Genomic DNA, 53,540 nt, shown 5'->3' on the forward strand with positions numbered 1-53,540 from the left:
TGCCCACCTCACAACCGGTCTTGAACCCGTCGTTGTGTTCAAACAGCTCCGCGTTCAGTGATTCAGCACGCCGCATCGCCTGTAGCTTTAGCTTGGCGTCGATTCCGGCACCACTATGGTCCCTTGACATCGAGATCAGCCGGACATAGTTCAGGTTCGCCTCATCGCTGTCGATGTAACGCGCGAACAGATTGCGGGCATCGGCCGGGGTGAAGCTCGGCGGGAGGTAGATTGCACCTCCCCTCTCCTTCTCGAGGTACTTGCTAGCGAGATACTCGGCACCTCGAGCTGAGGCGAGAAGCTCCCCTCGCAGTTCTGAATCGTAGGCCTTCACGAGGATCTCGCTCGCGAGCATTTGGCGGAGATGCACACCTGCGGCCTTGAGGGCTGGAAGCACCACGGAGCTGTCACAGCGCTCAAATGCCCGACTGCGACCGAGAAGGTGGATCAGATCTTCGTGATAGTTGTGGTCGACCTCCGTCACGATTGTGGCGAAGTTTGAGTTGTCAACAGAGGCAAAGAATCGTGCAACTACACTGCGCAGCTGCGGGATCTTCGTGCTGAGCTGATCGAGTTCTTCGTTCGTACAGGAAGTCGGAACCAACCCATGCTCAAGGTACTGCTGCACGTTGTGAAGCTCGAGGACATCCACGATGCTCGTCGGAGCGTGACTGGGATCGAAGGCATTGACCAACTCGACGACGCGTGGAGCGTGCCATCCAGCCGCTAGGTCATTCGGGCCATAGAACCGCACCCGTCGCAGCGCGTCTTCCTCGGAATCCATTCGGTTGTGCTCCTTCTCCAAGCTGGGTCGAACCAATTCTGACGCGCCGACCCCAACCTGGAGATTGAGCGCGAGTAGTTCCTCGAGCGGCAGCTGCGCGAAGATTTGATCGGACACTGGACTCCAGTGAGGACGATCTCGACGGCGACTAGAACTCGTCAGGCGACTCTCAGTGCGATTCCCCGCATCGTTGACCCGGTACTGCTCTCACACTGCCAGGGCCTGCGGTCTACGCGATGGCTCTACACTCGGCTCATGATTCAGTCCGGTCGAGCGTCATTCATCGTCTCGTCCTCGGAGACGGATCCAGCCGCGATTTCGAATCTGCTCGGACTCAGTCCGACCAGCGTCACGAACGCACGCCGCGTCACCAGGCACCACATCTGGAGCATCGACACCGGCGAGATCGTCAATACGAGCGAGGACCAAACGGGTACGCATGCCGTTCGGACGCTCCTCAAGTTGATCCAACCGGCGCTCAGCAAGGCTTCGAACCTCCCGCCGGACTGCGAAGCCCGAATCCAATGGTCGGCGTACTCGGACTCCGTCCAAGGCGGATTTGTGATGCCTGCCGATCTTGCGGCGGCAATCGGCGAGCTCGGTGTCGATGTGTACAGCACGGTCTATCTCGACGATCCGGACGACTCTAACGGGAGCGGACCGCCTCGTTAATCCGGCGCCCACCATCACTCGCCAGCCGAATTCTGTGCCATTAATGTGCCATTAAATGCGCGAAAACCATCTGAAACTAACTGCGACCGTTTCGAAGAATCCCTGATCAGCGCGATATCGCAACCACAAGAATTGAGCGAAAACCGCTCAGGCTCACTGAAAATCGAAAGGTCACCGGATCGATGCCGGTCGGAGCCACAATCAAAACCCCCGGTTCAGCCGGGGGTTTTCTTGTTTCCGGCGCCGGGGCTTCCATCAGCGTATCCCCGTCGACGTCGGCTCGAGCGTGGTGATCGCGAGACGGCCAGCGCTTCCCGAGAGGTGCCGCTCTCCCTATGCTGACCAGATGACGCTGAGGTTCGCTCAGCAGACGGGCAGGAGATCTTCGATGGGCCGTTTCTTCACACCCGAGCAAGCCGCTCAGTCGTTCCTGCCGGGCAATCCGGCCCTCCCACACGCAGCAGGGCTGCCCGCTCAGGTGGGCAGCGAGGAGTTCGTGTCGGCTCTCGCCAGGGTGAGCTTCTACTGGGGTTACCCGGCGGTGGATACGTTCGGCCGGACCAACATGTGGCAGATCATGGACGGCAAGCGCGGATCGATGCTCGGCATCCTGCCAGCCGGCCAGAAGAACCACACCGGCGGACTCGGCGACTACATGAGCTCGGCGCAGCGCTGGGTGGTCACCCCGAACAACGACACCTTCTACGGTGCCGGGTTCGCCGATCTGACCTCGGAGGCCGTCGTGATTCAGACGCCGACCGAGGTTCCGGACGGTCATTACTGGACCGTGCAGATCGTCGATGTCCTGACGAACGTCATCCATCAACTCGGGTCGGGGCCCAAGACGCCGGGAGGCAAATTCCTGCTGGTCGGCCCGACCTGGGATGGGGAGCTGCCCGAGGACTTCATCGAGGTCTTGCGATCCCCGACCAACCTGGCCGCCGTCTTCCCGCGCAGCTTCGCCGCGAACTCCGAAGACTCCAAACAGCGAGCCCGCAGTGTGCTCAACCAGATCGGCATGTACCCGCTGGCCGAGAACACCGAGGAACGGGTGGACTTCGCGTACGACGAATGGGCGAAGCATGCGGTGTTCCCCGAGGGTGTGACGTCGGAGATGATCGCCGCAAACCCGGATGCGAGCCGACCAGACTGGGTGAAACCCGGCAGCTTCTGGACAGACCTCGGCGCGATGCTCGACTTCAACCCGCAACTCCCTGTCGCTGACCAGGCCATCGGCGATCAGGCACGCGCGCTGGTTGCGTTGTACACCGCGAACGAGCACTACAAGCAGATCCTTGACCGGGTGGCTGCCGCCGCCTATGTCTCGCTTCATGACACCGCCACCTACTCGCAGGTCGGTCTCGACGCGGGGAACGGTTGGCGCCGCCAACCGAACGGCGGCATCTGGGACAGCGACTGGTATGGCCGCGCTCTCGCCGCGCGAATCTACATCTTCGTGAACGACTTCCACGAGGCGCTCTACCTGACCCGCGGCACCGACGCCCACGGGCAGCCCCTGACGGGAAAGAACAGCTACACGATCACCTTCGATGAGAACGCGCTCCCGCCGGTCGACAGGAGCCGTGGCGGATTCTGGTCGGTCACCATGTACGACGGCGACATCTTCATGCTCGCGAACTCGCCGAACGGACGGGTGAACCTCGGATCGGCGAGCCTGGACGCCGGCGATCTGCAGTTCGTGGACGGCAAGCTGACACTGCACCTCTCAGCTGACGAGCCGAGCGACCCTGCAGCGAACGTGAACTGGTTGCCTGCACCTGATGGCCCCTTCTGCCTCGCGGTCCGCGCCTACGTGCCGGGGCAGGAGATCGTCGACGGGAGTTACGTCTTCCCCGACGTCGTCAGGGTCGGCTGACGACGTCCGTGGTCACGGATGCGCGGACATCCGGCCCTCGCGTCTGCCGTAGACGCGGCTCGCGTCCCGCCTACGCCGTGCGAGTTGCCAACCAGTGGCGAGCGGCGACGACGAGCGCCTCGACGCCGCGGTCCAGAGTCGGCGAGATGACGGGGGCGAACTGCGGAGAGTGGTTCGACGGAATGTCGCGATCCACGGTGCCCGCCACGACCGCAGCCTGATACGCGGCGGGGTCGGCGCCTCCGAGGATCCAGTAGACGAGCGGCACGCCCGCCGCCGTCGCGAGCAGGCCGACGTCCTCGCTGCCTGAAACGGGTCCCGGGTCCAGAACGGCCGCGTCGCCGAACGCAGATCGGAACGCGCGCATCGTGGCTTCCGTCGCGTGGACGTCGTTGACCGTCACCGCGAACGACTCCGCATAGTGGAACGTCGGGTCCTGCGCGCCCGAGGCCTGGGCCTCCGCGCGGGCGATGCGCTCGATGGCCGCGAGCAGGTTCGAGCGCACCTCATCGCTGTACGCCCGCACGCTCACTCCGAGCACGGCCGTCTCCGGGATGATGTTGTTCTTGGTGCCGGCGACGAGGCGGCCCACGGTCAGCACGGCAGTGTGATGCGGCGCGATCTCGCGCGCGACGATTGTCTGGAGCCGCATGACGATCGCCGCGGCGATGATCACCGGGTCGATCGTCGTTTCCGGTCGGGAACCGTGACCGCCCCTGCCGGTGATCGTGATGTCGAGGCTGTCGGCCGACGCGAAGGCCGAGCCCGCGTGGGCGCCCAGCACGCCCGCGGGCGCGGGGCCGACATGCTGGCCCAGCACCACATCCGGAACCGGAATGCGCTCGTACAGCCCGTCGTCGAGCAGCTCGCGCGCGCCCGCGCCGGCCTCTTCCGCCGGCTGGAACAACGCGATCACCGTTCCCGCCCACTCCTGACGGGTGCGGGAAAGCGTATCCGCGGCCCCGATCAGGCAGGCCACGTGCACGTCGTGGCCGCAGGCGTGCATGATGCCCTCGTTCACGCTCGCGTAGTCGAGCCCCGTGTCTTCATGAACGGGCAGGGCATCCATGTCGGCCCGCAGAAGGATGGTCGGCCCCTCGCCGTTGCGGAGCACTCCCACGACCCCGGTGCGTCCGATGCCCTCGGTGACCTCGTAGACGCCCGTGCGCAGGTGCTCGGCCGCGATCGCCGCCGTGCGCACCTCGTCGAAGGCGAGCTCGGGGTGACGATGCAGGTCGGAGTAGAGATCCGCGAGGTCCATGGGATCATCCTGCCCCTCGCCGGCACGGATACGAAGGTCCAGCCGCCGTTCGTGTATCTCTTGACAGTAATATTACTGCGGGGAGATACTGGGCACATGATCGAGACGCTGAACGCCCTGGCCGAGCCGAATCGCCTGGCCATCGTCGAGCTCCTCCGCGACAAGGGACCGCGCTCCGTCGGCGAGATCGCCGCGACGCTCGAACTGCGTCAGCCGTTGGCGTCCAAGCACCTCAAGGTGCTCAGCGAGGCCGGAGTCGTGGCCTCCCGGGTCGACGCGCAACGGCGCATCTACGACCTCGAGCAGGCCCGTTTCCACGAGATCGACGGCTGGCTCGACAGCTTCGCCGCCGTGTGGGCCGGGCGCATGGATCGCCTCGAGGCGCATCTTCGCCGCACGGAGGCACCGTCATGAACACGTTTCGCGTCTCGAAAGACGTCGATCGGCGCGAGATCACGCTGGAGCGCGAGCTGCCCGCCGACCCCGACCGAGTCTGGCGTTCGTGGACAGTGGCCGAGGAACTCGAGGCCTGGTGGGGGCCGGCGGGATGGGTGACGACAGTGCGCTCGCTCGACGTGCGCCCCGGCGGGCTCTGGCACTTCGGCATGGGCCCGACCGGAGAGGAGCCCGAGACCTGGATCCGCTCCGTCTACAGCGAGGTCATCGATCACGCCGCGCTCGCCTACGTCGAGGGCTTCTCGGATGCGACGGGCGCCGACCTCGACCCTGAGTCGCAGGTCGTGACCGTGGAGTTCTTCGGGCTCGATCCGGGGCGCACCCGGCTGGTGCTCTGCACCCGATTCTCTTCGCTCGCCCGACTCGAACGCATCGCCGGCATGGGGATGGTCGAGGGCTGGGAGGGCGGATTCGACCGCCTCGACACGCATCTCACAGAGGGAAGCCGTTCATGAGCACCAACCGAACCACAGGGGCCGACTCGATGCCCGCCACCACCACATCCGTCGTCGTTTCGGCCGACGGCACGCGCCTGATGACGCAGTCGACCGGCACGGGGCCGCTGCTCGTACTCGTCGACCCCGCCATGGCGACGCGCGAGAACTCCGCGAAGCTCACGGCCGCCCTGGCCGGGCACTTCACCGTCGTCGGCTACGACCGGCGCGGGCGCGGTGACAGCGACGACGCCGACCCCACGGGAACGGATGTCGCGAACGAGGTCGCCGACGTGGCGGCGGTCATCCGTGCACACGGGCAGCCCGCCATCCTCTTCGGCAGCTCATCGGGAGCAGCCCTCGCCCTCGAGGCGGCCGCCCGCCTCGGCGAGGTCGTGACCGGAGTCTTCCTCTACGAGCCGCCGTTCATCGTCGACGACAGCAGGCCGCCCATTCCGCACGAACTTCCGGCGCGCATCGCCGCCAACGTGGCCGCCGGCCGGCTGTCCCGCGCCTCGACGGCTTTCTTCCGGGAAGCGGTCGGCGTGCCCGCCGCCGTCGTGGCCGCGATGCGCGTGACCCCGATGTGGCCGAAGGCGAAGCGCATCGTGCCGACCGTGCGCTACGACTTCGCGGTGCTCGACGGACTGCAGAACGGTTCACCGCTCCCCGCCGATCGGTGGAACGGCCTCACGGCCTCGGGCGTCGTCATGGTGGGCTCGAGCAGCGAGCCGTTCTTCCACACCGCCGCGCAGGCGCTCGCTCGCACCCTGCCCTCGATCGAGGCCGAGGTGCTCGAGGGCGGTGACCACGGCACCCCCATGATGTCGCCGCGACCCCTGGCGGAGCGGATCATCGCCCGGTTCGCTCCCCGCTGAACGGCGCCCCTCCTCGCCGCTGAACCATTTGGTCGCCGTTGAGCCGCCAGGAGCGGATCACCGCGCACGAAATGGTTCAGAGGCGGGTGGAGGTGGGCGGCACGACCGGCTCGAGCAGCCCCGTCGTCACGTCGTAGGCATAGCCCGAGACCACGACCTCGGGCGGAAGGAAGGACGCGTTCCGAATGCGCTGCACGTCGGCCGGCACGGTGACCGCCGGCTCGACGACCGCCGTGTCGCGCAGGAGGGCATCGTCGTGTCCGAGTGCGACGAAACCGGAGCGCAGGTCCTCGTCCGCCATCAGCGCCGAGCCGCAGTCGGTGTGATGGATGACGACGATCTCGAACCAGCCGGCATCCGGAGTCTTCGTTCGGTGCAGATAGATGATCCATGCCAGGTCGTCGAGGAAGGCGGCGTTCGCGCGGCCACCGACCGTTCGGGCCACGATGGCGTCTCCGAGGTCCAGCCCGAGGATGGCGGCGGGATCCACGCGCGGATCGATGCAGGTGAGGATGTAGAGCTGCCGGTTCGGAAGGAACGGGATGGCCGGCACCCGCTCCTTCGCCGGGGTGGCAGCGAATGATCGATTCCGGGCCAGCAGCGCCTCGAGCCCGCTCATGCTGCCGCCTCGATCGAGGCGACCGACTGCACCGCGGCGATGATCGTGGCGGCGACGACGTCGGGATGCGACAGAGGAACGGCATGGGAGGACTCCACCTCGACGATCCTCGAGCCGGCGCGCTCGGCCATGAATCGCAGGGTTCTCGTAGGGATGGAGCGATCGGCGGTCGAGACGACCGACCAGCTCGGCAGCGCACTCCACGATGGACTCCCGGTGAAGCTGCCACCCAGCGTGGCTGGATCGAAGGCGTGCTGCGCCGCCGCCATCACCGCCGCGTGCGCGGGAGACACGTCGGCCGCGTAGACGGAGGCGAACCTCTCCGGGCGCAGGGTCACCTGGTGGCCGTCGAGATACGGTCGAACCACGAGATTCTCCGGGGTCAACTCGCTTCCAGGTAAGAGCCCGTTCAGGCCCGCGGCCGTCTCGCCGGCATCCTGCTGGAAGGCCGCGACGAAGACGAGCGCGCGCACGGCGTCGGTGACGGCCTGCGGTGCCGAGATCACCGAGCCCGCGTACGAGTGCGCAACGAGCACGACGGGGCCCTCGACCGCGTCGAGCACGCTCCGCACCGCGGCCGCGTCCTCGTCGAAGGTGCGCATGGGCAGCGCCGGCGCGGTGGCGGGGATCTCGGCGGCCTGAAGGAGCGCCAGAACGGGATGCCAGACGGAGGCATCGGTCAATGCACCGTGAACCAGCACGGCGGTGGGTTGAGAGGTCATGCCTCGATCGTCGTCGCCGAGGCGATGGCGGCAGAGGCGTAGATGTGCCACCGACCGAAAGGATGCTGCCGCTGCGCGGAGCAGGAGCCCGTCACGCCGCGCGACTCTGGGCCCGGCGCCGCGGGTATGCGTCAGCCATCAGAGGTTCGGAACTGCCGACGATAGGCGGCGGGGCTCACCCCGGTGGCGCGACGGAACTGCATCCGCAGGTTGGCGGCCGTGCCGAAGCCGGCGCTGCCGGCCACGGCATCCACACTGAGCGCGGTGGCTTCGAGCAGCTCACGTGCCCGTTCGACTCGGCGCTCCTGCAGCCATGCCAGCGGGGTCGTGCCCGTTCGGTTCCGAAAGAGACGGTGGAACGCTCGTACCGACAGGTGGGCGTGATCGGCCATCTCGGTGACGGTCAGCGGCGTGGCCAGCTCACGGAGGATCCACTGCTGGGCATCGGCCAGCCGGTCATCGTGGGGAGGCGCCGGCGGCGCCTCGGTGAACTGGGCCTGGCCGCCTTCACGGTGCGGAGCCGCGACGATCCGGCGCGCGACGTGGTTCGCGATCGCCGGGCCGAGATGGCTGCGCAGCATGTGGAGGGCGAGGTCGACGCCGGCCGTCACCCCGCCAGAGGTGAGCACGGAGCCGTTGTCGATGAAGAAGGCGTCTCGATCGACCTGCACCTCGGGGTATTGCTCGGCCAGCGTGTCGAGCAGCGACCAATGCGTCGTCACCCGAAGACCGGCCAAGACCCCGGCCTGGGCGAGGGCGAACGCGCCGGAGCAGATCGAGACCATCTGAGCACCGCGGCGGGCGGCCCGGCGCAGCTCGTCGAGCGCGACCGGATCGACCCGCCTCGCCGCGGCATTCGACCAGCCGGGAACGACGGCGATATCGGCGCCGCGCAGCAGGCTCGCGTCCCCGTCGGGGATCACCTGCGTTCCACCGGCGACCGCTACCGGCCCTCCATCGACGGAGCAGGTCGCCACGTCGTAGAACTCCGGGACCTCGCGCGCGAAGACGTGCATGGGGATGGCGAAGTCGAGCGGCAGAACGCCATCGAGCAGCAACACGACCATCCGTCGGCGATTCATGGCACGATCCTTCCTGCCACAACGATAGCGTCCGACGAGAGGATGCGCGCCGGGGTGGGGCGACGCAACCGGAGGCCCGCACTACCCCCTCTCTGGGGGCACTCGTCGGGGGTGGGGCGGCGATAAGGTCGCTCGTATCCCGAACTGAGCACCCTTCAGTTCTCGCACGCGTCGAATGTCGTCGCTCCCTGGCGGAGGCGTCCGCGCGCACCATCCATCACATCCGTTACCTGTACACCCGAAATGCAGGGAATGACATGACGTTCTCCCCCGCGCGCTGCGGCGCGCCTCTCCGTGCGAGCCTGCGCGGGCGTCGAGGCCGGCGATGAGCAGCCTCTCGAGTTCACCCCACCCCGAACCCCTGCCGGCACTGCGGCTGGTCGACGTTCCCCGCGCGACGCCGCGCGCTCCTGAAACGCGACGCAGCTGGCGGGAGCGCTACCGCCGGCGGCTGAGAGCGACGGATGTGAGCACCGTCGTCGCGCTCGTCGCGGCGGCTGCCCTGGCCCCGCTCGACGGGCGACCGGCCGCCTTCGGCCTGTCGGCATCCGCTACCGTCAACGCTCTCGTCGGCGTACTGGTGCTGACGGCCTGGCTCACTGCACTCTCCGCCTTCCGCACCCGCGACCCACGCGTCATCGGTGCGGGAGCGACCGAGTACAAGCGCGTCGTCGGAGCGAGCCTCACCGCCTTCGGACTGCTCGCGATCGTCTTCCTGTTCGCCCACGCGGATGTCTCGCGCAAGTACCTCGCCATCGCCATTCCGATCGGCGTCACCACGCTCGTACTCGAGCGCTGGGCGTGGCGGCAGTGGCTGCTCACGCGGCGAGCCGACGGCCACTACCTCTCGCGCGCCATCGTGGTCGGGGCACGGGACGACATCGCCTTCGTCGTCACGCAGATCGGCGCCTCTCTCGGCGCCGGGTACGCCGTGGTCGGAGCCATCGCCGACTCCCGCGACGAGGGAGACGTGGTCGTGGGAGCAGGGCGGGTGCCCGTCGTGGGCCACATGCACACCGTGGCGGATGCTGCGCGTCGGCTGCACGCCGACGTCGTCATCGTCGCCGGCCAGCCACGGGGAGGCGGCAACGTCATCCGGGAGCTCGGCTGGCAACTGGAGGGCACCGAGACGGAGCTCGTGATCTCGAACCGGCTGGCCGATATCGCCGGCCCCCGCATCCACTTCCGGCCGGTCGACGGCCTTCCGCTCATCCATGTCGAGGTGCCCAACTACGAGGGCGGCCGGCACGCGCTCAAGCGCACCCTCGACGTCGTGCTGAGCGCCATCGCGATCGTCGCGCTGGCGCCGCTGTTCCTCGCGATCGCGATCGCCGTCAAGGTCGACAGCAGGGGGCCCGTCTTCTTCCGGCAGGAGCGCTGCGGTCGCGGAGGCGAGACCTTCCGCATGGTCAAGTTCCGATCGATGGTCACGACCGCCGAGAGCGACCTCGCCGCCCTGCGCGCACTCAATGAGGGCTCCGGCCTGCTGTTCAAGCTGCGCAACGACCCGCGCGTGACCCGCGTCGGCCGGGTGCTGCGCACCTACTCCCTCGACGAGCTGCCGCAGATCTGGAACATCCTCATCGGCGACATGAGCATCGTGGGGCCGCGCCCGCCGTTGCCGAGCGAGGTGCGCGCCTACGAGGGCGATGTGCACCGCAGGCTCTACATCAAGCCCGGGCTGACGGGCATGTGGCAGATCAACGGCCGCTCCGACCTCAGCTGGGAGGAGAGCGTGCGGCTCGACCTCTACTACGTCGAGAACTGGTCGCTCACCGGCGACCTGGTCATCATGTGGCGCACCCTCAAGGTGCTGTTGCATCCGAACGGCGCGTACTGACACCGACCGAAACCACCACCCGCCGGAGGCACGATCGATGAGCACCGACACCCGCGCCGAGAACAGCGGCGCGACATCCGCCGCGCGCATCGCAGCAAGCGCCGACGTCGACGAGACGGCGCAGCTCGGCGACGGCACAGTGGTCTGGCATCTCGCACAGGTGCGCGAGCACGCGGTCGTGGGCAGCGGATGCATCATCGGCCGCGGTGCCTACGTCGGCCCGGGCGTGCGCATCGGCCGCAACTGCAAGCTGCAGAACCATGCACTCGTGTACGAGCCGGCCGTGCTCGAAGACGGCGTGTTCGTGGGACCGGCGGTGGTCTTCACGAACGACGAGTTCCCCCGTGCCGTGAATCCGGACGGTTCACTCAAGAGCGCGGCCGACTGGCATGCTGTCGGGGTGCACGTGGCCGAGGGCGCGGCCATCGGCGCCCGAGCGGTCTGCATCGCGCCCGTGCGCATCGGGCGCTGGGCGCTCGTCGCGGCGGGTGCCGTTGTCACGCGTGACGTGCCCGACTTCGCGATCGTGCGCGGCGTGCCGGCCCGCCGCGTGGGCTGGGTCGGCCGTGCGGGCGTACCGCTTGAGCGAGGGTCCGATGGCACGCACGTCTGCCCGCAGACGGGTGAGCGCTACGTCGAACACGACGGCATCCTGCGCGAGGCATGAAGCATGCCGAAGTATGCCGGTGGCGGCATCATGCCGGCGTCAGTACCGAGGCCACGATGTGACGAGCGATCTCGAGCGACGCCGTCGCCGCCGGCGACGGTGCGTTGAGCACGTGCACCTGTCGGTGGCCACGCTGGATGACGAAGTCGTCGGCGAGCGCGCCGTCTCGCCGCACCGCTTGGGCACGCACGCCAGAACCAGCAGGCTGCAGGTCGTCGACGGTGATCTCGGGAACGAGCCGCGCAAGGCTGCGCGCGAACAGCACCGGGGAGAGTGAGCGGGCGACCTCGGCCACGCCCGTGCCGAGGTTGCGGGACGCCATGCGCAGGAAGCCGCGGTACGTGAGTGCCTCCCACGCGTCACCGAGGCGGATGTCGCGCCACCGGTACCCCTCGCGGGCGAGCGCGAGCACCGCGTTGGGGCCTGCGTGCACTGCGCCATCCACGCCGCGGGTGAGGTGCACTCCGAGAAAGGGCAGCTCAGGGTCGGGTACCGGGTAGATGAGGCCGTTCACGAGGTGTCGTCGTTCGGGAACGAGCTCGTAGTACTCGCCCCGGAAGGGAACGATGCGCACGTCGGGACGCACGCCGGCGAGCACGGCGACCCGGTCGGCCTGCAGTCCGGCGCAATTGACGAGCAGGTCGGCGCGCTCCTCACCGCGGGAGTGCCGCACGAGCACGCCATCGTTCAGGGAACGGATCTCGCTGACCTCAGCCCCGGTGAGCAGTCGGGCTCCGCGGTGCTCTGCCTGCGCGGCCAGGGCCCGCGATACGGCGCCGTAGTCGATGATGCCGGTCGATTCCACACGCAACGCGCGCAGCACTCGGGCGTGCGGCTCCCACTCGCGCGCCTCCTCGGCAGAGAGCAGGCGCGCCGGCACGCCGTTCGCCTCGGCCCGCTCTGCCAGCGCCTGCAACCGCGGCAGTTCCTCGTCGCGGGTGGCGACGATGAGCTTTCCCGGTACCCCGAAGGGGATGTCGTGCTCGGCGGCGAAGCGTTTCATCGATTCGTTGCCCGCCACGCACAGTCGCGCCTTGAGCGAGCCAGGAGCGTAGTACGGGCCGGCATGGATGACGCCGGAGTTGTGTCCCGTCTGGTGTGCGGCCCAGCCGGCCTCCTTCTCGAGCACGGTCACGGCCTGGCCGGTGCGCGTGAGGCGTTCGGCGATGGCCAGCCCGAGGATGCCGCCACCGATGATGACGACCCGGGACGGCGCGCTCATCGCTGTGCCAGCCGGCGCGCCGGAACGCCCGCCCAGGTCTCGCCGTCGGGAACGTCGCCGAGAACGGCGGCTCCCATGCCGATGGTCGCACCCGCGCCGATCCGCACGGTCTGCCGCACGCTCACGTTCATGCCCAGGTAGGCAGCCTCCCCGACCCGCACGCCGCCTCCGAGCGCGACTCCGGTTGCGATGGTCACGAAGTCCTCCAGGATGTCGTCATGGGTGAGGGTCACGTTCGGCATGAGCACCGAATGGCGCCCCACGGAAACATCAGCGGTGAGTACCGCTCCCTTCAACAGGATACTTCCCGCGCCGACCGTGCATCCCTCGGGAATCCGCACGGCATCCGCCAGCACGGTGCCGAAACGGTCTTCGGTGACCCCGAGAGCCTCGAGGCGCTCCACGATGCGGCGTCGCCCCGCGCCGGCCCCGACACAGACGACGAGGTGTTCCGAGCGGCCTGCGGCGTCGTCGATCCCACCGAGCACCGGCAGGCCGGCGAGTTTCGTTCCGTGCACCTCCGGGTCGTCGTCGAGGACGCCGACGACGCACCACCCGGGCAGCGTCGAGCGAGCCACCTCGCGCGCGAGGCCGCTCGCCGCGAGCAGGAGAAGATCGGGCACCGGCTCAGCGCGCGGCCACGAGATCGCCGGAGCCGACCAAGCGCTCGCTGCCGACCGAGGCGAGGCTCTCGGCCGCGGCCTCCAATACGGCGAGCACTCGCAGCCCGGCCTCCCCGTCGGTACGGGCGGGTCGGCCCGCGGTGATGCTGTCGTGGAACTCCGTCACCATGGCGTCGAGCGCCTCGCGCTCCGGCAGCGCCGGCGACCAGGTGTCGCCGAGACGATACGACACCGTCGCAGCGGCACGCTCGACACCAGCGGCAGACTGCGAGACCAGGTCGACGCCGCGATCGTAGACGCTCAGGCGCTGTTGCGGGTTGAGGTCGTCCCAGACGAGCGTGCGCTTCGTGCCGCCGATGATCATCTGGCGCACCTTGGTGGGGCTCAACCAGTTCACGTGCACGTGCGCTATCGCGCCCTGCTCGAGCGGGAGGGCGAGGTAGCCCACGCACGCCTTGCCGGCTCCCAGCGGGTCGGCGCCGTGGGCATTCACCGAGACGGGCCGCAGGCCGCCCGGCAGCACGAAGTCGATGATGGAGAGGTCGTGCGGCGCGAGATCCCAGAACACGTCGACATCCGGCTGGATGAGCCCGAGGTTGATGCGCACCGAGTCGATGAAGAGGATGTCGCCCAGTGCGCCCTCCTCGATGAGCTCGCGGATCTTCAGCACCGCGGGCGTGTAGCAGTAGGTGTGGTCCGCCATCAGCACGAGTCCGCTGTCGGCGGCGAGCCCGGCCATGGCCCGGCCGCGCTCCCCGGAGTCGGCCAGCGGCTTCTCGACGAGCACGTGCTTGCCCGCGGCCAGCGCCGCCATCGCGATCGGATGATGCGTTCGGGCGGGCGTGGCGATGGCGACGGCGTCGATGCTCGGGTCGGCGAAGACCTCGGCGACATCGGTCGTCACCCTCGCACCGCCCACGCGCGCGGCGACCTTCTGCGCGAGGGCGATGTCGAGGTCGCAGATGACGGCGAGGTTCCACAGCGCACTCGTCGAAAAGACCCGCGCCAGGTTGGGGCCCCAGTAGCCGGCGCCGATGACGGCGACATTCAGCGGCCGGTTCGGGGAGGCGTGCAGGGAATCGGGAGGTGCTGCGTTCATGGAATGTCATCCCTCGGGTAGGGAAGGCGGTGCTCGGATGCACCGCCGGGGAGGTCAGGGACCGGGCGCGAGCAGCGGCTCGCCCCCGGGCACGCCGATCACGAGAACAGCCACCAGGGCGATGGCGGTCGCCGACCTCTGTCGGGAACGGAGAGCGGATCGTAGTCGGGTGCTACGGGTTGATGAGCGATGCTCACCTGCCGAGGATGCCATGGCGCCGCCGCGGCGAACACCCCCCGAAGGGGTGTCCCATGACCCGCCCGCCTGCGCGATCCCGCTCGGGGGCGACCCCCATCGACCGGCACAGAATGACCCCCACTCTGGGGACGAGACGGGGGACATCACAGCGCTATGGTCACCGGTGAAGACCTGAGGCTCCCTCGACTACTTACCCGGTCGGCGGAATCGGAGGGTCGACGCGTACCAGACCCGAACTGAACCCTGTAAACCCGAAATGCAGGAAACGCTGTGACACCCACTCTGTGGGCGCGACAACTGCGTCGCGCCATGAACACGACCATGCCCATTCCGCCGGCCGATGACGCCCGCGCCCGATCGGCGGCGGTGACGCCGCAATGACGCTCGCCGATGCCCGCATCTCATTGGCGGGCTCCTCGATCGACCTGCGAGAGTTCGACGAGGCCATCGACTTCATCACGCGACGGGCGATGACGCCGGACACGCCGCCACTGGCCGTCGCCTCCATCAACCTCGACCACATCCACCACTTCGGCGCCGGCTCGGCGTGGAGCGGTGTGCTGGATGCGCGAGAGCACGCCCAGCTCGAGTGGCTCAAGCTCATCGACGGCGCGCCCCTCGCGGCCCAGGCCAAGCGGATGACCGGGCACGCCTGGCCGCGCCTGGCCGGGAGCGACCTCATCGCCCCCACGCTCGCCGCCGCGGAGCGCAACGGCACGAGCGTCGGCTTCCTCGGCGGCGCCGAGAGCACCCACGATCTGCTGCGAGCGCAGCTGACAGAGGCCTACCCGGCGCTGCAGGTCACGGGGTTCTGGGCTCCGACGCGCGAAGACCTGAGCGACACCGAGCGTTCCCAGCGGCTGGCCCGCGAGATCGCACGTGCACGAACCGACATCCTCGTGGTGGGACTCGGCAAGCCACGGCAGGAACTGTGGATCTCCCGGTACGGATCCCAGACGGGCGCGCGCGTGCTGCTCGCCTTCGGCGCCGTGGTCGACTTCCTCGCCGGACGGGTCAGTCGTGCCCCGCGCTTCTTCGTCGACCACGGCCTGGAGTGGGCGTGGCGTCTCGCCCTCGAGCCGAAGCGCCTCGCGACCCGCTACCTCATCGAGGATCCGCCCGCCTACCTCGCCGTGCGCCGCACGCGCTGGCGCAGCGAGAGGGACGCGCCGGTGCGCGCAGAGACGCTCCTCTCGCCCGTCGCGAGCCCTGACGGGCGCTTCCTGCCGGCGGGCGAGCACGCCGATGTGAGCGTGATCGCCTATGCACCGCGCGCCCACTCTCGCCCCGACCTCATGAGCACGGCGAGCGCCGTGAGCCTGGAATGCGGAACCGCCCGGGTGCGCTTCATCGCCGCCACCGGCCCGGACTTCGGCCCCGCACTGGATGCCGCAGCCACCGGTCCCGTCACCTGCGTGATGAAGACCGCCGGAGACGCCCCTCCACTGGCTCCGGCACTGCGCTTCATCGGCGACGCCGACACCGTGCTGCTGATGCCGGCGGGGGTGCGGCCGGCCCCCGGAACGGTGCGCGCGATGCTCGCGCGAATGGCGCGCCAAGGCGCAGGGGTCGTGGTGCCCCGAGTCGTCGGCGCCGACGGCCTGACACGCACCACCCATGTACGCACGCCGTCGCTGCGCCGCACGCTCATGCGTGCGCTCGGCTCCGGCGCTCCTGCAGGCCCGGACACGCGTCCCGAGAGCTACGAGAACCCGCATCGCGTCGACGCCGACACGAGCGGCATCCTCCTCATCCATCGCGACGTCTTCGACACCCTGGGGGTGCCCCGCTCCATCGAAGAGCCGGCGGCGTTGCTCGAGTACTTCGCCCGCGTGCGGGCGGCCGGCATCGACGCCTGGTATGAGCCCGACGCCACCCTGCACGAGCCACGTTCAGACGACAGCCGCACCACGCTCACGGATGCGGCGACGGATGCGGCCGCCTGAGCGAGACGGCGACCCGGGGGGAGATGGGGACATGGACGCAAGGGACGGCGGGGACAGGGAGACGAAGAAGGAGGAGCCCACATACGGCGCCATCGCACTGCACGAACGGCTGCTTGCTGCGGCGGCTCTAGCGTCGCGACGAGAACACTGCGTGCGCAGGCTGTCACCCGCTTCCCCGAGCGTGCGGGGAAGCATCATCATCCCGGCGCACAACGAGGAGGCCTCGATTCCGGCGACTCTCGCCGCACTCCAGCCGCTTCTGGATGCGGGCACGACCGAGGTCATCGTGTCGTGCAACGGCTGCACCGACTCCACGGCACGGATCGCACGTGAGCACCCCGGTGTCCGTGTGATCGAGACGGAGGTCGCGTCGAAGGTGGTCGCACTCAACGCGGCGGATGCCGCCGCAACCCTCTGGCCGCGCATGTACCTCGACGCCGACATCCTCATCGAGCCGAGTGCGGTTGCCGCGGTCTTCGGAGCCCTCGCCGCCGACGAGGCACTGGCCGCACGACCGCTCTTCCGCTACGAGGTGACGGGCGCATCCGCCGGCGTGCGCGCGTACTACCGTGCCCGCCAGCGCATTCCTTCCACGAGCGGCGCTCTCTGGGGAGCCGGCGTCTACGCCCTCAGCCGACGCGGCCGTGACCGGTTCGTGCGCTTCCCCGACCTCGTCGCCGACGACCTCTACATCGACAGCATCTTCGCCGACCATGAGAAGGCCGTGATCGAGACGGAGCCCGTTCTCGTCACCACACCGCGCACCTCCGCCGGGCTGCTGGCCGTGCTGGCCCGCCAGAGCAGGGGCAACGCTGAGCAGCCGGGCACCACCGCATCCGGATCGACCGTGCGCGAACTCGCCCGCTCGGCACGCAGCGCCGGTGCGGCCTATGACGCTGCGGCGTACCTCACCTATTCGCTGCTCGGACGGTGGCGGGCGCTCCGCTCGCGCGGGCCGCGCGTCTGGGAGCGCGACGAGTCCAGTCGGGGTCGTCCGGCCGCCAGCCACTGAGGCCTGGTTCAGCTCAGCCTCGTGGTCGGTCGCCTACACGCCACTCAGCGCGGCACAGCCGGCGCCGCACACCTGGCTTAGAGTTCCGAACCGCTCGCCGAGAAGGTGTCGCAGGCAGCCGGTCCTCCGTCGAAACCGGCGTCGAACCACTTCTGGCGCTGTTCGCTCGAGCCGTGCGTCCACGTCTCGGGGTTCACGCCCTGGCCCGCGGCCGACTGGATGCGGTCGTCGCCCACCGCCGCTGCGGCGTTCAGCGCGTCGGCCACCTGCTCTTTCGTGACAGGCTTCAGCAGAGTGTTGCCATCGGCATCCTTCTGTTGCGAGGCGGCCGCGACCCACGAACCGGCGTAGCAGTCGGCCTGCAGTTCGGTGCGCACGCTCGCCGAAGTCGGGCCGGTGTCGCCGTCGTGCGAGGCCTCGAGGGCGCCCTGCAGGTTCTGGATGTGGTGGCCCCACTCGTGGGCGACGACGTACATCTCGGCGAGCGGTCCGCCCGAGGCGCCGAACTGGCTGCGCAGCTCGTCGTAGAAGGCGGTGTCGAGGTAGATGGTCTCGTCGGGCGGGCAGTAGAAGGGCCCGACCTCGGTCGAGGCGCCGCCGCATCCGGTCTGGGCGGAGTCGGTGAAGAGGGTGAAGTGAGGCGAGTGATAGGCCACCTGCAGGGCGGGCGCCTCGGCGGTCCAGTACTCGTCGAGCGACTGCGCCGCGCCCTGCATGCGGCACTCGACGTCGCTGTTCGCCTGCGCTCCCGTGCAGCCCTGCAGCACCTCGTCGCTCGAGGAGTCGCTGCCGCCGCCACCCGCGCCGACGAGGCCGGAGAGGTCGACGCCGAGGAACTGGCCGATGAGCACCACGGCGATCACGCCGATGCCGCCGACTCCGGCGCCGATGCCTACATTGCGGCCGCGCCTGGAGACCCGGCCCCCGCCGATCTTGGCGTTGTCATCGAAAGTCATGCGCACAACCGTATCCGTGCGCCGCGACGCGCGTGCCGGGTGGCGGCGCCGGCCGTTATCGGGTAGTGGGCGCTCACCGCGGCGGCAACCCGCGGTCGTAGCGCTTCTGGTCGGCACGAAGGATGCCGTTGGTCACTGCGGTGCGCACGATCAGGTAGAACACCCACAGGCTCAGCGCCACCACCCCGAGGTAGAGCACGATGAAGAGGATGATGCCGACGATGCCGGCGGTCGCGAATCCGTTGTCGTAGTTCACGGAGCCATGCTGACCGTGGCCTGCCCGCCACCCGGCGAGAGACACGGCTCGGCCCCGAACTGGGGCGCTCCGGGGTGCGGATGGGGGCGTTCCGCTACGCCCAGTCGGCGAAGCGGTCGGTCGCGGTGATGAGGGCGTCGAGGATGCCGGGCTCGTCGAAGGCGTGGCCGGCATCCGGAATCATCAGGAATTCTGCCTGCGGCCAGGCCTCGTGCAGGTCCCACGCCGTCATCGCGGGGGTGCAGATGTCGTACCGTCCCTGCACGATCACGCCCGGGATGGCGGCGAGTTTCGGCGCATCGCGGATGAGCTGGCCGTCGTCCCACCAGCCGCCGTGCACGAAGTAGTGGTTCTCGATGCGGGCGAAGGCCACGGCATAGTCGGGCTCGGTGAAGCGGGCGATGGTGGCGGGCTGGGGCAGCAGGGTGATCGTCGAGGACTCCCAGCGCGACCACGCGATCGCCGCCGGGCGGTGCACGGCGGGGTCGGGATCAGCGAGCAGCCGAGCGTAGGCCGCCATGAGGTGGCCGCGCTCATCCACCGGCACGGGAGCGAGGAAGTCCTGCCAGAGGTCAGGGAACAGTGCCGATGCCCCGCCCTCGTAGAACCAGTCCAACTCGACGCGCCGCAGGGTGAAGATGCCGCGGAGGATGAGCTCGCTCACGCGCTCGGGATGCGTCTCGGCGTAGGCGAGGCCGAGGGCGCTTCCCCACGATCCGCCGAGCACCTGCCAGGTCGCGATGCCGAGGTGCTCTCGCAGTCTCTCGATGTCGGCGACGAGGTGATGGCTCGTGTTCGCGGACAAGTCCGCATCCGGCGCGCTCACGTGCGGCGTGCTGCGTCCGCAGCCCCGCTGGTCGAAGAGCACGATGCTGTACTTCTCGGGATTGAAGAGCCTGCGGTGCGTGGGCGTCGTTCCTCCCCCGGGGCCGCCGTGCAGGAAGACGACGGGCTTGCCCTCGGGGTTGCCCGACGTCTCCCAGTAGAGGGACTGCCCGTCACCGACATCGAGCATCCCGGTGTCGTAGGGCTCGATGTCGGGGTAGAAATCGCGCATGCCTCAGCCTAGGAGCGGATGCGGGGCGGCCCCCGCCGATCCGGAGCGCGATCCGGCCACCCAGAACGCAGCCCAACCCCCAGAACGCAGAAATTGCGGGTTCCAGCGGCGGTGCACCCACCATTTCTGCGGACTCGGGGACGGCGCCCCGCCACATCTGCGGACTCGGTTCCCTTCGACACGCTCAGGGAACAACTTCTGCGGACTCGGTTCCCTTCGACAAGCTCAGGGAACAGACCCACCCTCGACGACGCAGCCACCGCTCGCTGAGCCTGTCGAAGCGCCGCGAGCAACGCTGGGACGGGAGCACCGCATCCGAGAACGCAGTTCCTGCGGGTGGAAGCGGCGATCGACCCGCCGTATCTGCGGACTCGGTTCCCTTCGACAGGCTCAGGGAACAACTTTTGCGGGCTCGGTTCCCTTCGACAGGCTCAGGGAACAGACCCAGCCTCGACGACGCAGCCACCGCTCGCTGAGCCTGTCGAAGCGCCGCGAGCAACGCTGGGACGGGAGCACCGCATCCGAGAACGCAGTTCCTGCGGGTGGAAGCGGCGATCGACCCGTCGTATCTGCGGACTCGGTTCCCTTCGACAGGCTCAGGGAACAGCTTCTGCGGACTCGGTTCCCTTCGACAGGCCCGAGCTCCGCAGAAGACCTCCCCACGGCCCGACGCACCGCGCTATGGTCGGAGCATGGCTGAGAATGCCTCGACGGTCACCATCACCGGTGCCGGTGGCCAGATCGGTTACGCGCTGCTCTTCCGCATCGCCGCGGGCGAGATGCTTGGTGAGCACACGCCCGTACGCCTCCGGTTGCTCGAGATCCCGCAAGGAGTCCGGGCGGCAGAGGGCGCCGCACTCGAGCTCGAAGACGGCGCGTTCCCCCTGCTGCGCTCCGTCGACGTGTTCGAGGATGCCGCGGCGGCCTTCGAGGGAACGAACATCGCGCTGCTCGTCGGCGCCCGGCCCCGAGGTCCGGGAATGGAGCGCGCCGACCTGCTCACGGCCAACGGCGGCATCTTCGGGCCGCAGGGCAGGGCGATCAACGCGAGCGCCGCGGCTGACGTGCGCGTCACCGTCGTCGGCAACCCCGCCAACACCAACGCCCTCATCGCGAGCGCCCATGCCCCCGATGTGCCGCCCGACCGGTTCACGGCGCTCACGCGACTGGATCACAACCGCGCGCTCGCCCAACTCGCCCAGGCGCTCAGTGTTCCCGTCTCCGAGCTGCGCGACTTGAGCATCTGGGGCAACCACTCCGCCACCCAGTTCCCGGACGTGTCGCATGCGACGGCGGAAGGACGCGGCGTGCCCGACTTGCTGGCCGAGAAGCTCGGCGGCAGAGACGTGGGCGACTGGCTCGCGAAAGTCTTCATCCCCCGCATCGCACGCAGAGGCGCCGAGATCATCGACGTGCGCGGCTCCTCGTCGGTGGGATCCGCGGCGTCCGCCGCCATCGACCACGTGCGCGACTGGGTGCACGGCACGGCGCACGGCTGGACGAGCGCAGCCGTCGTCTCCGACGGCTCGTACGACGTGCCCGCGGGCCTGTTCTCCTCGTTCCCCGTCGAGTCGAAGAACGGGGAATGGCGCATCGTTCAGGACCTCGAGATCGACGCCTTCGCGCGCGAGCGCATCACCGCATCCGTGGAGGAACTCGAGCAGGAACGCGCCGCGGTGCGCGACATCGGGCTGGTGCCGCGCACATGAGACCGACACGGATGCTGGCCCCCGCGGTTGCAGCGGGGCTCGTCGTCGCGGTCTCCGGCGGCGTCGGAGCGAGTGTCGCCGAGCCGGGGTCGCCGGGAACGATGGCCGCCCCGCGGCTCGTGCTCTATGAGGGATTCGAGAATGCCCCGCCGACCACGGCGACCTTCGTGCAGACCATCGACGACTATCCCGACAGCGCCGCTCCGACCGTTCCCGGCTACGTGGGAGCCACCGGCCAGACCTACGACGCCGATCCGGGCTGGAACGGCGAGTTCTGCGATGGCTTGATCGTGACGGCGCAGGATCCGACGCCGCATCCCGACGTTCCGCAGGCTGCGGACTGCAGCGGGGCGGGATGGAGCGACAGCCTCGACCTGGCCGAGACGCTCGGGCTGTGGGCGGCCGACCCTGACTATCCCTACCCCGGCCTCGTGGGCCGCGATCCGCTGACGAATCACGTGGTGACCGCGTACACCGAGGGCGACCCGCCTCCCGGGGTCATGGTGTCGACGAGCGTCGCCGCGACCCCCGGACACTTCTACTCGGCGTCGATCGACGTCGCGCAGGCGAACTGCTGGACGGAGAACCCCGTCGACCTCAGCGTGGCCATCAGCGATGGATCCGGCGCGGCCGCGGAGGTCTTCGCCGGCCCGATCGCGGCCTGCGACCTGCCCGTGCATCAGTTGAACGGCGACAATGTCGGCACCTTCGTCGGCCGGCAGGGGGTGCTCATCGCCGGTGACGACCTCACGCTCGCCGTCCGCAACGAGCTCGGCGGAGGAGGCGGGAACGACAACGCGATCGACAATCTCGCCCTGATCGACATCACGCCCCAACTCGACGTCACGATCGCCCCGCCCCCCTCCGGTGACGCGTATCCCGCCGGTTCAGCCGCTCGGCTGACCTTCACGGTGACGAACACGTATCTGGCGGGCTTCCCGGCGGTGCCGTCGGGGCCCAAGCCGGGGTTCTCCTTCTCCGCATCACTGCCGGCCCGACTGGTCGCCGCTGCCGACCCCCGGGCGAGCACGGACTGCGACTCCGCCGCGGTGAATGCCGCCGGCCCAACGGTCTCGGTCACCGCGAGCCTGCTCGGAACGGATGTCGCCTGCACGGTCTCGCTCGACGTCACGAGCTCCACCAGCGGAACCTATGTTCTCGACCCCGCGGCGGTCACGACGTTCGGTGTGCTCGCCCCAAGCGCGGCATCCGTCACGTTCGCCGCAGTTCCCGCACCTCCCGCGCCTCCCGCCGGTGGTGGGGGCAGCCGCACCGGAACCCCGGGCGGCTTGGCCGCTACAGGCAGCGATCCCGCAGCCGCTGTTTTCGCTGCCACCCTCATCGCCCTCGCCGGGATGGCGACACTCGCGCTGCGGGGCGGATCGGGCCGTCGCGAGATGCGCCGGAGCCCATCGGAGCCGCGACTACGCTGAGAGCATGGCCGAAACCCCCACGCCGCAGGCGCGACGCAAGCAGATTCTCGTCGGCGTCGTGATCGGCCTCATCATCGGCCTCGTGATCAGCCTGATATCGGGATTCTGGCTGTGGCTCGCGGCCGGCGCCGCGTTCGGACTCGCGACGGGCGCCATCATGAAGCCGCCCGCGGAGTAACCCCGCGTCAGCGGAAGGCGCGGCTCAGACGTCGAAGGCCCGAGGGTTGCGCGTGCGCGCCTCCGCCGGAAGCGCGCGCACCTCGCGGTGCAGCCGCTCCATCGTGGCGTCGAGCTGTGCGGCGGTCTCCGCGGCATCCGTCAGCCCGTCGATGAGGTGCTGCGGAACCTGCGTGTCGTACTTGTAGTACGTCTTGTGCTCCAGGCTCGCCCAGAAGTCCATGGCGATCGTACGGAACTGCACCTCGACGCGCACGGACTCGGGGCCGCCGGAGAGGAAGACGGGGACCTCGATGATGACGTGCAGGCTGCGGTAGCCGTTCGGCTTGGGTTGCGCGATGTAGTCCTTCACCTCGATGACGCTCACGTCGCGCTGCGAGGTGAGCAGTTCGACGATGCGATAGACGTCGCTGATGAAGCTGCAGGTGACCCGCACCCCGGCGATGTCGGAGATGCCGGCCTTGATTGCGTCGAAGCTCGGTGCGATGCCCTTTCGCGCCGCCTTCTCGAGGATGCCCTCCATGGACTTCAGGCGGCATCCGATGTTCTCGATGGGATTGTGGCCGTCGACGAGGCTGAACTCCTCGCGGAGGATGGTCAGCTTCGTCTCGATCTCGTCCATGCCGAACTTGTAGCGCATGAGGAAGCGGTCGAAGTCCGTGCGCAGCCGGGCCAGGTCGGCCATCGTGTCGCCGTCCATCGCCTCGAACAGCCGTGCGGCGTTCGGCGTGAGGAGCGGGTGTACGGATGCCTCGGTGCTGGTGTCGACCACGTCTCGACGGTATCGGCGCAGCCTTGGGAGCCGATGTGAGATCACCACGAGGCGCACAGGCGAGCGCTCGCGGCCGGTTCGCGCTGAGCAGACGGAAGCGGGCGGCATCCTCGAGATGCCGCCCGCTTGCCGGGATGCGCCTTACCTCTTCTTCTTCTTCTTCACCAGCGTCTTCTCATCGACCGGGGCGTCTCCGGATGCACGCAGCGCCGCGTAGTACGCGCGCGCCTCGTCCTGGCGCTCCTGCTCGGCGCCGCTCGCGATGCTCGCGCGCAGGTGCTCGGGCTTGTAGCCGAAGGCGTCGACGAGGTCGAGAGCGTGGGGGCGCAGGCGGGTGATGAGCCGGTCGACGTAAGCCGTCACGGCCTGCGCGCGCTTCGGCGAGAGGCGCCCGTTCATGAGATACCACGCGAGGTGCTTCTCGATGAGACCGAGGCCGAACAGGTCGCGCAGCCAGGTGAGCACCTGCTTGGTGCCGGCATCCGTGGTGCGATCGACGGCACGCGTGAACGCCTCCCACTGCAGCAGCTCGCCGTGGGCCCGGGCGGCCTCGATCAGCTCGTTCTGCTGGGAGTTGAACAGGTCGGCCGCGGCCTTCTTCGAGAGCTTTCGGCTCTCACGCAGCCGGCCGCCGATGCCGGCGACCATGGATTCGACTCTGTCGGTCAGCAGCTCGCGCTGCGTGGCAGCGGTGCGGAGCCCGGCGACGGAACGGGCGGTCGATCCGAAGTCCGCGATCGTCTGCCCGAGGCTGCGCAGCCCCGTGCCGTGGTAGGCCCGGCTCGCGGTCTGCGTGACGACGTAGCGGGCCAGTGCCCCCGCATCCGCGTTGGCGAACTGCTTGGAGTAGTCGGTGAGCAGGCGCTTTGCCACGAGCTGGAGCAGCACGTTGTTGTCGCCCTCGAAGGTGACGTACACGTCGAGGTCCTGACGCAGGCCGACGAAGCGGTTCTCGGCGAGGAAACCGGCCCCGCCGCAGGCCTCCCGCGACTCCTGCAGGGTGTCGAGCGCGTGCCACGTCGAGAGCGGCTTGAGCGCGGCGGCGAGCGTCTCGAGGTCTTGGCGGTCATCGTCGGTATCGGCCGCGCCGCTGAAGACGGCGTCGAACTTCTGCAGGAACTCATCGTGCGCGAAGGTCTGCGCGTAGGTCGTGGCCAGGCGCGGCAGAAGACGGCGCTGGTGGCGCTGGTAGTCCAGCAGCACCTCTTCGTCGGTGTCGCTGGATGCGGTGAACTGGCGGCGCTGGCTGGCGTAGGTGAGGGCGATCGTCAGGGCGATCGCGGATGCCTGGGTGGCCGCGCCGTCGAGGGAGACGCGACCCTGCACGAGGGTGCCGAGCATCGTGAAGAAGCGGCGGCCGGGGCTCGCGATCGGGCTCGAGTAGGTGCCGTCCTCGGCCACGTCGCCGTAGCGGTTCAGCAGGTTGACGCGGGGAACGCGCACGTTGGTGAAGTGCAGCCGGCCGTTGTCGATGCCGTTGAGGCCGCCCTTCAAGCCGTCGTCCTCACCTCCGATGCCCTTGAGGAAGCCGCCCTTCGCGTTGCGGATGGGCACGTAGAACGCGTGCACGCCGTGGTTGACGCCCTTGGTGATGAGCTGCGCGAACACGACGGCAGCGGTACCGTGCACGGCCGCATTGCCGAGGTAGTCCTTCCACGCCCCGCGGAACGGGGTGTTGATCACGAACTGCTGCTTGACCTCGTCGTAGGTGGCCGTCGTGGCGATGGAGGCGACATCCGACCCGTGGCCGGTCTCGGTCATGGCGAAGGCGCCGGGCACCTTGAGGCTCATGGTGTCGGGCAGGAAGGTCTCGTGGTGGTAGTCGGTGCCCAGGTGCAGGATGGCGGCTGCGAAGAGCCCCCACTGCACGCCCGACTTGATCTGCAGGCTCGGGTCGGCGGTGACGAGTTCCTCGAAGGCGGCGATGTTTCCGCCGTGATCGTCCATCCCGCCGAGGTGCGTCGGGAAGGCGCGGTGCACCTGGCCGTTCTGCACGAGCAGCTTGAGCTGCTCGAAGACGCGTTCGCGGTGCTCCTCCTTGCTCTGCCCCTCGATGCGCTGCATCCGCGGGTCGGCGGTCAGTTCGCGGGCGGCGAGGCGCACATCCGGCCACGTGCCGAGCAGCTGGCGGCTCAGCGCCTGCACGTCCACCCGCGGCGCTCCGGCCTGGCCGGGAACGGTGATCGGACCCGTGTCGGTGAGCGGTGCTGCGGCGGTCGCGGTGGGCCGTCGGGCCTCGGCGGGCTCGTCGGTGTGGGAGCGAACTGCAGTGTCTACCATCGATGGTCCTCACTCGTGCATTGCGAAATCCCCTCCACGGTACGAGCGCCGCGGCCGCGAGTGAAACGGGGGGTGCCGCGGCTACAAATGCCGGGCGGATGCGGTGGCGTGCTGTTGTGGCATCCGACAAAGGGCACCGCATCCGGTTGTCGATCTCCGCTGGCACCGCGGCTCGCGCTGCGCCCGACGCGCGACACGGTCTTGCGCCACTTCGGCGGCCGTTGCGCCAGTCGTTCTGGCGCAGGGGCACTCCAAGTGGCGCAACGGTGAAGGAGAGGAGGGCGCGGTTGCGTGGGCGGTCAGCCGCGGAAGAAGGATGCGGCGCGGCCGGTCCACAGCAGCAGGATCACGACGAGCGCGATCAGGCCGGTCAGGACCGAGCTGAGGAACTGCGCTGGGGCGGCGAAGGCCAGGAAGACGGCGCTGAGCAGCGTGAGCACCTCGATCACGGTAACGACGGTGCGCGCGCCCCGGCTTCCGCGCAGCAGGCCGCGGGCCACGACGATGATGATGAGGCCGAGAAGGATGGACACGATCGCACTCGTGATGAGACCGGCCGGCCCGCCGAAGGGATCCGCGGCACCCTCGACGCCCTGGGCGATGAGCAGCAGCACGCCGCCGAGAACGTCGAGCGCACCCTGGATCCAGATGAGCACCGCGATGAACGTGACGCCGCCCGGGCGTGTGTTGACTCCACTCACAGGTGTTCTCCTCGCCTCAGGGGTGTGGCCCTCACGCTATCGGGACGGCGGGAGCTGCGGCTAGGGCGAGCGCGCAGCATCCGCTCCGCCTCGTGCGCCGCCGCGGCCGGCGCCTGTTGCGCCAGTTGCGCGGCCGCTGCGCCAGATCTTCTGGCGCAACGGCCGTGCAAGTGGAGCAACGGATGCGGCGCCGGGCCCAGTGGGGCGGAGGTGCGACGGAAGGGAGGGGCCGCCGCATCCGTTGCGGTCAGGCGCTGCGCTGGTAGGTGCGGAAGGCGCGCGTGGCCACCCAGGCGAGCACGGCCGTGAACAGCGCGAGGTAGCCGAGGTGCAGCCAGACCGACGCCCAGTCGGGATCGGCCGAGAGCAGCGCCTCGCGCCCGGCGACCACCGCCCACTCGAACGGGTTGAAGGCGGCAACGTTGGCCACCCAGTCCGCCGAGAGCTTCAGGTCCATGAGGGCGGAACTGAGGAACATCAGCGGAATCGTGATGAGCTGCGAGAGCCCGATGAGCACGGTCTGGTTGCGGGCGAGCAGCGCAGCGGCGTTCGAGAGCGCCGAGAAGGCGGCCGTGAGCAGCATGGCAGCGAGCAGCAGCACGAGGATGCCGGTGAAGCCGCCGTCGAACCGTGCGCCGAGCAACCACGCGACGCCGATGACGATGAGCGACTGAACCAGCGTGAGGATCGCCTGGTAGACCAGCGTCGAGACCATCATGGCGCCGCGGTTGGTCGGCGAGGTGAGCAGGCGATCCATGACACCGCGATCCATGTCTTGGATGTAGCTCGTGCCCGCCCACGCGCTGCCGAACAGCGCCATCATCGCGACGATGCCCGGCGTGAGGAACTCGAGGTAGTTCGCGCCGCCCGAGAATCCGGGAATCTCGACCACGCTCTTGAAGAGCTGCCCGAACAGCAGCAGCCAGATGAGCGGCTGCACGAGGTTCATGACGATGAAGGCCGGGATGCGCACGGCAGCACGCAGGTGGCGCAGCGTGAGGTATGCGGTGTGGCGCAGGAAGGTGGGTCCGGCGACATCCGTCGTCGTGCGAACCGGGGTGGCGAGAGCCGTGGTCATGATGCGACCTCCTCGAGGGATGCGGAGCCGGCGCTGTGCGCTGAGGCGAAGGAATGCCCGGTGTGGGCGAGGTAGACGTCGTCGAGGCTGGGCCGGGCAACGGTGGCGGAGGCGACGGACAGGCCGGCGCCGTCGAGCAGGGTGAGGGCGATCGGCAGGGCCGCTCCCCCGGCATCCGCACGGGCGCGCAGGATGCGGCCGTCGACGGCGATCTCGCGCAGTTCGCGGATGCGGCCCACCACGGCGAGCGCCTCGGAGATGCGACCCGCGTCATGCAGCTCGAGCACGACGGCGTCGCCGCGCAGCCCGGCCTTCAGCTCCTCGGGCGTGCCCTCGGCGACGACCCGGCCATGATCGACGATCGCGAGGCGATCCGCGAGCCGGTCCGCCTCCTCGAGGTAGTGCGTCGTCAGCAGCACGGTCATGTGCTCCTGGGCGGCCATCCGCTCGATCTCGAACCACATCTCGGCGCGCGCCTCGGGATCCAGGCCGGTGGTCGGCTCATCGAGGAAGAGCACCGAGGGGGTGTGCATGAGGCCGATGGCCACGTCGAGCTTGCGCACCATGCCGCCCGAGTACGTCTTCACCTGCCGGCCGGCAGCTGCGGTGAGGGCGAACCGTTCCAGCAACTCGTCGGCACGGATGCCGGCGTCACGCGTCGCCATGCCCTGCAGCTGGCCGGCGAGTACGAGGTTCTCGCGCCCCGTGTCCATCGGGTCGGAGACCTGCTTCTGTGCGACGAAGCCGATCGAGCGGCGCACCCGCGCGGAATCCCGCACATCGACCCCGGCGACATAGGCCTCGCCGGAGTCGGCCTGGGCCAACGTGGAGAGGATCTTCACGGTGGTCGATTTGCCGGCCCCGTTGGGTCCGAGCAGGCCGAAGACGGTGCCCACCCGCGCCGAGAAGCTCAGCCCGTCGAGGGCGGTGAGGCGCGGCTTGCCGCGGCCTGCCGGATAGGTCTTGACGAGGTTCCTGGCTTCGAGCGCCAGCCCCGGTGTCGCTGCAGTCATGCTGCACTCCTTGATCGATTCGGAGTCGTCGCAGCAGTCGCCGGTAAACTGGCGGCACGCACTGGTTGACGGATTCGGCTCACGCTGAACGACTCGGTTGCGAGGCGGTTCGGATGTTGCCGCATCCGGATCGCCGCTTTCTTTGTTCTTCTGTTGTCACGGGATGACCGCTCCCGCGGGCGGTGTCTGTGGTGGCGTTCGCGGCGTCTGTCGGGACCCCGCACCTGTTGCCGTCGGTGCCGGTTCGGTCTCAGTGCTTCTTCGGCCCGAACAGCATCCGGGCCAGCAGCAGCATCATGGCCGCGAAGCCGCCGAGCAGCGCGAGCCAGGACCACAGCCAGCCGATGGTGAAGCCGAGCACGATGAAGACGGCGAAGGCCACGATCCAGATGACCACCGTGTAGATGCCGAACCGCGCGGCCGTCTCGGGCTCCTCCTCGAAGCGGTTGCCGACGTTCCACTCCTGCTGGGCGGCCCGCACCCACGCCTTGTGGCGATTGGTCTGGGTGGCTCCGAGGAACGAGAACAGCACGATGCCCGGCACCACGCCCAGCCCCGCGAACAGGAGGCCCCACAGCGGCAGGGTTGCGAGCGCGACGAGGCCGCCGAAGCCGAGACCATGGAGGGTGAGGAACGACGCGACCCCGTAGCCGACGGCGCGACGCACCGGCATCGGGTGGTTCGTCGTCGTCTCCTGGGTGAGCGCGTCGCCGACGATCCACCCGATGCCGACGCAACCCAGTCCCAGTAGCGCGATGATGGCGCCGATCGGAAGGTTCAGCACGCCGGTCGCGCCGAGCGCGGCGAGCAGAAGCCCTGCCGCGGCGACGAGGGATGCGACGACGATACCCACGACGAATCCCGGCTTCGGCCGCACTCGGCCCAGCCGGAACGCCGCGTTCTGCGCGGGCATCGGGCCACCGGATGCGTTCGGCCCGACCGCGAGCGATTCGGCGACGAGTTCACGCACGTCGCCCAGCTCCGCGATCGCCTGGCGGGCGGCATCCGACGGGGTCGCGCCGGCGGCCTCGAGGTCGGCGACACGGGAGAGGAGGTTGGCGCGCACCTCTTCCTTGAGGTCTTGGGCGTCGGGGGTCATGCCGACGCCGAGGAAGGCCTCGTCGAGCAGGCGGTGGATGTCGCCGCCCGCCGGGCGGGGAGCGGTGGGGTCAGCCATTGTTCGTGTCCTTCACGTCGAGCAGGGAGTCGATGATGCGTCGCGTCGCGACCCAGGCCGAGACGTTGCCCGAGTAGACGGCGCGGCCGGCGTCGGTGATGCGGTAGTACTTGCGGCGACCGCCCTGGGTCTCATCCCCCCAGTACGACTCGACGAGGCCGTCTTTCTCGAGGCGGCGATAGGTCGCGTAGAGCGTCGCCTCCTTGATCTCGTGCTTACCGCCGGTTGCGTCGCGAATGGCCTTGTAGATCTCGAAGCCGTAGCGGTCGGCCCGGCGCAGGATGCCGAGCACGATCGTGTCGGTGTGCCCGCGCAGCAGGTCGGCCGCGAAGGCGCCGCTCTCTGCTGCGGCCGCGGCGTCCGGAATGTTCATCACGACAAGTACTGTATCACATCAACTACTACACGTCAGCAGAATCAGCCTGACAGCGGATCTATCCGCCGCGACGACGGCGCGCCCGCGAGGGAACGACGGTGCGGTGGCGGGGGATCGGTGCGGCGGGCGGCGAGGTCAGCAGGAGCGGCGCCTCAACCCTCACACGTGCCGGCGACGGCGTCGCCAGGCGGCGGGAGCGGCGGCGTCAGTCTGCCGCGGACGCCACGACGGCCAGCAGCTTCTCGCCGTACTGCTCGCGCTTCTTCTCGCCGATTCCCGGGATGCCGGCGAGGGCCGCCGTCGAGGCCGGGCGGGCGGAGGCGACGGCCCGCAACGTCGCATCGCCGAAGACGATGTAGGCGGGCACGCCCTGTTCGCGCGCCTCGCCGGCACGCCACGCGCGCAGGGCCTCGAACAGCCCGCGATGCTCCACGGCGAGGTCGGCGGGCGCCGATCGTGCCGAGCGCGCCGCTCGGCCCGCCGGACGGTCGGGTTCGGTGCGCAGCATCACTGTGCGCGCGCCGGAGAGCACGGCGGCGCCGGCATCCGTCAGCGCGAGCGTGCCGTACTCGCCCTGCGCGGCGAGCAGCCCCTGCGCGAGCAGTTGCCGAATGACTCCGCGCCACTGCTGCTCGCTCAGGTCGGCGCCGATTCCCCAGGTCGCGAGGCGCTCGTGCCCCCACTGCTCGGTGCGCGGCGTGCTCTTGCCGCGCAGGATGTCGATGCTCTGGCCCGCTCCGAAGCTCTGGCCCCGCTCGCGCTTGAGCCGAACGATCGTCGAGAGCAGCTTCTGGGCCGGAACGGTACCGTCCCACGATTCCGGCGGCGTGAGGCAGGTGTCGCAGTTGCCGCAGGGCGTGGAGGGCTGCCCGAAGTAGCTGAGCAGGTTGACGCGGCGACACTCGACCGTTTCGCAGAGGGCGAGCATGGCGTCGAGGTGCTGGCCGAGCCGGCGCTTGAACACGGGGTCGCCCGGCGACTTGTCGATGAGTTGGCGCTGCTGCACGACATCCTGCAGGCCATAGGCCATCCATGCCGTCGAGGGTTCGCCGTCTCGGCCGGCGCGGCCGGTCTCCTGGTAGTAGCCCTCGACCGACTTGGGCAGGTCGATGTGGGCCACGAAGCGCACGTCGGGCTTGTCGATGCCCATGCCGAAGGCGATCGTGGCCACGACGATCACCCCGTCCTCCCGCAGGAACCGCGACTGGGCCCGTGCGCGCAGGGGGGCATCGAGTCCGGCGTGGTAGGCGACAGCATCCAGTCCGTTCGCCCGCAGGAACTCGGCGGTCTTCTCGACCGTCGCCCGCGAAAGGGCGTAGACGATGCCCGCATCGCGCGGGTGCTCGGTGCGGATGAAGTCGAGCAGCTGCTTGCGCGGCTCGTTCTTCGACACGATGCGGTACTGGATGTTCGGACGATCGAAGCTCGAGACGAAGTGCTGGGCGCGACCGAGATGCAGGCGCTCGGCGATCTCGCGGTGCGTGGCCTCGGTGGCGGTGGCCGTGAGCGCGATGCGGGGAACGTCGGGCCAACGCTCGGCGAGGTCGCCCAGGGCGAGGTAGTCGGGACGGAAGTCGTGCCCCCACTGGCTCACGCAGTGCGCCTCGTCGATCGCGAACAGCGCGATGGTGCCCGCGGCGAGGAATCGCTTGGAGGATTCGGAGTTCAGACGCTCCGGCGCGATGTAGAGCAGGTCGAGCTCGCCCGACAGGTACGCCCGCTCGACCACCGCGCGCTCGGCGGCCGTCTGCGTGGAGTTGAGGTAGGAGGCCCGCACGCCGACTGCTTCGAGGGCGTCGACCTGGTCGTGCATGAGGGCGATGAGCGGGGAGACCACGACGCCGGTGCCCGCACGCAGCAGAGCGGGAATCTGGTAGCACAGGCTCTTGCCGCCACCCGTGGGCATGAGCACGACGGCATCGCCGCCCGAGGCGACCTGCTCGATGATCTGCGCCTGCTCGCCGCGGAAGTGGTCGTAGCCGAAGACCGTGCGCAGCGCATCCGTCGCCGAGGTGAAGCGCGCAGGCGAGGCACGACGCACGGATGCCGCGGGCCGCGTGCCGCCGGTGGGCGCCGCGGAACGGGTGCCGCCGGCCCGCGCCGCGGAATGGGTGCCGCCGGCATCCCGTGCGGAGTAACCGGCGAGCTGCTCGAGCTCGGCGTCGCTCGGCGGCAGCCACTCGTCAGGACCGCCGTTCTGGCCGTCGAAGCCGCCGTCTGACGCGCCGCCGAAGCCACCGCCGTCGAGGGGTGCGCCGTCGTCGAGGGGAGGCTCATCCCATGCCGGCTCTGCGCTCCAACTCACCCGCCGAGTCTACGTGGGACCGCCCACGCGACCGGCGGCCCTGTGCGCTGCGCCACTTCGCGGCCCGTTGCGCCAGTTGTTCTGGCGCAACGGCCGCGGTAGTGGCGCAACAGCGGCACCGGGCGGTGTACGGCGGCTCGGTGCTAGGGCTTCGGCTCGCGCCTCCGCAGCACCAACAGCGTGATGCCGGCGGCGAGCGCGAGCGCCACGACGGCGCCGCCGATCCACAGGATGTCGGTGAGGGCTCCCTGTGACGCGGCGGCGCCCTCTGCGGGAGCAGCGGCCGGGGAAGTCTGTCCGGAACCGTCGGCCGGAGCCGCCGTCGCACAGGTCGGCGGCTGCGCGCTCCCCGTGGCCAGCACCACTTCGGCTGCCGGCTGCCAGTCGAACGTGAACTGTCCCGACACCGGATGCCCGTCGGTCGAGACCACCTGCCAGGTGACCGTGTAGGTTCCTGGCTGGCCGAGTTCGGCATCCATCGAGAGGGTCGGCCCCTCGATGCTCACGCAGCCGTCGCCGTAGTACCGCACCGCACCCTCCGGCCCCGACACGCGCATCGCCGAACTGCTGCCGAAGTCCAGCAGGTTGTCGTTCGTCGTGAGCGAGATCGTTCCGGGCTGCTCCGTGACTGTGGCTCCATTGGCCGGGGTCGATCCGATCGGATAGTTGTGGGCGAACGCGGGCGTGGCCACCGCCACGGATGCGGCGACGAGCGCGACGCCAGCCGCCAGCGCCGCGAGGCGCCCGCCGCGTCGAGCCGGCCGCCCCGACCGGACGCCGACGCGACCGACGCGAGCGAACCGGCCGGTGGCGCGTTCGGTCACCGGTGAGGAGGGGACGGTGTGGCGGGCCACGACGCTACTTCGCCGCCGCGCGCCGGCGGGAGGCCACGGCGATCACCACGCCGATCACCCCCACCACGAGCCCCGCGATGCCGAGCACGCGAGCCAGAACGTCGGGCTGAGCCGCGGCATCCGTCGTCGAGGAGCTCGCAGTGGCGTCGTCCGAATGCTCGGAACCGCCGTGCTCGTCGCCCGTGGCCGCGGTCACCGTGATGGCGGGCGCCGGATGCTCGGGCTCGTCGCCGCCCTCGGGCGTCTTCTCGTTCCACTCGACGGAACCCTGTTCACAGGTCTGCGTCACGGGGAACTCGAGCGTCTTGCCGGCCGCATCCTTCGGCAGCGGCAGGGAGAGGGCGAAGGTGTCGCGCAGGTCGGCCGGAAGCGGGTCCTTTGCCGTGTACACGACCTGTCCGACGTGCTCGGTGATCGTGTCGTCGCCGTCGGTGATCGGCTTGGCGAGCGCCTCGGTGACCTTCGACACGGTCCAGCCGGGGTTCACGGTCGGGGTGACGGAGATGATGCTCTCGGGAATGTGGATGGCCAGGCTCGTGGTGGGTGAGCCGTCGCAACCGTGCGGCAGCGAGAAGGTGAGAACGCTGTAGCCGCCGGCGGCTGTGGCGTCGGGAGTCACCTCGACATGGGCGCTTGCAGAGAGGGGTGCGGCGACGGCGAACAGCAGACCGGCGCCGAGTGCGGCGGCGGCGAGGGCAGGGGTACGGGATTTCATGGGAGTCCTTACAAGTCGATGCGCGCCGACCGGAGCCGTGAGGCGGAAGCCGTCAGGCCGGAGCCGTCAGGCCGGAGCCGTCAGGCGGGAGCCGTCAGGCGGGAGCCGTCAGGCGGGGGCCGTCGGGCCGGAGCCGTCAGGCGGTGTTCGGCGCGGGGAGGGATGCGGTTTGGGGCGCTCTAGGCGAACGCGAGCAGAACCGGCGGCCCTCGATGCCGCATCGACGAGAGGCGGGGCGCGACGTCGCCCCGAAGCGGAAGCGTCGCATCCGGGCGGATGCGGGCGATCGCGATCGGCACGAGCTGCGGCAGGCGCACCAGGGTGCCGACGGCGCGTGCGAGCAGCGACGACAGTGCCCGCAGCGTGCGTTCACCGCGGTGCAGCGCCGCGATCGTGAGAACGGCCGCGCAGAGGTGCGCGATCGACATGGCAACGCCATTGTGCAGGTGGGGCGACGCCGGCATCGGCACAGCCGCGAGCTCGCTCGTCATGCCGGCCGCGGTGAGGTGATGACCGGAATGCGCGACGGCCGTTCCTCCGCTGACGACGAAGAGCGCGTGGAAGGCGAGTTGGCTGAGCACCACGGATGCGCCCAGGCGCAGCAGCGACAGATTACGGCCGGCGAGCGCGATGCAGGTCAGTGCCGAGAAGGCGAACGCGAGCAGTGCACCGGGGCCGAGTGGGACCGAGCCGCCGCCGAGCGTGTGCGACAGCGCGGCGAGCAGGGTTGCGACGGCGGCCGCGGCGACCCCGCGGCCAACGCGCGCGCCGCGTCCGGTCATGCCTCCAGCCTACGGGACCGGCCGGCGCAGGCATCCGACGCCAAGTCGCTCGGCAACCGCAGGATCAGCGTCACGGCGGGGCTGTAATGGGCTCGCCGTGCCGCTCGTCCTGCATTTCGGATGCCCGGCCACCGTGACCGCGGCATCCGTCCGCCCCCGCGCAGCGCAACCGCAGGATCAGCGTCACGGCGAGGTTGTGGCGGCCTCGCCGTGCCGCTCGTCCTGCATTCCGGATGCCATGCCACCCTTAGGCTGGAGGCCATGCTCACAGCGATCGTCGGCGTCGTCGGTGCGCTCATCTTCGGGTCGGCCGACTTTCTCGGCGGACTGGCCGCTCGACGCATCAGAGCCGTTGCAGCGACAGCGACGGCGGCTCTGACCGGTCTGGTCGGCCTGCTACTGGCGCTTCCGTTCGTCGGAGGCGCCTGGTCGGCATCCGTAGTGCTGTGGGGCTCCCTCTCGGGCGTCAGCGGTGCCCTCGCCATCTCTCTGCTGTACGCGTGCCTTGCGATCGGACCGATGAGCATACTGTCGCCGCTGACCGCCGTTGTCTCGGCCATCGTTCCCATGACCGCGGGGCTGCTCGGCGGCGAGCGCCTCGCTCCGCTGGGCTACTGGGCGCTCGGGCTCGCGCTCGTGGCCGTCGTTCTCGTGGGTTTCGTTCCCGAGAAGGGCGCGGTTCGGCCCAGCCTCAAGGGCATTCTGATGGCGATCGGGGCGGGCGTCGCCATGGGCGCCTTCATGATCCTCGTTGACCTGACCCCCGTCGACAGTGGGCTGCTGCCCCTCGTTCTCAACCGCGGGGTGAACGCCACGATCACGTTCGCCGCACTCGGCGTGATCGCCGTCTTCGCAGCGCGCCGACGCGTCCAGTCGGGTACCGGGGCGTCGGCTGCGACCGGCGCCGCGGATGCCCTACGCGAATCCCGTGAGCCTGTCATCCCGAGCGCCCCCTCCTTGTCGGGCGCTGCGACCAGCACGCTCGCCCCCGTGAGCCTCGCCACCGTAGAGGGGACCGTGGCGCAGCGACGCAAGATGGGCATCCTCATCGCCATCGCCAGCGGTCTCATCGATGTCGTCGCCAACACCCTGCTGCTCATCGGCATCCGCATCGGCGACCTCAGTGTGATGAGCGTGCTGACGGCGCTCTACCCGGCCGGCACCATCCTGCTCGCCGCTCTCGTGCTCAAGGAGCGGATCGCGCCCGTGCAGTGGGCCGGCCTCGCGCTCGCACTCACCGCCGCCGGGATGCTGGCGCTCTCATGAGAAGCGGCGGCGGAGACGGATTCCGTCGTCCGCCGAGGCCGACACCGATCGCGCGGTCGTCCCGTTCTCCGCTAGGACCGACGCCGTTCGCGCGGCGTGTTCGGTGAGAAGAGAACGCCGCACGCGATTCCGATGCCGATCCCGATGAGCGCTCCCGCGATCACGCTGTCGAGGGCGTAGCCGAGCGCGACGCCGAGGATGCCGCCGATGACGAGACCGAGCGGCCACGCGACGATGCCGCTCATGGGCTTGCGGCCGGCGCGGCCGGTCGGGGGCAGTTCAGGCATGCGGCCATTCTGTCACCCGCCGGCGCCGCCGCTGTTCCTGGCCGCCGCTGCTGCCGGCCGCCGCCGCTGCCGCCCGCCGCTGGTGGCTGCCGCCGCTCCTGGCCGGCGCCGCTGCTGGCCGCCGGCGTCCGCCGCGGTTGCGCCACCTCGGGGGCCGTTGCGCCAGAAGAAGGGGCGCAAGGGCCGGGGAGGTGGCGCAACGCGGCATCCGGGGGGCGGCCGCCGCTCCCCGCCGCTCAGCGGCGCGTCAGCGTCGGCCGCAGCACGGATGCCGGCCGGCCGCCCACCGCGAGCTCGACCACGAACTCGACGAGGCGGAACGGCGCCAGCGAGAGCAGGTGCAACAGCAGCAGGGGCGCAACGAAGGCACTGCCGTACGAGAGCAGGGCCGCGAGGCCCGCATCCCTCCCCCACGGCAGCGCCACGAGCGCGGGCAGCAGCACCAGCAGCAGCCACCACGGGCTGCCGAAGGCCAGCACGACGGATGCGGCGACAACGACCACGCTGAGCACCACCTGAGCCACGAGCAGAATCCCGAGCGGGCGCGCATGGCTGAGGTAGCGCTCGGCGGCGACCCACGACCACATCAGCCACGAGCGCAGCAGCGGAACGCCCTGCTCGCGCAGTCCGCGACGGAACGAAGCGTCGTCCTGCCGTCGTTGCACGAGCGCCGCCGCGTCGTCGCCCAGCCCCCTGGCTCGAACCGAGCGCGCGTCGTGCACGATCGCCGCCGCCGACTGCCGCCCGTAACTCGCGATGAAGCTCCACAGGAACTGCGGAACGCTCGCGAGATCGGTGGACTCCTCCCGGCTCGGATGCTCCTGCGGCACGTGCGCGGGCGCTTCGAGGCGCGCACCGGTGACCGCATCGAGGTAGACGATCGCCGATCGCAGTTGGAACCGGTCGCCGTCGGGCGGCACCTGCGCAAGCTCGATGCTCGTCAGTCCCCGGCCATCGGCGGTGTAGAACGGCATCCGACTCCTCTCGTCCGTTCCCATCCTGCCGCCCACCACGGGTGCATCGGCCCTTTCGATGCACTCCCGAGCACCCCTAGCCCCGACTCGGTGCCTCCGCCTAGTCTCGAAGAGACCGGGCGACATCCCGCGCGGCCGATCGGGGACCCGGAGGCAGGCATGTCAACCGCACCAGCATCCGCGGCGAATTCCGCCGCCAAGAACTCGGCGCACCGCTCGGCGAGGGATGCGGCTGCCGCAGCCGTCGACCTCGACGTCGTCGACGCGTGGTGGCGTGCGGCCAACTACCTCAGCGTCGGCCAGATCTACCTGCTCGACAACCCGCTGCTGCGCCGGCCGCTCGAGCGCGACCAGATCAAGCCGCGTCTGCTGGGCCACTGGGGAACCTCGCCGGCGCTGAACCTCGTGTACGCGCACCTGAACCGGGCCATCGTGCAGCGCGGCGTTCCCACCATCTACGTCTGCGGCCCGGGCCACGGCGGTCCGGCCATGGTCGCGAACGCCTGGCTCGACGCCACCTACTCCGAGCTGTTCCCGGCGATCACCTCGGATGCGCAGGGCATGCACCGGCTGTTCAAGCAGTTCTCCTTCCCCGGAGGCATCCCCTCGCACGCCGCTCCTGAGACGCCCGGCTCGATCAACGAGGGCGGCGAGCTCGGCTACTCCCTCATGCACGCCTACGGCGCGGCGCTCGACAACCCCGAACTCGTGGTCGCGTGTGTCATCGGCGACGGCGAGGCCGAGACCGGGCCGCTGGCCGCGAGCTGGCGCGCGCACGCCTTCATCGATCCGAAGACCGATGGCGCGGTGCTGCCCATCCTGAACCTCAACGGCTACAAGATCGCCAATCCCACGCTGCTTGCCCGTATTCCGGAAGAGGAATTGATCGCGTTCTTCCGCGGCAACGGCTACGAGCCCCTGCTCGTCACCGGCGGATTCGATGGCGAAGACCCGATGCTCGTTCACGAGCGCATGGCGGCAGCCATCGACGAGGCTTACGACCGCATCCAGGCCATCTGGGATGAGGCGCGCACGGGCGATGGCGCCGACCCCGACCCCGTCTGGCCGCTCATCGTGCTGCGCACGCCCAAGGGCTGGACGGGACCCAAGTCCGTCGACGGACTCGCTGTCGAGGGCACTTTCCGCTCGCACCAGGTTCCGCTCGCGGGAGTGCGCGATAACCCTGAGCACCTCGCCCAGCTCGAGCAGTGGATGCGCAGCTACCGCCCCGAGGCGCTCTTCGACGACGAGGGCCAACCCATTCCCCTCCTCGCGCCGCTGCGGCCGTCCGGCTCCATCCGCATGAGCGCCAGCCCGCATACCAACGGCGGCATCTACCGCCCGCTCGACCTCCCGGCCATCGAGGAGCACGCGCTCGAGATTCCCGAATCCCGCTGGGTCGAGGGCGAGAGCACTCGCGTGCTCGGATACTGGCTGCGCGACCTCATCGAACGCAACCGCACCACCTGGCGGCTGTTCGGGCCCGACGAGGTCGCCTCCAACCGCCTGGATGCCGTCTTCGAGGTGACCGAGCGGGTGTGGGGCGAGCAGCTCGTCGACGGCGACGTGCACCTGGCGCGCAACGGGCGTGTGATCGAAGCGCTCAGCGAGCACCTCATGGAGGGCATGCTCGAGGGCTACCTGCTCACAGGCCGCCACGGCCTGCTCACCTCGTACGAGGCGTTCATCCACATCGTCGACTCGATGTTCAACCAGCACGCCAAGTGGATCCAGGCTTCAGATCACATCCCGTGGCGCGGTTCCATCCCCTCGCTCACCTACCTGCTCTCCTCGCACGTGTGGCGTCAGGACCACAACGGCTTCTCCCACCAGGATCCGGGCTTCCTCAACGTCGTCGTGAACAAGAAGGCCGAGGTCGTTCGCGTCTACCTCCCGCCGGATGCCAACACCCTGCTCGTGACCATGGAGCACTGCTTCACCACCCTCGACCACGTGAACGTCGTCGTCGCCGGCAAGCAACCGGAGCCGCAGTGGCTCTCGATCGAGGAGGCGCGGGCGCACGGTGAGGCCGGCCTCAGCATCTGGCACTGGGCCGGCAGCGAAGACGACCCCGGGCTCGATCCCGACGTCGTCATCGCCTGCGCGGGCGACGTGCCCACCCTCGAGGCGATCGCCGCGGCGCAGCTGCTGCGCGAGAAGGTGCCCGGCCTGCGCATCCGGTTGGTGAACGTCGTCGACCTCATGCGCCTGCAGGATGCCGCGGAGCATCCCCACGGACTGGAATCCGACGCCTTCGACGCCTTCTTCACGAAAGACAGGCCCGTGATCTTCGCCTTCCACGGCTATCCGGCGCTCATCCACCAGCTCACCTACCGGCGCACGAACCACGCGAATATTCACGTGCGGGGTTTCAAGGAGATGGGCACGACGACCACGCCGTTCGACATGGTGCACCTGAACGACCTGGACCGCTATCGGCTCGCCCTCGACGTGCTGCACCGCGTTCCCGGCCTGGCGGCCAGTCCCGGAATCTCGGAGGTGGCCGACGAGTGGCGCGCGCGGCGGGAGCAGGCGCGCGAGTACGCCTACACGAACGGCGAGGACCCCGACTGGATCACGGGCTGGCGCTTCCGGCGCTGACACGCGAACACCTCACGCCTCGGGACCGAAGACGGGATTGAGGGCCCCGCGTTCGGGCGCGGGACCCTCGAGGTCGCCCACGGATCGGCCAGGATCCCTCAATCGCGGCCTCGGGCGACCGCACCGTCTGTGCTTCGGTGCTCTCTCTGTTCGGAGCCCCTCCGCATTCGGATGGGAACGGATTTCACGGCGTCGCGGGGCATGGCATCATCCGGCGATCGGCACCGCTCCGCCGCTCACGGTGATGCCGCCCGTGGCCGCGATGCTGATCTCCAGAGAACTGGGCCGGCCGACGTGCCGGCCCTGGCGCACGCTCACGGTCGCCGGCGGCACCACGAGGTTCAACGCACGCAGGTACCCGCCGAGTGAGGCAGCCGCAGATCCGGTGGCAGGGTCCTCGGTGATGCGCCCGACCGGGAAGAGGTTGCGGGCCTCGAACGATTCCGCCGAAAGCCCGTGCAGCACGGTCACGGTGCCCGCCCAGCCCTGCCGGTCCATCAGAAGCCGCACGGCGACCGGATCGAAGGTGAACGCGTCGAAGTCCTCGGCGCGGTCGAGAACGAGAATCGGATGCCGGTTGCCCGCGAAGGCGAGCCGCGGCGGGTAACGCTGGTCGAGGTGTCCGAGGGTGAGCCCGAGCAGGTCGAGCAGTTCACCCAGCACCCCGGGCGCGAACTCGCTCACCTCGGGTTCGACGCTCGTGAAGGCCGCCCGCAGACGGCCCTCGGCATCCGTCGTCGTCCGGATGGGCACCTCACCTACGGGGGTCGCGAACCGGATCTCGCCCGGCCCCTCGCGCTCGGCCAGCGCGATGGCGGTGGCGATGGTGGCATGACCGCAGAAGGGCACCTCGGCGATCGGCGAGAAGTAGCGGATGGCGTGCGCGCCGTCGACGGATCCGATCACGAACGCCGTCTCGGCGTAGTCGACCTCGGCGGCGATCCGCTGCATCTCGAGGTCATCCAGTCCGCTCGCGTCGAGCACCACGCCGGCGGGGTTGCCCCCTTCGGGGTCGGATGTGAAGGCGGCGTAGCGGAGAACCTCGATGCTCATCCCTCGATGGTGGAGCACGTCGACCCTGGGGGCAAATGGGCCGGCGCGCTCACCATCGTCGGGCACGGCGGGTCAGGGCTGAGCCTCGTCGCCGAACCGGCCGCGCGCCGAGACCGGGAGAAGCGGCGCATCCGCCCGCGCCCGGATCTGCTGCACCGCCCAGGTGTTGCCGTCGGGATCGGCGAACCCGAAGAAGGTGTCGCCGTCGCGTTCGTCGAAGACCGTGATCTCACTGCACTCGACGCCGCGCTGGCCGAGTTCCTCCCGGGCAGTGGCGGCATCCGCCACCACGAGTTGCAGGCCCCTCAGCGAGCCGGGCGCCATCTCGCGCTGCGACGGCAGGTTGCCCACGACGATCGAGCAACCGGATCCGCGGGGCGTCAGCTGCGCGATATCCATGTGCTCGTTCACGGTGTGGTGATCCAGCGCGAATCCGACCTGATCGCGGTAGAACGCGATCGCCCGGTCCAGGTCGCTCACGGGGACGATGACGACTTCCAGTGTCCAGTCCATGATGCTCTCCTCGCCTCTCGAAACGCGGCTCAGCCGGCCAAGAGCTCTTCGAGGCGCTCGTAGCCGTCGCGCATGCCGTACTCCATGCCCGAGGCGACCATCCCGTCGCGGGCCTCCTGGGTCGGGTAGACCGAGTGGCCCTCGAGCCGCGTGCGGCCGTTCCCGAGGTCGACGAAGCGCATCGAGTCCAGTGCGACGGAGTCGGGGAAGCCTTCGAACTCGAAGGTCTGCACGGCGAACTCGTTCTCGCGCACGACGTGGAAGACGCCGTTGAAGGCGTACTTCTCGTCGCCGCGGCTCTGGATGTAGCGGTAGCGCCCGCCCGTGCGGAAGTCGTACTCCTCGATCTCGCTCTCGAGGTCGCGCGGCCCCATCCACTGCTTGACGAGTTCGGGGTCGCGGTGGGCGTTGAAGACCGCCGCGACGGGGTAGTCGAATTCGCGCACGAAATCGATGTACTGAACGCCCTCGGGCGCGGTGACCGTCAATGCGTTGGTGCTGGTGCTCATTTCTCTTCCTCCTTGATGGTGCCCTCGGAGGCGTTCGCCTCGGAGGTGCCCATCGCTGCCAGCAGCGTGTCCAGACTGCGGAACTGCTGCTCGTGGATGAGCCGGTACCGGTCGATCCAGCTCGTGAGTCTCTCGAGCTCGGCGGGATTCAGGTGCACGGGCCGGCGCTGGGCGTCACGCGTGCGCGTGACCAGACCGGCCGCCTCGAGTACCTGGATGTGCTTCGAGACCGCTTGCAGCGAGATCTCGAAGGGCTCCGCGAGTTCGTTGACCGTCGCCGGGCCCCTGCTCAGGCGGGCGATGATCCGGCGCCGGATCGGATCGGCGAGGGCCATGAATGCCCTGTCGAGTCGCGACTCGGCGGTGGGATCGACGATCATAATCAACTCTCTGCTTTATCAACCATCTGATTGATTAAAGAGTACGGCGGCTTCGAGTAGCCGTCAAGGGGAATCTTCAGTCCGTCGGGCAGTGCAGCTTCGTAGGGATGCGCTGGTTCGCATGCCGCTCGATGCGGTGCAGCGACATCGGCTTGCCGCACAGCGGGCAGTCGGGATCGGCGGGGCGCACCTCCGGCTCCTCCGGGCGTCCGATGCCGACGGCGGCCGGGCCCGTGAAGGTGCGCACGACGTCGTTCGCCTTCTCGTAGAAGCGCCAGAACCGTCCGGCCATCCGCGTCACTCTCCTTGCTCGTACGGGTACAAGCGTACGCAGCCACGTGCGAGGATGCAGGAATGCGGATCGCGGTCACCGGAGGATCAGGAAAGCTCGGCCGGACGGTCGTGCGCGAGTTGGCCGCCCACGGTCACGAGGTGCACAACCTCGATCGGCGGGGTGAACGCAGCGCCACGTTCACCCAGGTGGACGTGACCGACTACGGACAGGTGATCGACGCCCTCGCGGGCATCAACGACCGGCACGACGGCGTCGACGCCCTCGTTCACCTCGCCGCCATCCCGGCGCCCGGCCTCGCCTCCGACGTCGCGACCTTCTCCAACAACATCACGGCCAGCTTCAACGCCTTCTGGGCGGCGCATCGACTCGGCATCCGGCGCATCGTTCACGCATCGAGCGAGACCGTGCTCGGCTTGCCCTTCGATACTCCCCCGCCCTACATTCCCGTGGACGAGGACTACCCGGCACGCCCCGAGTCGGTGTACTCGCTCGTGAAGCACCTCGAGGAGACGCTCGCGATCGAGCTCACCCGCTGGGACCCCGAGCTCTCGATCACCGCGCTGCGTTTCTCGAACGTGATGGATCCGGAGGATTACGCCGAGTTCCCCTCCTTCGATGCGGATGCACGCGCTCGCAAGTGGAACCTGTGGGGCTACATCGACGCCCGCGACGGCGCTCAGGCCATCGAACTTGCCCTCGAGAGGGGCGCTCCGGGCTTCGACCGCTTCATCATCGCGGCCGCCGACACCGTGATGAGCCGGCCGAACGCCGAACTCGTGGCCGAGGTCTTCCCGGGCGTTCCCCTGAAGCGGGAGTTCGGCCCTCACGAGACGTTGCTCTCCATCGACCACGCCCGCCAGGTGCTGGGCTACGACCCGAGGCACTCCTGGCGCGATTCCGTCTGACCGCGGCGAATCTGCAGGACGAGCGGCAGGGCGAGGCTGTCCACGGGTCGGCGCGCCGCTGATCCTGCAGTTTGCGCGGCCCGCGGGTGCGCGACGGCGCCTGATTGAACACCTCGTGTGTGATCATCCTCGACCTCCGTGTGCAGTGAGCCACGGATGCCGCGGGCGGGGCAGAGCGCGATCACAGCGACCTCACGGCGAAAAGAGACTGCGACCCGTACGCCGGTGTGCGAACCTGAGCACATGCAGACGGCGCAGATGCCCTCCTTCGGCGTCGAGGAGGAATTCATGCTCCTCGATTCGCGAACCCTTCGGCCGGTGGATGTTCCGGAGGCCGTGTTCGCGGCGCTCCGCACGCGTTGGTCGGGCCTCGTGAAGCACGAGTTCCTCACCGCCCAGGTGGAGCATGCCTCCGTGGTCTTCGCACGGCTCTCCGACGCTCCCGAGAATCTCGGGCGCTTTCGCGCCGACCTGGCGGAGCACGCCGACCGGCTCGGGGTCGTGGTCGGGTCTGTCGGCGTGCCGTTCGACATGCCGCAGCGACCAGCCATCGCCGCCGGAGAGCGCTACGCGTCGGTCGTCCGCGACTTCGGGGCGATCATCGGTGATCACCAGCTCAACGGCCTGCACGTGCACGTCGGCATCCCGAGTCGGCAAGAGGGCGTTCGCGTTCTCGGCCTGATGCGTCCGTGGCTGCCCCTGCTCGTCGCGTTCAGCGCCAACTCGCCTTTCGCGCGGGGTGCGGACACCGGCTTCGCCAGTTGGCGCACCATCCTGATGCGCCGCTGGACCACGCACGGCTGCCCGCCGTACTTCACCGACGCCGACGACTATGACCGCCGCGTGCACGCGCTCGTCGGCATCGGCGGCACGAACGACATGGGCCTCATCGCCTGGAACCTGCGGCTGTCGGAGCATCTGCCGACCATCGAGTTCCGGATGGCGGACGCGCAGCTCGAGGCCGGCGACAGCGTTCTGGTCGCCGCCCTCTGCCGCGCACTCGTCGCGCGCGCCCTCGCGCATCCGCACGCGCGCGCCGAGTCCGTGGGCTCCGAGCTGCTGGAGGCGGCGGTCTGGGCGGCGGCGCGCGACGGCTTGCGGGCGCGCCTGCCGCATCCGGAGACGGGCGCATCAACGGATGCGACCGCCCTGTTGCGGGAGCTCCTGCCGGCGCTCGAGCCGTGGTTCGGCGCCGAGTCGGCCCTCGTCGAGGTGCTCGGCGAGCGGATGCTCAGCGACGGCACCGGCGCCGACCGCCAGCGCCGCGCCTACACGTCGGGCGGCAGGGCGGCAATGCGACGGCTGCTGCAGGCGAGCACCGCCCGCACTCTCACGTCGGCGGCCGAGGTCTAAGCCGGAGGGCTCAGAGGGCGTGAATGGCCTCGATGATCGCGAGGGTCTCCAGACTCTCGCGGGGATCGACGGGCGTCGGCCCACCGCGCAGGAGGGCATCGGCGAGCGCGCGGTAGAAGGCGCCGTAGTCGCCACGGTCCGTGGGAATGCGCTCGAGGGCGCCCTCGACGCCGAGGCTTCCCCACTGCTGCTCCGGCTTCTCGCCGAAGCCGGCATCCGTGGGCGACGCTCCGCCCTTCAGTGCGGCCTCCTGGGGGTCGAGCCCCCAGGAGGTGTAGCCGGCCTCCGACCCCAGCACGTGGAAGCGCGGACCGAATTGCGGTGCCAGCGAGTTCATCCAGAGGTGCGAGACGACACCGTCCGCGTGCTGCAGCGCGACGAAGGCGTCGTCGTCGGCCGCGGCGCCCTCGCGCAGTGAACGCACCTCGGCGTAGATGTCGTCGACACCGCCGAACAGGGTGATCGCCTGGTCGATGAGGTGGGTGCCGAGGTCGAACAGGATGCCGCCGCCGGCGCCCACGGGCGTCTCGGCCTTCCACGTGGCTGGCGGAGCGGGCTTCCACCACTCGAACCGGGACTCGAAGCGGCGCACGGTGCCGAGCCGGCCTTCGTCCACGAGCCGGCGCAGGGTGAGGAAGTCACCATCCCAGCGCCGGTTCTGGAAGACGGTGAGAAGCAGCCCGCGCTCCTCGGCCTTCTCGATCAGGGCGGCGCCCTCGGCTGCCGTGACCGCGAAGGGCTTGTCGACGACGACATTGGAGCCGGCCTCGAGCGCGGCGTCCGCGAGGTCGACGTGCGCGGCGGGAGGCGCCCCCACGACGACGAGATCCAGGCCTTCGGCGAGAGCCTCTTCTGCGGTGGGCACGATCCGGGCGTTCGGGTACAGGTCGTGAGCCTGCCGGGAGCGCTCGGGGTCGGCTGTGACGATGACCTCGAGGGAGTACTCGGGATTGGCTGCCAAGAACGGGGCATGGAACACCCGGCCCGAGGTGCCGAAGCCGATGACTGCCGTGCGAAGGGGTGCGCTGCTCACCCTGCAAGTCTCGCAGGCCTCGCAGCCCCGCGGCCAGGCGCCGACCCCCTCGGGTCCACTTGCCACTTTTCGTGACTTCGAGGGCGCTCGACGTCACGAAAAGTGGCAAGTCGGGCGTCGTTTGTGGAGGGGCGTAGCATCCGTTCATGCGCTTTCGCTTCGACGCCGCACTCTACGAGTGGAGCGCGCGCGCCAACTGGTTCTTCGTGCGCCTGCCCGAGGAGCAGGGCGCCGACATCGCGGAGGTGCCCCGCGAGCCCCGCGGATTCGGCGCAGTCAAGGTACGTGCCCGGATCGGCGCGACGACGTGGTCGACCTCCATCTTCCCCTCCGACGGCACGTACGTGCTGCCCGTCAAGAGCGCCGTACTCCGCGCCGAGCAGGTCGAAGACGGCGACGTGATCGCGGTCGACCTCGAGGTGCTCGACTCGTGACCGACGAGCGACTGCGCATCGCGGTCGGCGAGGGCACCGTCTCCGCCCTCTACGCGCGCCCCCGATCGGCCATCGCCACTCTCGCGCTGGCCCACGGTGCGGGCGCCGGCAAGGAGCATCCCTTTCTCGCAGGCCTCGCCGCGGCGCTGAACGAGACCGGCGTCGCCACCCTGCGCTTCGACTTCCCCTACCGCGAAGCCGGTCGCCGCATGCCCGATCGTGCCCCCACCGCCATCGCCGCGTGGCGTGCGGTGACGGATGCCGCGACGGCTCGATCCGAGGGCGAGCCCGTGTGGGTCGGCGGCAAGTCGTTCGGCGGCCGGATGGCATCCATGGCGGTGGCCGAGGGCATGCCCGCGGCGGGCATCGTCTTTCTGGGGTACCCGCTGCATCCACCCGGTCGACCCGAACGGCTGCGCGACGAGCACCTCTACGGGCTCAGCCTTCCCCTGCTCTTCCTCCAGGGCGAGAACGACCCCTTCGTCGCCGGTGGCATGCTGCCGGGCATCGTCGAACGCATCGGGCCGAACGCGAGGCTCGAGTGGACGGCGGGCGGCGATCACTCCTTCGGCGTGAAGGGCCTCAAGCGGTCGGCAGCCGAGGTCGGCGCATCGCTCGCGCCGAGCATCGTCGCGTTCCTGCGGAACCAGGGCTGAGGCGCGCATGCCCGTCGTCAGCGCCGGCATCCTGCTGTACCGGCGAGCTCCCAATCTCGAGGTGCTGCTCGGTCACATGGGCGGTCCGTTCTGGGCCCGCAAAGACGCACGAGCGTGGTCGATTCCCAAGGGCATCGTCGACGACGGAGAGCAGATGTTGGCGGCCGCGCTGCGGGAGTTCGCGGAAGAGACCGGCACCCGGGCACCGTCGATCGAGTACCGGGAGCTCGGCACCTACCGGTACTCCTCAGGCAAGAGCATCGTCGTGTTCGCAGGGGAGTCCGACTTCGACGCATCCGCGGTTCGCAGCAACACATTCGAACTGGAATGGCCTCCCCATTCCGGGCGCCTTCAGCAATTCCCCGAGCTCGACCGCGCCGAGTGGATGCCTCTGGCGGCCGCCAGGGAGCGTCTGGTCGCCGGGCAGGTGCCTGCTCTCGACGCCCTGCCCGCGCCCTAGCTTCCGGGCGGAATCCGCAGAACAATGGAAGGGATCAAGGAGGATCTGCGATGAGCACCCTGAACCCGTACCTCAACTTCCGCGACAACGCCCGTGAAGCCATGGAGTTCTACCATTCCGTGTTCGGAGGCGACCTGGCGGTGAGCACCTTCAGCGACTTCTCGCTCGCGCAGAACCCTGCGGACGCCGACAAGGTGATGCACGCCCAGCTCACGACTCCGAGCGGCTTCACGCTCATGGGCGCCGACGTTCCCGAGGGCATGGACTACTCGCCGGGCAGCAGCATCTCCGTCTCGCTCAGCGGTGGCTCGGAGGACGAAGCCGAGCTGCGCGGATTCTGGGACAAGCTCGCCGAGGGCGGCAATCCGTACCTTCCGCTCGAGGCGGCACCATGGGGCGACTACTTCGGCCAGCTCGTGGACCGCTTCGGCATCTCCTGGCTCGTGAACATCGGGGGCGCCGAGCAGCCGGACGGGGAGGGATAGCCCGCGCCATCCGCGCCATCCGCCCGATCCGCGCGAACAGAGCGCAAGCGCGATCAGTCCACCGAGAGGTTCGGGCGCTCCCGGGTGCCGAACTCGTGGCGCAAGGCGCTCAGCGCCGCATACCAACCGGGCAGGCCGGTCACACCGGGCCCGGGGGCGGTGGATGCGGAGGCCAGGTACACGCCGCGCGCCGGGGTGCGCCACGGCTCGGGCGACAGCACCGGGCGCCGGATGAGCTGCGTCAGGCTCGGCTGCCCGGAGGAGATGTCGCCGAGCACGTAGTTCGGGTTGTGCCGCTCCACGTCGACGGCGGTACTGCTCGCAGTCGCGAGGATCGTGTCGCGGAAGCCGGGGGCGAAGCGCTCGATCTGGCGCGTGATGACCTCGGTCTGGTCCTCGTCCGACCCCCGCGGAACATGGGTGTACGCCCACAGCGTGTGCTGGCCCTGCGGCGCCCGGGTGGGGTCGACGATGCTCGGCTGCGAGACGAGAACGACCGGCGCCTCAGAGTGTCGACCGGCCGCGACATCCGCCTCGCCGCGCGCGATCTCGGCACGGGTACCGCCCACGTGCACCGTGCCCGCTCCGTGCAGCTCGGCGTTGGTCCACGGCACCGGCTCCGAGAGGGCGAAGTCGACCTTCGCCACGCCGTTGCCGTACCGGAAACGGCCCAAGGCGCGCAGGTAGCGGGCCGGTAGCCGGTCCCCGGCGATGCGGGCGAGTGCGCGCGGGGTCACGTCGAGCAGCACGGCCCGAGCGTCGGGCAGCTCGACGAGCGAGGCGATCTCGGCATCCGTCACCACCTCGCCGCCGTGGGCGCGGATGTCGTCGACCATCGCGTCGATGATGGACTGGCTGCCGCCGACCGGAATCGGCCAGCCGCGGGCGTGCGCGTACGTTCCCAGCGAGAGCGCGACGCCCGCCGTGGAGAGGCTCGGCAACGGCATGATGGTGTGCGCCGCGATGCCGGTGAGCATGGCGGGGGCCACGTCCTCGCGAAAACGGGTGTTCCAGTCGATGGTGCCCTGCTCGAGCGTGCGGAGGCCGAAACGGATGACGGTCGCCAGGTGCGGCGGAACACGCAGCAGTTGCGACCCCGTGAACCCGGCGACCGCGTCGGCGTGCTCGACGAGGGGTCGCATGAGGCGACCGAAGGCGGGCCCGTCTGCTCCCAGCTCCGCCACGGTGCGGTCGAGGTCGCGATAGGCGATTCCGGCGCGGCCGTTGTCGAGCGGATGGCCGTACGACGCGGGCGGCAGGCGCAGCTCGATGCGGCGCTCCAGCTGGAACTCCCGGAAGAAGGCGGATGCGAGGGCCATCGGGTGCACGGCCGAGCAGATGTCGTGGCGGAAGCCGGGCAGTGTCAGTTCCGCAGTGCGGGCACCGCCGCCGGGCGTCGGATTGCGTTCGTAGACGCGCACAGCCAGCCCGGCATGCGCGAGGGTGACCGCGGCGGCGAGCCCGTTCGGGCCCGCTCCGACGACGACGGCATCCAGTTGGGCCACGAGGCTATCCTTCCGCGTGCGGCCAGGCGCCCGCGCACCACGGGGCGCGGAGAGAGAGCACCACGCTCAGGCCTCGCCGTTGCCCGCCCGGCCTTCGGCGACGAAGGCGAGCCGGCGCAGGGTCTCCACGTTGCGGGCGTAGATCATCGGATCGGTCACGAAGGAAGGAAGCAGGGCACCGGGACCCTCGGAGGGTTCCTCCTGAATGCGCACGACGCAGCCATCGCCGCGCGGCTTCACGTCGATGGTCACGCGGGCCTCGCCGATCGGCCAGGCCGTCGCCTGCAGCACCATGCGGCGCGGCGGATCCCAGACGAGACTCACGGTCTGGTCATCGATGAGCAGCGGCCACACTCCCACGGAGTGGTGCAGCCTGCTGCCCTCCTGCGGCCAGGTGACGTCGACGTCGCGCATGCGGGATGCCCCGACCACCCACGTGGGATAGACCCAGCCGTCGGCGAGCACGGAGAAGACCGCCTCGGGTGAGCACGAGAACTCCTGCACGTTGCGCGACACGGTGCTCCTCTCGGGGGTGCGATGGCCGACGGATGCGACCGTCGTCTCGACGTTACGGCGGCAACGCGGTTCACGACAGTGGTTGACAGCACCACTCGCCGGCACTGCCGCAAAAAAGAAGATGACGGATGCGCCGTGGGGACGGCGCATCCGTCATCGGTCAGGGGTGCGGCAGGCGGTGCCCGCCGCACTCGGGATCAGTAGCTCTGCGAGCCGCCGTAGGGCGATGCCTGCTGGCCGGTGGTGTCGTCGTCTGCCGACGACGCCTCGCCCTGCACGGTGTCCTTGGCGTCGGCGGCGGCGCCCTTCACGTCGTCGGCGGCGTCGGATGCCTCCGCCTTGACGTTCTCGACGGCACCCGTCGCCGACTCCTTCACAGCCTGCGCAGCCTCCTGTGCGGGCTCCTTCAGGTTCTCGCCGACCTCCTTGGCCGCGTCGCCCACCGCGCTCACGAGCGGCTGGGCGGCATCCTTCACCTTCTCGCCGACCTGCTTCTCGACGTTGCTCGACGGGATGAGCGAGGCGGCGAGCAGGCCGACGCCGAAGGCGATGAGGCCGACGGCGAACGGGTTGCCCTGGGCCTTGGCGACTGCCTTGTGGGTGGCGTCGGACACGGCGTCGCCGGCCGATCCCGCGGTGGAGGAGGCGTGGGAGCCGAGGTCGTCGGCGGCACCCATGACGCGGTCGCGCACGGAGTTGAAGGCACCCTTCACCTTGTCGGCCTGGCGCTCCGCGATCTTGCTCGGCGAGACCTTGTCGGCGAGGGCGTCGACATTGCTTCCGAGTTCACGCCGGGTCGCCTCGATGTCGGCACGGATGGCATCAGGATCGTTCGTCATGACTGGTTCTCCGGGTTTCTCTTGAAGGTTTCTGGAATCTCTTTGACGGTGTCGACCGTCTGCGGTGCGCCCTCGACGGACTGCAGCGCGGAGCGGCCGACGAAGAACAGGATGGCGGCGATGATGGCCCAGATGATGGCCACGATGACCGCCGACCAAGCGTTGCCCATGAGGTAGCCGAGGCCCCACCAGAGCGCGATGGAGAAGAACAGCAGCACGAAGAATCCGCCGACCGCGGCGCCGGCGTAGAGACCGACGCCCTTGCCTGCGCGCGTCGCCGACTGGCGCAGCTCCGCCTTGGCGAGTTCGAGCTCCTGACGGATGAGCGTCGAGAGATCGCGCGTCACCTCTCCGAGCAGGTCGCCGAGCGACGTGTTGGCCGCCTTCTGTTCGGACGGCGTGGGTACATCGGTCATGAGGACTGGCCCCAACGCTGCGTGCCCTCTGCCTCATCCGTGCGCTCGCCCGTGAGGAGTCCGTCGAACTCGTCACCCTGCCCACTGCCGGGCTCGGCTCCCGTGTAGTCCACGTCGGCCACCGCGAGATCGGCGTCGCCCTGGTCATCGGCGAGCGAGGAGTAGACGGGCGTCTCGGCTCCGGCGGCTCCGGCGTAGGCGCCGGTCGCTCCGGTGGTCGCGTAGTCGGTACCCGTGTATTCGGTGCCCGTCGAGTAGGTCGGGGTGGAGTAGTCCGTCGCCAGGGTGCTCGGAACCGTGGTGCTCGGGGTGGTTCCGCTCTTGCTGGAGTCGGGTCCGCCGCCCGTGAGCGAACGGGTCAACCGGCCTGCCGCGACGCCCGCGATCGCCGCGATGGCGATGAAGGTGCCCGGCCGACGGCGAGCGAAGGCGCGCACCTCATCGAGGAGCTCGGCCGGCTCCCGGTCGCCGATCCAGCTGGCGACGTCGCCTGCGCGTGTCGAGACACGGCGGACGAGGTCGGCCGCAAGGCCGTTGGAGTCCGAGTTGTTCGCCATGCTGCCGAGGTCATCACCCACGGTGCGCAGGCCATCGGCCACGCGCTTCTGCTGGGTCGACGCCTGGTCCTTCAGCTGCGTGCGGGCTTCGGCGAAGAGGTCTGCTGCCTGCGACTTCACTTCGTGCGCGACACCTGCCGCCTCGTCCTTCGCGGTGCCTGCGACACGAGAACCCGCCTGCACAGCCTCGTCCTTGACGCGCCCGGCCTGTTCCTTCGCGGTCTGGGCCGTGCCCGAGTCGCCCTGCTGGCTGGTGCTGCCGGTGCTCTCGTGTGCCCAGTTCGGTGTTTCACTGTCGGTCATCGCTTCACTCCTTGTGAGTTGCCGACGCGGTCCCATCGACCGCCTCAAACGTAGGACCAGCATCCAGTGGCCCCCGCAGGTCAACAAGGGGATTGCCGCCGAGAGAAGCGGGTGGTAGAAAAATCCGCCCGCTCGTGCCCCTGGGCGGGAATAACATGCGGATTCATGTAGTTTGACCACTCATGACTACCGAGACCCCCCTCCACCCCCAGTACATCGTCGGCACCTGGAAGCTCGACCCCGCTCACTCGGAGCTGTCGTTCACCGTGCGCCACCTCGCCATCAGCAAGGTGCGCGGCACGTTCGAGTCCTTCGATGTCACCATCGTGACCGCCGAGAACCCGGCCGAGACCACCGTCGAGGCGACCATCGACGTGGCATCCGTCAACACCAACCAGGAGGCGCGCGACCAGCACCTGCGCACCAGCGACTTCTTCCTGACGGAGGAGTTCCCTACGGCGACCTTCCGCTCGACCGGCATCTCGATCGACGGCGAGGACTTCAGCATCACGGGTGACCTCACGCTGCGCGGCGTCACCAAGTCCGTCACCCTCAAGGGTGAGTTCGGCGGCGTCGTGACCGACGGCTACGGACAGACGAAGGCGGGCGCCTCGGCATCGACCAAGATCAACCGCCTTGACTTCGGCGTCAACTGGAATGCCGCCCTCGAGGCCGGCGGCTTCACGCTCGGCAACGACGTGACGCTCACCGCCGACCTGCAGGTCACGCTGCAGAAGTAGTCCTTCCGACACTTTCACGGGCGGGCGGCACTTCGGTGCCGCCCGCCCGTTCGTCTTGCGGCGGCGACCCGCAAATTCTGCGGGTTCGCCGACCGGCGCATCCGGTGGGTGCTGCTCGTCTGGCCGGCGCCGCTCCGACGCCGCCGCCCCCGTATCCGCAGCAAAATGCAGGACCACCGGCTCCGCGAGGCTGTCACCCGCTCGCCGGTCCGCTCATCCTGCAGTTTCACCATGGGACGCAGCCAGGGCATGCCGCCGACAGCGGTCAAGCCTGCGCCGCTCCGACGCCGCCGCCCCCCCGCCGCCTCCCGCCGCAGCGAAATGCAGGAGCAGCGGCTCAGCGAGGCTGTCACGCGCTCGCCGCACCGCTCATCCTGCAGTTTCACCACCGGACGCAGCCAGGGCATGCCGCCGACAGCGGTCAAGCC

At 69.5% G+C, this 53,540-nt stretch carries 56 protein-coding genes (1 of these 56 running past the window's edge); 21 read left to right on the forward strand and 35 right to left on the reverse strand.

Annotated elements, in window-relative coordinates; translation table 11 throughout:
* Nucleotides 1–901: the 5' end (the start) of a hypothetical protein gene (locus WDJ51_RS04245; RefSeq protein WP_337851183.1), read on the reverse strand. 1,169 nt of this gene lie to the left of the window's left edge; only the first 901 of its 2,070 coding nucleotides appear in the window; it begins with the start codon at nt 899–901; the stop codon falls past the left edge of the window.
* Between the two features lie 138 nt (nt 902–1,039).
* Between WDJ51_RS04245 and WDJ51_RS04250 the strand changes: the two genes are divergently transcribed.
* Nucleotides 1,040–1,456: a DUF4279 domain-containing protein gene (locus tag WDJ51_RS04250; protein ID WP_337851184.1), complete on the forward strand. Its 417-nt coding sequence runs from the start codon at nt 1,040–1,042 to the stop codon at nt 1,454–1,456.
* A gap of 388 nt (nt 1,457–1,844) precedes the next feature.
* Nucleotides 1,845–3,332 carry a DUF1254 domain-containing protein gene (locus WDJ51_RS04255; protein WP_337851185.1) on the forward strand — a complete coding sequence of 496 codons (1,488 nt, stop codon included), beginning with the start codon at nt 1,845–1,847 and terminating at the stop codon, nt 3,330–3,332.
* 70 nt (nt 3,333–3,402) lie between these two features.
* On the opposite strand, the gene WDJ51_RS04260 is transcribed toward WDJ51_RS04255, so the two are convergent.
* A complete protein-coding gene (locus WDJ51_RS04260; protein WP_337851186.1) occupies nt 3,403–4,593 on the reverse strand; it encodes an amidohydrolase in 1,191 nt (396 codons plus the stop codon).
* A 96-nt stretch (nt 4,594–4,689) separates the two neighbouring features.
* Here WDJ51_RS04260 and WDJ51_RS04265 point away from each other — a divergent pair, with 96 nt between their 5' ends.
* From WDJ51_RS04265 to WDJ51_RS04275, 3 genes are read left to right on the forward strand one after another with little or no spacing between them, the layout of a single operon-like run.
* Nucleotides 4,690–5,007, forward strand: a complete 318-nt coding sequence (locus tag WDJ51_RS04265) for an ArsR/SmtB family transcription factor (RefSeq protein ID WP_337851187.1) — start codon at nt 4,690–4,692, stop codon at nt 5,005–5,007.
* On the forward strand, nt 5,004–5,504 hold the full coding sequence (locus WDJ51_RS04270; RefSeq protein ID WP_337851188.1) for an SRPBCC family protein: 501 nt from the start codon (nt 5,004–5,006) through the stop codon (nt 5,502–5,504). The genes WDJ51_RS04265 and WDJ51_RS04270 overlap by 4 nt, the downstream gene beginning before the upstream one ends.
* The gene (locus WDJ51_RS04275) at nt 5,501–6,361 is read left to right on the forward strand and encodes an alpha/beta fold hydrolase (protein ID WP_337851189.1); all 861 of its coding nucleotides are present in this window, start codon (nt 5,501–5,503) and stop codon (nt 6,359–6,361) included. Before WDJ51_RS04270 ends, WDJ51_RS04275 begins: the two co-directional genes overlap by 4 nt.
* A 76-nt stretch (nt 6,362–6,437) precedes the next feature.
* Here WDJ51_RS04275 and WDJ51_RS04280 read toward each other — a convergent pair whose 3' ends face one another.
* The 3 genes from WDJ51_RS04280 to WDJ51_RS04290 all read right to left on the reverse strand — a co-directional run bounded on the left by WDJ51_RS04280 (nt 6,438) and on the right by WDJ51_RS04290 (nt 8,784).
* Nucleotides 6,438–6,980, reverse strand: a complete 543-nt coding sequence (locus WDJ51_RS04280; RefSeq protein ID WP_337851190.1) for a carbonic anhydrase — start codon at nt 6,978–6,980, stop codon at nt 6,438–6,440.
* A complete protein-coding gene (locus tag WDJ51_RS04285) occupies nt 6,977–7,702 on the reverse strand; it encodes an alpha/beta fold hydrolase (protein ID WP_337851191.1) in 726 nt (241 codons plus the stop codon). Before WDJ51_RS04285 ends, WDJ51_RS04280 begins: the two co-directional genes overlap by 4 nt.
* Nucleotides 7,703–7,833: 131 nt before the next feature.
* On the reverse strand, nt 7,834–8,784 hold the full coding sequence (locus WDJ51_RS04290; protein WP_337851192.1) for a GlxA family transcriptional regulator: 951 nt from the start codon (nt 8,782–8,784) through the stop codon (nt 7,834–7,836).
* 325 nt (nt 8,785–9,109) lie between these two features.
* Here WDJ51_RS04290 and WDJ51_RS04295 point away from each other — a divergent pair, with 325 nt between their 5' ends.
* Together WDJ51_RS04295 and WDJ51_RS04300 are read left to right on the forward strand one after the other, a co-directional pair.
* On the forward strand, nt 9,110–10,624 hold the full coding sequence (locus WDJ51_RS04295) for a sugar transferase (RefSeq protein ID WP_337851193.1): 1,515 nt from the start codon (nt 9,110–9,112) through the stop codon (nt 10,622–10,624).
* A gap of 37 nt (nt 10,625–10,661) precedes the next feature.
* On the forward strand, nt 10,662–11,291 hold the full coding sequence (locus tag WDJ51_RS04300; RefSeq protein WP_337851194.1) for an acyltransferase: 630 nt from the start codon (nt 10,662–10,664) through the stop codon (nt 11,289–11,291).
* Nucleotides 11,292–11,319: 28 nt separating this feature from the next.
* On the opposite strand, the gene lhgO is transcribed toward WDJ51_RS04300, so the two are convergent.
* The 3 genes from lhgO to WDJ51_RS04315 are packed head-to-tail and all read right to left on the reverse strand — an operon-like array spanning nt 11,320 to nt 14,235.
* Nucleotides 11,320–12,513: an L-2-hydroxyglutarate oxidase gene (lhgO, locus tag WDJ51_RS04305; RefSeq protein WP_337851195.1), complete on the reverse strand. Its 1,194-nt coding sequence runs from the start codon at nt 12,511–12,513 to the stop codon at nt 11,320–11,322.
* Nucleotides 12,510–13,136, reverse strand: a complete 627-nt coding sequence (locus WDJ51_RS04310; RefSeq protein ID WP_337851196.1) for a NeuD/PglB/VioB family sugar acetyltransferase — start codon at nt 13,134–13,136, stop codon at nt 12,510–12,512. Before WDJ51_RS04310 ends, lhgO begins: the two co-directional genes overlap by 4 nt.
* A 4-nt stretch (nt 13,137–13,140) precedes the next feature.
* Nucleotides 13,141–14,235 carry a Gfo/Idh/MocA family protein gene (locus WDJ51_RS04315; RefSeq protein WP_337851197.1) on the reverse strand — a complete coding sequence of 365 codons (1,095 nt, stop codon included), beginning with the start codon at nt 14,233–14,235 and terminating at the stop codon, nt 13,141–13,143.
* A 575-nt stretch (nt 14,236–14,810) separates the two neighbouring features.
* Between WDJ51_RS04315 and WDJ51_RS04320 the strand changes: the two genes are divergently transcribed.
* Together WDJ51_RS04320 and WDJ51_RS04325 are read left to right on the forward strand one after the other, a co-directional pair.
* On the forward strand, nt 14,811–16,379 hold the full coding sequence (locus WDJ51_RS04320; protein ID WP_337851198.1) for a WecB/TagA/CpsF family glycosyltransferase: 1,569 nt from the start codon (nt 14,811–14,813) through the stop codon (nt 16,377–16,379).
* A 151-nt stretch (nt 16,380–16,530) separates the two neighbouring features.
* Nucleotides 16,531–17,391: a glycosyltransferase gene (locus tag WDJ51_RS04325; RefSeq protein WP_337851199.1), complete on the forward strand. Its 861-nt coding sequence runs from the start codon at nt 16,531–16,533 to the stop codon at nt 17,389–17,391.
* A 77-nt stretch (nt 17,392–17,468) separates the two neighbouring features.
* Here the strand turns inward: WDJ51_RS04325 and ypfJ are convergent, their stop codons facing one another.
* The 3 genes from ypfJ to pip form a co-directional block, all read right to left on the reverse strand.
* Nucleotides 17,469–18,347: a KPN_02809 family neutral zinc metallopeptidase gene (gene ypfJ / locus WDJ51_RS04330; RefSeq protein WP_337851200.1), complete on the reverse strand. Its 879-nt coding sequence runs from the start codon at nt 18,345–18,347 to the stop codon at nt 17,469–17,471.
* Nucleotides 18,348–18,420: 73 nt separating this feature from the next.
* Nucleotides 18,421–18,603, reverse strand: a complete 183-nt coding sequence (locus WDJ51_RS04335) for a hypothetical protein (RefSeq protein WP_337851201.1) — start codon at nt 18,601–18,603, stop codon at nt 18,421–18,423.
* Nucleotides 18,604–18,697: 94 nt separating this feature from the next.
* On the reverse strand, nt 18,698–19,660 hold the full coding sequence (gene pip / locus WDJ51_RS04340) for a prolyl aminopeptidase (protein ID WP_337851202.1): 963 nt from the start codon (nt 19,658–19,660) through the stop codon (nt 18,698–18,700).
* Between the two features lie 692 nt (nt 19,661–20,352).
* Between pip and WDJ51_RS04345 the strand changes: the two genes are divergently transcribed.
* From WDJ51_RS04345 to WDJ51_RS04355, 3 genes are read left to right on the forward strand one after another with little or no spacing between them, the layout of a single operon-like run.
* Nucleotides 20,353–21,369, forward strand: a complete 1,017-nt coding sequence (locus WDJ51_RS04345; RefSeq protein ID WP_337851203.1) for a malate dehydrogenase — start codon at nt 20,353–20,355, stop codon at nt 21,367–21,369.
* Nucleotides 21,370–21,380: 11 nt separating this feature from the next.
* Entirely contained in the window at nt 21,381–22,802 is a 1,422-nt protein-coding gene (locus tag WDJ51_RS04350; RefSeq protein WP_337851204.1) for a DUF7933 domain-containing protein, read from the forward strand.
* Nucleotides 22,803–22,806: 4 nt separating this feature from the next.
* A complete protein-coding gene (locus tag WDJ51_RS04355) occupies nt 22,807–22,980 on the forward strand; it encodes an HPP family protein (RefSeq protein ID WP_337851205.1) in 174 nt (57 codons plus the stop codon).
* Nucleotides 22,981–23,004: 24 nt separating this feature from the next.
* On the opposite strand, the gene WDJ51_RS04360 is transcribed toward WDJ51_RS04355, so the two are convergent.
* From WDJ51_RS04360 to WDJ51_RS04410, 11 genes are all read right to left on the reverse strand, one after another.
* Nucleotides 23,005–23,679: a GTP pyrophosphokinase gene (locus tag WDJ51_RS04360; protein ID WP_337851240.1), complete on the reverse strand. Its 675-nt coding sequence runs from the start codon at nt 23,677–23,679 to the stop codon at nt 23,005–23,007.
* Nucleotides 23,680–23,892: 213 nt separating this feature from the next.
* Nucleotides 23,893–26,031: an acyl-CoA dehydrogenase family protein gene (locus WDJ51_RS04365; RefSeq protein ID WP_337851206.1), complete on the reverse strand. Its 2,139-nt coding sequence runs from the start codon at nt 26,029–26,031 to the stop codon at nt 23,893–23,895.
* A 299-nt stretch (nt 26,032–26,330) separates the two neighbouring features.
* Complete coding sequence (locus WDJ51_RS04370) at nt 26,331–26,732, reverse strand: DUF7144 family membrane protein (RefSeq protein WP_337851207.1); 402 nt, start codon at nt 26,730–26,732, stop codon at nt 26,331–26,333.
* Between the two features lie 247 nt (nt 26,733–26,979).
* Nucleotides 26,980–27,810: an ABC transporter permease gene (locus WDJ51_RS04375; RefSeq protein ID WP_337851208.1), complete on the reverse strand. Its 831-nt coding sequence runs from the start codon at nt 27,808–27,810 to the stop codon at nt 26,980–26,982.
* Nucleotides 27,807–28,823, reverse strand: a complete 1,017-nt coding sequence (locus tag WDJ51_RS04380; protein WP_337851209.1) for an ATP-binding cassette domain-containing protein — start codon at nt 28,821–28,823, stop codon at nt 27,807–27,809. The genes WDJ51_RS04375 and WDJ51_RS04380 overlap by 4 nt, the downstream gene beginning before the upstream one ends.
* A 250-nt stretch (nt 28,824–29,073) precedes the next feature.
* Complete coding sequence (locus WDJ51_RS04385; RefSeq protein WP_337851210.1) at nt 29,074–30,000, reverse strand: permease prefix domain 1-containing protein; 927 nt, start codon at nt 29,998–30,000, stop codon at nt 29,074–29,076.
* On the reverse strand, nt 29,993–30,373 hold the full coding sequence (locus WDJ51_RS04390; RefSeq protein WP_337851241.1) for a PadR family transcriptional regulator: 381 nt from the start codon (nt 30,371–30,373) through the stop codon (nt 29,993–29,995). The genes WDJ51_RS04385 and WDJ51_RS04390 overlap by 8 nt, the downstream gene beginning before the upstream one ends.
* A gap of 208 nt (nt 30,374–30,581) precedes the next feature.
* Entirely contained in the window at nt 30,582–32,681 is a 2,100-nt protein-coding gene (gene recQ / locus WDJ51_RS04395) for a DNA helicase RecQ (RefSeq protein ID WP_337851211.1), read from the reverse strand.
* A 143-nt stretch (nt 32,682–32,824) separates the two neighbouring features.
* Nucleotides 32,825–33,505, reverse strand: a complete 681-nt coding sequence (locus WDJ51_RS04400) for a copper resistance CopC family protein (RefSeq protein ID WP_337851212.1) — start codon at nt 33,503–33,505, stop codon at nt 32,825–32,827.
* Between the two features lie 34 nt (nt 33,506–33,539).
* On the reverse strand, nt 33,540–34,250 hold the full coding sequence (locus tag WDJ51_RS04405; RefSeq protein WP_337851213.1) for a YcnI family copper-binding membrane protein: 711 nt from the start codon (nt 34,248–34,250) through the stop codon (nt 33,540–33,542).
* Nucleotides 34,251–34,429: 179 nt separating this feature from the next.
* Nucleotides 34,430–35,032: a hypothetical protein gene (locus WDJ51_RS04410; RefSeq protein WP_337851214.1), complete on the reverse strand. Its 603-nt coding sequence runs from the start codon at nt 35,030–35,032 to the stop codon at nt 34,430–34,432.
* Nucleotides 35,033–35,293: 261 nt separating this feature from the next.
* Between WDJ51_RS04410 and WDJ51_RS04415 the strand changes: the two genes are divergently transcribed.
* Complete coding sequence (locus tag WDJ51_RS04415) at nt 35,294–36,298, forward strand: EamA family transporter (RefSeq protein ID WP_337851215.1); 1,005 nt, start codon at nt 35,294–35,296, stop codon at nt 36,296–36,298.
* A gap of 71 nt (nt 36,299–36,369) precedes the next feature.
* Here the strand turns inward: WDJ51_RS04415 and WDJ51_RS04420 are convergent, their stop codons facing one another.
* Both WDJ51_RS04420 and WDJ51_RS04425 read right to left on the reverse strand, forming a co-directional pair.
* Nucleotides 36,370–36,585, reverse strand: a complete 216-nt coding sequence (locus WDJ51_RS04420) for a hypothetical protein (protein WP_337851216.1) — start codon at nt 36,583–36,585, stop codon at nt 36,370–36,372.
* Between the two features lie 236 nt (nt 36,586–36,821).
* On the reverse strand, nt 36,822–37,559 hold the full coding sequence (locus tag WDJ51_RS04425) for a DUF1353 domain-containing protein (protein WP_337851217.1): 738 nt from the start codon (nt 37,557–37,559) through the stop codon (nt 36,822–36,824).
* Nucleotides 37,560–37,718: 159 nt separating this feature from the next.
* Between WDJ51_RS04425 and WDJ51_RS04430 the strand changes: the two genes are divergently transcribed.
* Entirely contained in the window at nt 37,719–40,160 is a 2,442-nt protein-coding gene (locus tag WDJ51_RS04430; RefSeq protein ID WP_337851218.1) for a phosphoketolase family protein, read from the forward strand.
* 207 nt (nt 40,161–40,367) lie between these two features.
* Here the strand turns inward: WDJ51_RS04430 and WDJ51_RS04435 are convergent, their stop codons facing one another.
* From WDJ51_RS04435 to WDJ51_RS04455, 5 genes are all read right to left on the reverse strand, one after another.
* Nucleotides 40,368–41,213, reverse strand: a complete 846-nt coding sequence (locus tag WDJ51_RS04435; RefSeq protein ID WP_337851219.1) for a PhzF family phenazine biosynthesis protein — start codon at nt 41,211–41,213, stop codon at nt 40,368–40,370.
* 72 nt (nt 41,214–41,285) lie between these two features.
* Complete coding sequence (locus tag WDJ51_RS04440) at nt 41,286–41,726, reverse strand: VOC family protein (protein WP_337851220.1); 441 nt, start codon at nt 41,724–41,726, stop codon at nt 41,286–41,288.
* A 29-nt stretch (nt 41,727–41,755) separates the two neighbouring features.
* Nucleotides 41,756–42,235: an SRPBCC family protein gene (locus WDJ51_RS04445; RefSeq protein WP_337851221.1), complete on the reverse strand. Its 480-nt coding sequence runs from the start codon at nt 42,233–42,235 to the stop codon at nt 41,756–41,758.
* Complete coding sequence (locus WDJ51_RS04450) at nt 42,232–42,615, reverse strand: ArsR/SmtB family transcription factor (RefSeq protein ID WP_337851222.1); 384 nt, start codon at nt 42,613–42,615, stop codon at nt 42,232–42,234. The genes WDJ51_RS04445 and WDJ51_RS04450 overlap by 4 nt, the downstream gene beginning before the upstream one ends.
* Before the next feature lie 76 nt (nt 42,616–42,691).
* Complete coding sequence (locus WDJ51_RS04455) at nt 42,692–42,907, reverse strand: hypothetical protein (RefSeq protein WP_337851223.1); 216 nt, start codon at nt 42,905–42,907, stop codon at nt 42,692–42,694.
* 62 nt (nt 42,908–42,969) lie between these two features.
* Between WDJ51_RS04455 and WDJ51_RS04460 the strand changes: the two genes are divergently transcribed.
* Together WDJ51_RS04460 and WDJ51_RS04465 are read left to right on the forward strand one after the other, a co-directional pair.
* Nucleotides 42,970–43,815, forward strand: a complete 846-nt coding sequence (locus WDJ51_RS04460; protein ID WP_337851224.1) for an NAD-dependent epimerase/dehydratase family protein — start codon at nt 42,970–42,972, stop codon at nt 43,813–43,815.
* 243 nt (nt 43,816–44,058) lie between these two features.
* Nucleotides 44,059–45,168, forward strand: coding sequence for a carboxylate-amine ligase (locus WDJ51_RS04465; RefSeq protein WP_337851225.1), 1,110 nt, complete (start codon nt 44,059–44,061; stop codon nt 45,166–45,168).
* 10 nt (nt 45,169–45,178) lie between these two features.
* Here WDJ51_RS04465 and WDJ51_RS04470 read toward each other — a convergent pair whose 3' ends face one another.
* Nucleotides 45,179–46,201 (reverse strand): Gfo/Idh/MocA family protein, encoded by a 1,023-nt coding sequence (locus WDJ51_RS04470; RefSeq protein ID WP_337851226.1) that lies wholly within the window; start codon nt 46,199–46,201, stop codon nt 45,179–45,181.
* 146 nt (nt 46,202–46,347) lie between these two features.
* Between WDJ51_RS04470 and WDJ51_RS04475 the strand changes: the two genes are divergently transcribed.
* From WDJ51_RS04475 to WDJ51_RS04490, 4 genes are read left to right on the forward strand one after another with little or no spacing between them, the layout of a single operon-like run.
* The gene (locus WDJ51_RS04475; protein WP_337851227.1) at nt 46,348–46,635 is read left to right on the forward strand and encodes a DUF1905 domain-containing protein; all 288 of its coding nucleotides are present in this window, start codon (nt 46,348–46,350) and stop codon (nt 46,633–46,635) included.
* A complete protein-coding gene (locus WDJ51_RS04480) occupies nt 46,632–47,291 on the forward strand; it encodes an alpha/beta hydrolase family protein (RefSeq protein ID WP_337851228.1) in 660 nt (219 codons plus the stop codon). Before WDJ51_RS04475 ends, WDJ51_RS04480 begins: the two co-directional genes overlap by 4 nt.
* A gap of 7 nt (nt 47,292–47,298) precedes the next feature.
* Entirely contained in the window at nt 47,299–47,751 is a 453-nt protein-coding gene (locus WDJ51_RS04485) for an NUDIX domain-containing protein (protein WP_337851229.1), read from the forward strand.
* 50 nt (nt 47,752–47,801) lie between these two features.
* Nucleotides 47,802–48,236, forward strand: coding sequence for a VOC family protein (locus WDJ51_RS04490; protein ID WP_337851230.1), 435 nt, complete (start codon nt 47,802–47,804; stop codon nt 48,234–48,236).
* Between the two features lie 53 nt (nt 48,237–48,289).
* Here the strand turns inward: WDJ51_RS04490 and WDJ51_RS04495 are convergent, their stop codons facing one another.
* The 5 genes from WDJ51_RS04495 to WDJ51_RS04515 all read right to left on the reverse strand — a co-directional run bounded on the left by WDJ51_RS04495 (nt 48,290) and on the right by WDJ51_RS04515 (nt 52,372).
* The gene (locus tag WDJ51_RS04495; RefSeq protein WP_337851231.1) at nt 48,290–49,741 is read right to left on the reverse strand and encodes a phytoene desaturase family protein; all 1,452 of its coding nucleotides are present in this window, start codon (nt 49,739–49,741) and stop codon (nt 48,290–48,292) included.
* 66 nt (nt 49,742–49,807) lie between these two features.
* Nucleotides 49,808–50,257, reverse strand: a complete 450-nt coding sequence (locus WDJ51_RS04500; RefSeq protein ID WP_337851232.1) for an SRPBCC family protein — start codon at nt 50,255–50,257, stop codon at nt 49,808–49,810.
* A gap of 197 nt (nt 50,258–50,454) precedes the next feature.
* Complete coding sequence (locus WDJ51_RS04505; RefSeq protein ID WP_337851233.1) at nt 50,455–51,096, reverse strand: DUF3618 domain-containing protein; 642 nt, start codon at nt 51,094–51,096, stop codon at nt 50,455–50,457.
* Entirely contained in the window at nt 51,093–51,512 is a 420-nt protein-coding gene (locus WDJ51_RS04510) for a phage holin family protein (RefSeq protein WP_337851234.1), read from the reverse strand. The genes WDJ51_RS04505 and WDJ51_RS04510 overlap by 4 nt, the downstream gene beginning before the upstream one ends.
* Nucleotides 51,509–52,372, reverse strand: coding sequence for a hypothetical protein (locus WDJ51_RS04515; protein ID WP_337851235.1), 864 nt, complete (start codon nt 52,370–52,372; stop codon nt 51,509–51,511). The genes WDJ51_RS04510 and WDJ51_RS04515 overlap by 4 nt, the downstream gene beginning before the upstream one ends.
* A gap of 182 nt (nt 52,373–52,554) precedes the next feature.
* On the opposite strand from WDJ51_RS04515, the gene WDJ51_RS04520 reads away from it, so the two are divergent.
* Nucleotides 52,555–53,112, forward strand: coding sequence for a YceI family protein (locus WDJ51_RS04520; protein WP_337851236.1), 558 nt, complete (start codon nt 52,555–52,557; stop codon nt 53,110–53,112).
* The last annotated feature ends 428 nt before the right edge of the window (nt 53,113–53,540 follow it).

The sequence above is a fragment of the Rathayibacter sp. YIM 133350 genome, from assembly GCF_037404875.1.
Taxonomy (GTDB): domain Bacteria; phylum Actinomycetota; class Actinomycetes; order Actinomycetales; family Microbacteriaceae; genus Orlajensenia.

Coding starts and splice junctions, on each gene's coding strand:
- WDJ51_RS04405 (WP_337851213.1), bottom strand. CDS start 34,250: ATGAAATCCCGTACCCCTGCCCTCGCCGCCGCCGCACTCGGCGCCGGT.
- WDJ51_RS04430 (WP_337851218.1), top strand. CDS start 37,719: ATGTCAACCGCACCAGCATCCGCGGCGAATTCCGCCGCCAAGAACTCG.
- WDJ51_RS04385 (WP_337851210.1), bottom strand. CDS start 30,000: ATGGCTGACCCCACCGCTCCCCGCCCGGCGGGCGGCGACATCCACCGC.
- WDJ51_RS04255 (WP_337851185.1), top strand. CDS start 1,845: ATGGGCCGTTTCTTCACACCCGAGCAAGCCGCTCAGTCGTTCCTGCCG.
- WDJ51_RS04360 (WP_337851240.1), bottom strand. CDS start 23,679: ATGGACGGCGACACGATGGCCGACCTGGCCCGGCTGCGCACGGACTTC.
- WDJ51_RS04265 (WP_337851187.1), top strand. CDS start 4,690: ATGATCGAGACGCTGAACGCCCTGGCCGAGCCGAATCGCCTGGCCATC.
- WDJ51_RS04490 (WP_337851230.1), top strand. CDS start 47,802: ATGAGCACCCTGAACCCGTACCTCAACTTCCGCGACAACGCCCGTGAA.
- WDJ51_RS04475 (WP_337851227.1), top strand. CDS start 46,348: ATGCGCTTTCGCTTCGACGCCGCACTCTACGAGTGGAGCGCGCGCGCC.
- WDJ51_RS04460 (WP_337851224.1), top strand. CDS start 42,970: ATGCGGATCGCGGTCACCGGAGGATCAGGAAAGCTCGGCCGGACGGTC.
- WDJ51_RS04520 (WP_337851236.1), top strand. CDS start 52,555: ATGACTACCGAGACCCCCCTCCACCCCCAGTACATCGTCGGCACCTGG.
- WDJ51_RS04315 (WP_337851197.1), bottom strand. CDS start 14,235: ATGAACGCAGCACCTCCCGATTCCCTGCACGCCTCCCCGAACCGGCCG.
- WDJ51_RS04380 (WP_337851209.1), bottom strand. CDS start 28,823: ATGACTGCAGCGACACCGGGGCTGGCGCTCGAAGCCAGGAACCTCGTC.
- WDJ51_RS04465 (WP_337851225.1), top strand. CDS start 44,059: ATGCAGACGGCGCAGATGCCCTCCTTCGGCGTCGAGGAGGAATTCATG.
- WDJ51_RS04295 (WP_337851193.1), top strand. CDS start 9,110: ATGAGCAGCCTCTCGAGTTCACCCCACCCCGAACCCCTGCCGGCACTG.
- WDJ51_RS04445 (WP_337851221.1), bottom strand. CDS start 42,235: ATGAGCACCAGCACCAACGCATTGACGGTCACCGCGCCCGAGGGCGTT.
- WDJ51_RS04320 (WP_337851198.1), top strand. CDS start 14,811: ATGACGCTCGCCGATGCCCGCATCTCATTGGCGGGCTCCTCGATCGAC.
- WDJ51_RS04450 (WP_337851222.1), bottom strand. CDS start 42,615: ATGATCGTCGATCCCACCGCCGAGTCGCGACTCGACAGGGCATTCATG.
- WDJ51_RS04485 (WP_337851229.1), top strand. CDS start 47,299: ATGCCCGTCGTCAGCGCCGGCATCCTGCTGTACCGGCGAGCTCCCAAT.
- WDJ51_RS04455 (WP_337851223.1), bottom strand. CDS start 42,907: ATGGCCGGACGGTTCTGGCGCTTCTACGAGAAGGCGAACGACGTCGTG.
- pip (WP_337851202.1), bottom strand. CDS start 19,660: ATGCGCGATTTCTACCCCGACATCGAGCCCTACGACACCGGGATGCTC.
- WDJ51_RS04410 (WP_337851214.1), bottom strand. CDS start 35,032: ATGACCGGACGCGGCGCGCGCGTTGGCCGCGGGGTCGCCGCGGCCGCC.
- WDJ51_RS04280 (WP_337851190.1), bottom strand. CDS start 6,980: ATGAGCGGGCTCGAGGCGCTGCTGGCCCGGAATCGATCATTCGCTGCC.
- WDJ51_RS04355 (WP_337851205.1), top strand. CDS start 22,807: ATGGCCGAAACCCCCACGCCGCAGGCGCGACGCAAGCAGATTCTCGTC.
- WDJ51_RS04250 (WP_337851184.1), top strand. CDS start 1,040: ATGATTCAGTCCGGTCGAGCGTCATTCATCGTCTCGTCCTCGGAGACG.
- WDJ51_RS04365 (WP_337851206.1), bottom strand. CDS start 26,031: ATGGTAGACACTGCAGTTCGCTCCCACACCGACGAGCCCGCCGAGGCC.
- WDJ51_RS04505 (WP_337851233.1), bottom strand. CDS start 51,096: ATGACGAACGATCCTGATGCCATCCGTGCCGACATCGAGGCGACCCGG.
- WDJ51_RS04435 (WP_337851219.1), bottom strand. CDS start 41,213: ATGAGCATCGAGGTTCTCCGCTACGCCGCCTTCACATCCGACCCCGAA.
- WDJ51_RS04515 (WP_337851235.1), bottom strand. CDS start 52,372: ATGACCGACAGTGAAACACCGAACTGGGCACACGAGAGCACCGGCAGC.
- lhgO (WP_337851195.1), bottom strand. CDS start 12,513: ATGAGCGCGCCGTCCCGGGTCGTCATCATCGGTGGCGGCATCCTCGGG.
- WDJ51_RS04270 (WP_337851188.1), top strand. CDS start 5,004: ATGAACACGTTTCGCGTCTCGAAAGACGTCGATCGGCGCGAGATCACG.
- WDJ51_RS04420 (WP_337851216.1), bottom strand. CDS start 36,585: ATGCCTGAACTGCCCCCGACCGGCCGCGCCGGCCGCAAGCCCATGAGC.
- WDJ51_RS04440 (WP_337851220.1), bottom strand. CDS start 41,726: ATGGACTGGACACTGGAAGTCGTCATCGTCCCCGTGAGCGACCTGGAC.
- WDJ51_RS04345 (WP_337851203.1), top strand. CDS start 20,353: ATGGCTGAGAATGCCTCGACGGTCACCATCACCGGTGCCGGTGGCCAG.
- WDJ51_RS04300 (WP_337851194.1), top strand. CDS start 10,662: ATGAGCACCGACACCCGCGCCGAGAACAGCGGCGCGACATCCGCCGCG.
- WDJ51_RS04425 (WP_337851217.1), bottom strand. CDS start 37,559: ATGCCGTTCTACACCGCCGATGGCCGGGGACTGACGAGCATCGAGCTT.
- WDJ51_RS04350 (WP_337851204.1), top strand. CDS start 21,381: ATGCTGGCCCCCGCGGTTGCAGCGGGGCTCGTCGTCGCGGTCTCCGGC.
- WDJ51_RS04285 (WP_337851191.1), bottom strand. CDS start 7,702: ATGACCTCTCAACCCACCGCCGTGCTGGTTCACGGTGCATTGACCGAT.
- WDJ51_RS04275 (WP_337851189.1), top strand. CDS start 5,501: ATGAGCACCAACCGAACCACAGGGGCCGACTCGATGCCCGCCACCACC.
- WDJ51_RS04260 (WP_337851186.1), bottom strand. CDS start 4,593: ATGGACCTCGCGGATCTCTACTCCGACCTGCATCGTCACCCCGAGCTC.
- WDJ51_RS04290 (WP_337851192.1), bottom strand. CDS start 8,784: ATGAATCGCCGACGGATGGTCGTGTTGCTGCTCGATGGCGTTCTGCCG.
- WDJ51_RS04375 (WP_337851208.1), bottom strand. CDS start 27,810: ATGACCACGGCTCTCGCCACCCCGGTTCGCACGACGACGGATGTCGCC.
- ypfJ (WP_337851200.1), bottom strand. CDS start 18,347: ATGACTTTCGATGACAACGCCAAGATCGGCGGGGGCCGGGTCTCCAGG.
- WDJ51_RS04510 (WP_337851234.1), bottom strand. CDS start 51,512: ATGACCGATGTACCCACGCCGTCCGAACAGAAGGCGGCCAACACGTCG.
- WDJ51_RS04390 (WP_337851241.1), bottom strand. CDS start 30,373: ATGAACATTCCGGACGCCGCGGCCGCAGCAGAGAGCGGCGCCTTCGCG.
- WDJ51_RS04415 (WP_337851215.1), top strand. CDS start 35,294: ATGCTCACAGCGATCGTCGGCGTCGTCGGTGCGCTCATCTTCGGGTCG.